The 57,671-nt window shown below is 52.5% G+C and carries 44 protein-coding genes (1 of these 44 running past the window's edge); 21 read left to right on the forward strand and 23 right to left on the reverse strand.

Annotated features, from left to right (window positions below):
* On the forward strand, nucleotides 1-224 hold a 224-nt coding region (locus VFA09_24645; protein HZU70484.1), incomplete at its 5' end, for a hypothetical protein.
* Nucleotides 225-1,488: 1,264 nt separating this feature from the next.
* Here the strand turns inward: VFA09_24645 and VFA09_24650 are convergent.
* From VFA09_24650 to VFA09_24665, 4 genes are all read right to left on the reverse strand, one after another.
* Nucleotides 1,489-1,860 carry a hypothetical protein gene (locus VFA09_24650; GenBank protein HZU70485.1) on the reverse strand — a complete coding sequence of 124 codons (372 nt, stop codon included), beginning with the start codon at nucleotides 1,858-1,860 and terminating at the stop codon, nucleotides 1,489-1,491.
* A 137-nt stretch (nucleotides 1,861-1,997) separates the two neighbouring features.
* A complete protein-coding gene (locus VFA09_24655) occupies nucleotides 1,998-3,221 on the reverse strand; it encodes a M20/M25/M40 family metallo-hydrolase (GenBank protein HZU70486.1) in 1,224 nt (407 codons plus the stop codon).
* Between the two features lie 52 nt (nucleotides 3,222-3,273).
* On the reverse strand, nucleotides 3,274-3,981 hold the full coding sequence (locus VFA09_24660; protein HZU70487.1) for a hypothetical protein: 708 nt from the start codon (nucleotides 3,979-3,981) through the stop codon (nucleotides 3,274-3,276).
* Between the two features lie 34 nt (nucleotides 3,982-4,015).
* A complete protein-coding gene (locus VFA09_24665) occupies nucleotides 4,016-4,246 on the reverse strand; it encodes a helix-turn-helix transcriptional regulator (GenBank protein HZU70488.1) in 231 nt (76 codons plus the stop codon).
* A 260-nt stretch (nucleotides 4,247-4,506) separates the two neighbouring features.
* Between VFA09_24665 and VFA09_24670 the strand changes: the two genes are divergently transcribed.
* The 7 genes from VFA09_24670 to VFA09_24700 all read left to right on the forward strand — a co-directional run bounded on the left by VFA09_24670 (nucleotide 4,507) and on the right by VFA09_24700 (nucleotide 13,649).
* Nucleotides 4,507-4,740, forward strand: a complete 234-nt coding sequence (locus tag VFA09_24670; GenBank protein ID HZU70489.1) for a helix-turn-helix transcriptional regulator — start codon at nucleotides 4,507-4,509, stop codon at nucleotides 4,738-4,740.
* Nucleotides 4,741-4,883: 143 nt separating this feature from the next.
* Nucleotides 4,884-7,661 carry a DEAD/DEAH box helicase family protein gene (locus VFA09_24675; protein ID HZU70490.1) on the forward strand — a complete coding sequence of 926 codons (2,778 nt, stop codon included), beginning with the start codon at nucleotides 4,884-4,886 and terminating at the stop codon, nucleotides 7,659-7,661.
* Nucleotides 7,662-7,676: 15 nt separating this feature from the next.
* Nucleotides 7,677-9,233, forward strand: coding sequence for an N-6 DNA methylase (locus tag VFA09_24680; protein HZU70491.1), 1,557 nt, complete (start codon nucleotides 7,677-7,679; stop codon nucleotides 9,231-9,233).
* On the forward strand, nucleotides 9,226-10,737 hold the full coding sequence (locus tag VFA09_24685; GenBank protein ID HZU70492.1) for a restriction endonuclease subunit S: 1,512 nt from the start codon (nucleotides 9,226-9,228) through the stop codon (nucleotides 10,735-10,737). The genes VFA09_24680 and VFA09_24685 overlap by 8 nt, the downstream gene beginning before the upstream one ends.
* Complete coding sequence (locus VFA09_24690) at nucleotides 10,734-12,329, forward strand: hypothetical protein (protein ID HZU70493.1); 1,596 nt, start codon at nucleotides 10,734-10,736, stop codon at nucleotides 12,327-12,329. The genes VFA09_24685 and VFA09_24690 overlap by 4 nt, the downstream gene beginning before the upstream one ends.
* A 66-nt stretch (nucleotides 12,330-12,395) precedes the next feature.
* Nucleotides 12,396-13,460 carry a hypothetical protein gene (locus VFA09_24695; GenBank protein ID HZU70494.1) on the forward strand — a complete coding sequence of 355 codons (1,065 nt, stop codon included), beginning with the start codon at nucleotides 12,396-12,398 and terminating at the stop codon, nucleotides 13,458-13,460.
* 33 nt (nucleotides 13,461-13,493) lie between these two features.
* Nucleotides 13,494-13,649: a hypothetical protein gene (locus tag VFA09_24700; protein ID HZU70495.1), complete on the forward strand. Its 156-nt coding sequence runs from the start codon at nucleotides 13,494-13,496 to the stop codon at nucleotides 13,647-13,649.
* Nucleotides 13,650-14,300: 651 nt separating this feature from the next.
* Here the strand turns inward: VFA09_24700 and VFA09_24705 are convergent.
* The 6 genes from VFA09_24705 to VFA09_24730 all read right to left on the reverse strand — a co-directional run bounded on the left by VFA09_24705 (nucleotide 14,301) and on the right by VFA09_24730 (nucleotide 23,695).
* On the reverse strand, nucleotides 14,301-15,707 hold the full coding sequence (locus VFA09_24705) for a DEAD/DEAH box helicase family protein (GenBank protein ID HZU70496.1): 1,407 nt from the start codon (nucleotides 15,705-15,707) through the stop codon (nucleotides 14,301-14,303).
* A gap of 494 nt (nucleotides 15,708-16,201) precedes the next feature.
* Nucleotides 16,202-17,119, reverse strand: coding sequence for a hypothetical protein (locus VFA09_24710; protein ID HZU70497.1), 918 nt, complete (start codon nucleotides 17,117-17,119; stop codon nucleotides 16,202-16,204).
* A 28-nt stretch (nucleotides 17,120-17,147) separates the two neighbouring features.
* Nucleotides 17,148-17,618, reverse strand: a complete 471-nt coding sequence (locus VFA09_24715; protein ID HZU70498.1) for a hypothetical protein — start codon at nucleotides 17,616-17,618, stop codon at nucleotides 17,148-17,150.
* Nucleotides 17,615-19,528, reverse strand: coding sequence for a hypothetical protein (locus VFA09_24720; protein ID HZU70499.1), 1,914 nt, complete (start codon nucleotides 19,526-19,528; stop codon nucleotides 17,615-17,617). The genes VFA09_24715 and VFA09_24720 overlap by 4 nt, the downstream gene beginning before the upstream one ends.
* Nucleotides 19,525-22,455, reverse strand: a complete 2,931-nt coding sequence (locus tag VFA09_24725; GenBank protein HZU70500.1) for a tyrosine-type recombinase/integrase — start codon at nucleotides 22,453-22,455, stop codon at nucleotides 19,525-19,527. Before VFA09_24725 ends, VFA09_24720 begins: the two co-directional genes overlap by 4 nt.
* Nucleotides 22,448-23,695 (reverse strand): site-specific integrase, encoded by a 1,248-nt coding sequence (locus VFA09_24730; GenBank protein HZU70501.1) that lies wholly within the window; start codon nucleotides 23,693-23,695, stop codon nucleotides 22,448-22,450. The genes VFA09_24725 and VFA09_24730 overlap by 8 nt, the downstream gene beginning before the upstream one ends.
* 497 nt (nucleotides 23,696-24,192) lie before the next feature.
* On the opposite strand from VFA09_24730, the gene VFA09_24735 reads away from it, so the two are divergent.
* Nucleotides 24,193-25,032: a DEAD/DEAH box helicase gene (locus VFA09_24735; GenBank protein HZU70502.1), complete on the forward strand. Its 840-nt coding sequence runs from the start codon at nucleotides 24,193-24,195 to the stop codon at nucleotides 25,030-25,032.
* Here VFA09_24735 and VFA09_24740 read toward each other — a convergent pair.
* Entirely contained in the window at nucleotides 25,016-27,493 is a 2,478-nt protein-coding gene (locus VFA09_24740; GenBank protein HZU70503.1) for a protein kinase, read from the reverse strand. The two genes, VFA09_24735 and VFA09_24740, sit on opposite strands and share 17 nt — an antisense overlap.
* 481 nt (nucleotides 27,494-27,974) lie before the next feature.
* On the opposite strand from VFA09_24740, the gene VFA09_24745 reads away from it, so the two are divergent.
* Both VFA09_24745 and VFA09_24750 read left to right on the forward strand, forming a co-directional pair.
* On the forward strand, nucleotides 27,975-30,308 hold the full coding sequence (locus VFA09_24745) for a DUF790 family protein (GenBank protein ID HZU70504.1): 2,334 nt from the start codon (nucleotides 27,975-27,977) through the stop codon (nucleotides 30,306-30,308).
* A 39-nt stretch (nucleotides 30,309-30,347) separates the two neighbouring features.
* The gene (locus VFA09_24750) at nucleotides 30,348-32,411 is read left to right on the forward strand and encodes a serine/threonine-protein kinase (protein HZU70505.1); all 2,064 of its coding nucleotides are present in this window, start codon (nucleotides 30,348-30,350) and stop codon (nucleotides 32,409-32,411) included.
* A gap of 24 nt (nucleotides 32,412-32,435) precedes the next feature.
* Here VFA09_24750 and VFA09_24755 read toward each other — a convergent pair whose 3' ends face one another.
* Nucleotides 32,436-34,481 (reverse strand): PAS domain S-box protein, encoded by a 2,046-nt coding sequence (locus tag VFA09_24755; GenBank protein HZU70506.1) that lies wholly within the window; start codon nucleotides 34,479-34,481, stop codon nucleotides 32,436-32,438.
* Nucleotides 34,482-34,742: 261 nt separating this feature from the next.
* Here VFA09_24755 and VFA09_24760 point away from each other — a divergent pair, with 261 nt between their 5' ends.
* Nucleotides 34,743-35,840 (forward strand): TIGR03118 family protein, encoded by a 1,098-nt coding sequence (locus VFA09_24760; protein HZU70507.1) that lies wholly within the window; start codon nucleotides 34,743-34,745, stop codon nucleotides 35,838-35,840.
* A 73-nt stretch (nucleotides 35,841-35,913) separates the two neighbouring features.
* Here the strand turns inward: VFA09_24760 and VFA09_24765 are convergent, their stop codons facing one another.
* From VFA09_24765 to murF, 3 genes are read right to left on the reverse strand one after another with little or no spacing between them, the layout of a single operon-like run.
* Nucleotides 35,914-36,987, reverse strand: a complete 1,074-nt coding sequence (locus VFA09_24765; GenBank protein HZU70508.1) for a dipeptide epimerase — start codon at nucleotides 36,985-36,987, stop codon at nucleotides 35,914-35,916.
* A 7-nt stretch (nucleotides 36,988-36,994) separates the two neighbouring features.
* The gene (locus tag VFA09_24770; protein HZU70509.1) at nucleotides 36,995-38,116 is read right to left on the reverse strand and encodes a D-alanine--D-alanine ligase; all 1,122 of its coding nucleotides are present in this window, start codon (nucleotides 38,114-38,116) and stop codon (nucleotides 36,995-36,997) included.
* Nucleotides 38,117-38,167: 51 nt separating this feature from the next.
* On the reverse strand, nucleotides 38,168-39,595 hold the full coding sequence (gene murF / locus VFA09_24775) for a UDP-N-acetylmuramoyl-tripeptide--D-alanyl-D-alanine ligase (GenBank protein ID HZU70510.1): 1,428 nt from the start codon (nucleotides 39,593-39,595) through the stop codon (nucleotides 38,168-38,170).
* Nucleotides 39,596-39,778: 183 nt separating this feature from the next.
* Here murF and VFA09_24780 point away from each other — a divergent pair, with 183 nt between their 5' ends.
* The gene (locus tag VFA09_24780) at nucleotides 39,779-40,342 is read left to right on the forward strand and encodes a YceI family protein (protein ID HZU70511.1); all 564 of its coding nucleotides are present in this window, start codon (nucleotides 39,779-39,781) and stop codon (nucleotides 40,340-40,342) included.
* Nucleotides 40,343-40,492: 150 nt separating this feature from the next.
* On the opposite strand, the gene VFA09_24785 is transcribed toward VFA09_24780, so the two are convergent.
* On the reverse strand, nucleotides 40,493-41,974 hold the full coding sequence (locus VFA09_24785) for a WD40 repeat domain-containing protein (protein HZU70512.1): 1,482 nt from the start codon (nucleotides 41,972-41,974) through the stop codon (nucleotides 40,493-40,495).
* 15 nt (nucleotides 41,975-41,989) lie between these two features.
* Nucleotides 41,990-42,520: an RNA polymerase sigma factor gene (locus tag VFA09_24790; protein HZU70513.1), complete on the reverse strand. Its 531-nt coding sequence runs from the start codon at nucleotides 42,518-42,520 to the stop codon at nucleotides 41,990-41,992.
* Between the two features lie 225 nt (nucleotides 42,521-42,745).
* On the opposite strand from VFA09_24790, the gene VFA09_24795 reads away from it, so the two are divergent.
* The 6 genes from VFA09_24795 (at nucleotide 42,746) to VFA09_24820 (ending at nucleotide 49,298) form a co-directional block, all read left to right on the forward strand.
* Complete coding sequence (locus VFA09_24795) at nucleotides 42,746-43,030, forward strand: hypothetical protein (GenBank protein HZU70514.1); 285 nt, start codon at nucleotides 42,746-42,748, stop codon at nucleotides 43,028-43,030.
* Nucleotides 42,966-43,430: a LuxR C-terminal-related transcriptional regulator gene (locus tag VFA09_24800; GenBank protein ID HZU70515.1), complete on the forward strand. Its 465-nt coding sequence runs from the start codon at nucleotides 42,966-42,968 to the stop codon at nucleotides 43,428-43,430. The genes VFA09_24795 and VFA09_24800 overlap by 65 nt, the downstream gene beginning before the upstream one ends.
* 215 nt (nucleotides 43,431-43,645) lie before the next feature.
* Nucleotides 43,646-44,257 (forward strand): sigma-70 family RNA polymerase sigma factor, encoded by a 612-nt coding sequence (locus tag VFA09_24805; GenBank protein HZU70516.1) that lies wholly within the window; start codon nucleotides 43,646-43,648, stop codon nucleotides 44,255-44,257.
* Between the two features lie 59 nt (nucleotides 44,258-44,316).
* Nucleotides 44,317-44,832: a YqhA family protein gene (locus VFA09_24810; protein ID HZU70517.1), complete on the forward strand. Its 516-nt coding sequence runs from the start codon at nucleotides 44,317-44,319 to the stop codon at nucleotides 44,830-44,832.
* A gap of 210 nt (nucleotides 44,833-45,042) precedes the next feature.
* Nucleotides 45,043-48,927 (forward strand): DNA gyrase subunit A, encoded by a 3,885-nt coding sequence (gyrA, locus tag VFA09_24815; protein HZU70518.1) that lies wholly within the window; start codon nucleotides 45,043-45,045, stop codon nucleotides 48,925-48,927.
* A gap of 44 nt (nucleotides 48,928-48,971) precedes the next feature.
* Nucleotides 48,972-49,298, forward strand: a complete 327-nt coding sequence (locus tag VFA09_24820; protein HZU70519.1) for an EthD family reductase — start codon at nucleotides 48,972-48,974, stop codon at nucleotides 49,296-49,298.
* A 92-nt stretch (nucleotides 49,299-49,390) separates the two neighbouring features.
* On the opposite strand, the gene VFA09_24825 is transcribed toward VFA09_24820, so the two are convergent.
* From VFA09_24825 to VFA09_24850, 6 genes are all read right to left on the reverse strand, one after another.
* A complete protein-coding gene (locus tag VFA09_24825; protein HZU70520.1) occupies nucleotides 49,391-50,026 on the reverse strand; it encodes an NAD(P)-dependent oxidoreductase in 636 nt (211 codons plus the stop codon).
* A 114-nt stretch (nucleotides 50,027-50,140) separates the two neighbouring features.
* Nucleotides 50,141-50,506, reverse strand: a complete 366-nt coding sequence (locus tag VFA09_24830; GenBank protein ID HZU70521.1) for an HNH endonuclease signature motif containing protein — start codon at nucleotides 50,504-50,506, stop codon at nucleotides 50,141-50,143.
* 3 nt (nucleotides 50,507-50,509) lie between these two features.
* Nucleotides 50,510-50,761, reverse strand: coding sequence for a hypothetical protein (locus tag VFA09_24835; GenBank protein HZU70522.1), 252 nt, complete (start codon nucleotides 50,759-50,761; stop codon nucleotides 50,510-50,512).
* A 554-nt stretch (nucleotides 50,762-51,315) separates the two neighbouring features.
* The gene (locus tag VFA09_24840; GenBank protein ID HZU70523.1) at nucleotides 51,316-52,062 is read right to left on the reverse strand and encodes a DUF72 domain-containing protein; all 747 of its coding nucleotides are present in this window, start codon (nucleotides 52,060-52,062) and stop codon (nucleotides 51,316-51,318) included.
* Nucleotides 52,063-52,146: 84 nt separating this feature from the next.
* Nucleotides 52,147-53,604 (reverse strand): hypothetical protein, encoded by a 1,458-nt coding sequence (locus tag VFA09_24845; GenBank protein HZU70524.1) that lies wholly within the window; start codon nucleotides 53,602-53,604, stop codon nucleotides 52,147-52,149.
* Nucleotides 53,605-53,822: 218 nt separating this feature from the next.
* Complete coding sequence (locus VFA09_24850) at nucleotides 53,823-55,001, reverse strand: M24 family metallopeptidase (protein ID HZU70525.1); 1,179 nt, start codon at nucleotides 54,999-55,001, stop codon at nucleotides 53,823-53,825.
* 231 nt (nucleotides 55,002-55,232) lie between these two features.
* Here VFA09_24850 and VFA09_24855 point away from each other — a divergent pair, with 231 nt between their 5' ends.
* The gene (locus tag VFA09_24855; protein ID HZU70526.1) at nucleotides 55,233-56,387 is read left to right on the forward strand and encodes an LCP family protein; all 1,155 of its coding nucleotides are present in this window, start codon (nucleotides 55,233-55,235) and stop codon (nucleotides 56,385-56,387) included.
* A gap of 103 nt (nucleotides 56,388-56,490) precedes the next feature.
* Nucleotides 56,491-57,671 carry the 5' portion of a serine/threonine-protein kinase gene (locus VFA09_24860; GenBank protein ID HZU70527.1) on the forward strand. Its footprint extends 277 nt past the window's final position, so only the first 1,181 of its 1,458 coding nucleotides appear in the window; the start codon lies at nucleotides 56,491-56,493; the stop codon falls past the right edge of the window.

Raw genomic sequence — 57,671 nt, forward strand, 5'->3', positions numbered from 1 at the left:
TGGAGGGGACCGGCTACGTCAAGTTCGGCCAGGCCATGCTCAAGTTAGCCGACGGAGATCTGGAGTCGGCGGCTAGCCTGGCCGAAGAAGCGCTGACCTGTATGCGTCAACTCCGCATCCAACGCCAGATCACGGATATACAAAGATTCATCTACGAGATACAAGACAGGCATCTGGATCAGTTTACAGAAAAAAGCAGGGCTGCCTGGCACCTTATATCATGAATTGCCGGTGTACTCTCTAGCTCTATTATCTCGGCCCCTCTTTCGTAATCTGATTCGCTGGGCTATAAACTTTCTAGAAGCTATTATGTAAGTTTTCATTAACGTCATTGAGCCATTACCAACTTGGCTCCTGCAACATCGAGAATAAATTGGAACAGTTGTACCCTCACCAAACGGCCCTACATCCTTTGCTTGTCCTCCGTTGAACTTTGTGGAACCACTATCAAGTCAAGCGGAGAATACATCTGGGGCTTCAGCAAATTATAACCTAGCGGTGTGCAGAGAAGGCCAGACCATAAAGAATTGTAAAGCCTGGAGACTGAGAAGGATCGTGCATCCTCGCAAAGCAGCAGTCCAGCGCTATAGTAACAAAATGGTTTTACTGGTGTTGGTAATATCTAACTGCTTGCAGTCCCCTAAAAGTGCGATCTCATTCTAACCCGGCTTCTCGATGTCCATGCCACTCTTGCTGAAGGGCTTGCAAACCTCCTAAGTCGGGGGCATTACTTTTATAACTCCTCGTTTTAGCGACAGAGCTATACTAGCAATACCTCTTGCAGTCCCCTAAACCGGGGTAGCCCATTGTAAGCACGTCTTGCTCAATCGAATCCATTGAACTATGCGGGCTTGCAGTCCCCCGCATCGGGGTGGGCTTATGATAATTTCTAGTTCCCTATGACTTGCTCGACTAACAACATTCTTGCAATCCCTTACCAGGGGCAACTTTCATGCTACATTGTAGCATATATGACAAGACTTCTCTTCCGCAATTCAGCTTCTGTAGATTATGAGCGGCAATTTGCGAAACCAGCAGCCAAAATCCAACACCATTTAGCTATCACGAATAGAGAGTAGTTATAGCCCCGGCTCTCGGCCGATATTTATTATGCTCAACATAAGCGATGATTTTGATTGCCTCTCATGGTTGCCAGAGAAACTCATCCACGCGCCCGCAAGTTTTATGAATGTAGATATCATTGCTTGTAATTTCTGAACCACGAGCGACTTAAAGAGGCTCTAAAAACACGGAGGGAAATTACAAATTGTATGCAAACTGTAATTTTACGTGGGGAACTTTGGCTCAGCGCAAGCCTTTCGAGAGGATTTTCCAGGACTCCTTAGATTCTTTGGCCTGACATTTGGTTATCACTCCACTAACTGCCCATTGGACCCTTCTGGTGAAAAGGCGGCAAATACCCGAGATCAATAGGGCTACAAGCTCCTGACTTATTCGCTTTCCCCTTTCACTACCAGAGCCTTGATCTCAATTCTCGAAATAATCTACATAAGCAAACCGATCGTCGAACAGGCGCCAGAGGCCAACACAAGCTCCATATTCGTCAGCGTTCAAGTATTCCCACTTACCGGACTGCTCATCAATTTCCCGGTACACGCCATAATTCGCGTTACCGACAATTCGTCCACGCAAGAACAGATAGATTTCCACGGATCCGCAGCCGTTGGGAAGATGGGTCATAATCTCTACCAATTCCTCCTCGGTTTTAACTTCACCCAGCAGATCATAGCTGATCTCTCCATTTGGATGACGGACATACATCAGCACGCGGATGTGAGCCAGCGGCTTGTCGTCGGCAATCCGCTGTATATGCGTGCCTGCAAAAAAACGTTCTGACATTCGACACCTCTTTGTGCCCTATCAAACATAAATGAGAACTTCATGGGAGCGCTTCATCTCTACTCCCAATAACTCAATCGCCTCTCTCCTATTTGCAGCAGCCGAACGAGAGACGTATTCTGCCAAAGTGGGTGTTTCTACCCGAGATACGTCAAGATCGTCTGTGCGTAGACCTGGGTAACCGCACGCAAGCTCTCGAGATCTATCCACTCATCGGCCCCATGTACGCCTCCGCAGGCCACACCATATCCACATACCGCCGGGATCCCCCTCGTGATAAACATCCAGCCATCGCATGCCGGACCGGCCCCCTCTAAACGTGGCTTCCTGCCCGTCACCGTTTGTGCTGCTCGAGCCAAGGCCTGCACAATCTCAGAGGAAGGAGCTATCTTCACGGCAGGGACGGCAGCGAGATCATCGAGACGGTACGAGGTGATCGCAAGCTCCCGGAGGTGCTTTCGAATGTGTCGCTTCACTTCATCGACTGTGAGGCCAGGCAGCAGACGGACATCACCGCATGCCTCGCACCGGTCGGGGACCATATTTACGTTCCGCCCGCCTTGAATGAGCGTGGGGAAGGTTAAGATGGATTTGCGACCGGGAAAGATCGACGAAGGAACTTGCGGCAGGGAACAGGAGGAAAGAGCCAGGGCGATGCGTGCCATTTCTAGGATGGCATTGTGGCCTCGCGTGCCTTGTTCCCAGGCCTTCAGCCCGACATGGGTGGCCTCGCCCAGTGTCTCCAAGCGGAAACGGTAGAGCCCGCGATGCCCGATCGCGATTTTGTCGTCGCCAGGTTCGCCAACGATCACTGCATCAGCGGGGAGGAGTCCTTGCTTCAGGAGGTAGCGCGTCCCATAAGGAGAACATGCTCCTGTTTCCTCATCAACGACAAAGGCCAGGATCAAGTTTCCGGAGAGCCGAAGCCCAACTTTCAGTACAGCGTCAATAGCGTAGATGAAAGCTGCAATCTGCGCTTTCGCATCGGCAGCGCCGAGCCCATAGAGTCTTCCACCCTTAAGTTGTGCTCCCCATGGATTGCGCGTATAGTTCTGACTGGGTTCCACTGTATCCATGTGAGTCGTGAGCACGAGCGTCTTCCCGTTCTGTTCTGAACCGGGAAAGGAGCAGAGTACGTTTGGACGCTGAGAGGAAATTCCCTGAAGATCGGCACGATACCCGAGGGAGTCCAATTCTTGACAAATTACCTCAACGACTTCCTTCTCGACTGGAACGTCGGGTGGAGCAGTCTCAGGAGTGAAAGGATTATTGCTCTTCGCGTGCACGAGCTGCTGCAGAAATTCAACCTGTTGGTCGAATTGCGCTGAAATAGCTGCTGTGATCATCTCAAGCTGTTCCATATGATCGATCTCCTCCCTGTTCTGGGTCGCCGTTCCTACGTGATGTTTTTTCTTAGAGCTCAATCTTATAGCGATCAAGATGCTTGACCAAATACTGCATCATATCATGGGGCAATTGCTTTGGTTTTCCGTCTGCTTGTGCCAGTACACGTCGATAGAGGTTTTCACTTTCTCTCACTGTCCCGCCTCTCCTGCTCGCGTTAACGATTGCTGCCAGATTCCTCAAGGCATTCACTGGATGGCGATAAGCGGCAATAAAGGTACATGGCCCACCGATGGTCATCCAGATTTGCCATAGATTCGTCTCAGGATGCTTGACGATTCCACCATACACTATGCCGAGCCCTCGTGGTGTATCGCCGGTCGAAGGGGTAAGCGGCAGGAAAAATTGAGCGTAGTCTCCCTTTGCATGTGAAGCTTCCTGTAGCTCCCTCATGGTCTCTTCCAGTGTGTAGGGATAGGCAGAGCTTGGGGTGTAGTATCCGGTTTCCCAGAGCGATAAGACGGTATTGGCAATTACCATCGCACTCTCCACCGAGAAACGAGGGTCGCTGGTGACAAGTGTCTGCGTCTGCTGGGCGAGGAGGAACTGTGCCGCTGCTGGGCCGAGTTGTCTTTCCTTGATGATCGGTAACACATCCTTCTCAGCGCGGCGAACATACGCAGCAAGATCTCCTGGTTCCAATTCGATCGTTCGCGGTTGAGGTGATTGACGAGGGGTCCAGGATTTAAAACGATGCTCTTTCTTCCGTTTCTTCATAAATAGCTCCCTGATCGTGCTTAAAAACGCGCCACTATTGGACAGGCCGTTGACTCCCTGAGTCAGAAACCTCTTCAATCAAGTCTCCAGGCGAGACCCCCAGCGCTCGGGCCAACTTTCCCAGGGTCTCCGTTGTCGTGATATAGTATGGATCTTTAAACATGCGTTTGACCGTGTTGTAAGCCACATCCGCATCTCGCTGGAGTTTGCCCATACTGAAGCCTTTCTCTTTGGCGACTTCTTTTACACGTAGACGTACTACCATACACTGCTGTCCTCAACCGTAATACACCGAATTGTATCAATCTTTGCCTGCTGGCAACACTAGCCAGCTAGCATCTCACCTATGAGTGGGGCCATATGTGGCCCCCAAACCTCCTGCACGTTCCTACATTTTTGAGAAAGGGACATATATGACTACTCCTATAGTTAGGACTCTTATTATTATATCTACTATGTGGGGAGTTCTATTGGTCGGTCTCTCTTGCTACAATCTCGTCAAATAACAGGTGAGAGCAAGAGAGCATGGCAGTACGTTTACGAGTAAAAGAGGTAGCCAGAGAGAAAGGTATCAGTATGGGGAAGCTTCATAGACAAGCTGATGTGTCGTATAAGACAATTAAACGTATCTATGCTGACCCTTTTTACGCCACAACTACTGTCACCCTTGGAAAGCTAGCAAAAGTTCTTGGCGTTCCGCCGGGCGAGCTCATTGAGGAAGTACCGGATAATGTCGAAGCGAGTGATATAAGACCCTAAATCTCATGTCTCTATTTTACTCTTTCCCGACCATATTCTTCGGTCTCCTTACATTATGCGCCTGGCCATTTCCGTATATGAAAGTTTCCCAGTCCTTATAAAGGATAGTAATGGTCCAATCCGGGGATTAGAAAGTTCCTAGCATGCTTGAAAAGGATACACGCCAGATACTAATTGATCAGCAGTTAGCCTTAGTAGGCTGGGATGTTCACAATCCTTTAAGTGTAGCCGAGGAATACCTTCTTCATGTCGAACGGCCAAGTCATATACAAGAAAGCAAGGCGGTAGCCGGTTTTTGTGACTACACACTTCTCGACCGCTCAGGTACTCCCATCGCTATTGTCGAGGCAAAAAGAACCGCGCGCTACGCACTAGCGGGAAAAGAGCAAGCCTCCGAGTATGCCGAAGCGATACGGCAAAAGTTTGGTCGCGAGCCTTTTATCTTTATGGCCAATGGAGCGGAAACCTGGTTCTGGGATCGGACCTGGTCTGCTCCACGACGTGTTCATGGCTTTATGTCACTCGATGACCTGGAAACGCTTCGCTTTCAGAACGAAAACCGACTTCCCCTGCCTGGTATCAAGATTGACGCCTCTATAGTAGACCGCCCCTACCAGATCGAGGCGATACGCCGTGTGTATGAGCGATTTGAACAGAAACGCCGCAAAGCGCTCCTTGTCCTTGCCACAGGTACCGGGAAAACACGCCTTGCTATGGCTCTCATCGATGGCCTCATGCGCGGCAACTGGATCAAGCGGGTCCTCTTCCTCGTTGATCGCCTGGCACTCGCGGATCAGGCGATGGATGATTTCAAAGAATATCTTCCTGCGATCTCAAGGGGTCGCGTCGAAGGCGGAAATATCGATATCGGGGCGCGGGCTTTTGTTGCAACTTACCCATCAATGATGCAAGCAATGGAGAAGCTCTCTCCAGGATTCTTCAATCTTGTAATCTGCGATGAGTCTCATCGCTCTATCTACAATCGTTACAGGCAGCTTCTCTATTATTTCGATGCATACCAGATTGGCCTCACTGCTACGCCGGTTGATTTCATCGATCGCAACACCTTTCATCTCTTTGATTGCGAAGACCGACTGCCTACCTTCATATTCCCATTCGAGGATGCAATCAACCACGTGCCTCCTTACCTCTGCAAGTATAAGGTATATACAGCACAAACTCGCTTCCAGATTAAAGGAATTAAAGCGGGGGACCTCCCGCTTGAGGTGAAGCGCCTGATCGAGGAGCAAGGTCTTTCGCTGGAAGAAATTGACTTTGAGGGAACCGATCTAGAACGTCGTGTCACGAATACTGGCACCGATGAAGCCCTCGTGAAAGAATTTATGGATATCTGTCTGAAGGACCCCACTGGCACACTCCCGGGTAAAAGTATCATCTTTGCCGTTTCTCATCGTCACGCCATGAATCTCTACAGCGCTTTTGAGCGGCTTTACCCAGAATATAAGGGGCGGCTGGTCGAGGTGATCGACTCACAAATGGAGGGGGCCAGGCGTGTACTCAGGCGTTTTAAAACCGAGAATTATCCCCGGGTGGCAATATCCGTAGATATGCTTGATACCGGGGTCGATATACGAGAAGTCGTTAACCTCGTTTTCGCAAAGCCCGTCTATAGTCGCGTGAAATTCTGGCAGATGATCGGCCGCGGAACCCGTTTGCTCGATGCTGACAGGATTAAACGCAGAACATGGTGCCAGGAAAAAGAGTATTTTTTAATCATCGACCACTGGAACAACTTCGGATATTTCGATCTTCATCCTGATGGATACGTGCCAGAACCAGGTGAAGCGCTTCCTGTACGCTGCTTTCGCACCCAGGTAGATATCCTGGAATACCTCTACAAGATAGATGATGAGCTACACGCCGAGGAGTTGAGTGTCGAGATTCGTGATGCCATCAGAGCGCTTCCGCAAGGCTTCATGGAGATACAAGCAGCCCATGCCGATCTTGAGTATACACTGGATACTCCTTTCTGGGCTGCGCCAACCGCCGTTGAATTCGCTTTCTTGCGAAGCAAGATCGCCGGTCTGTTTCGCTTTGCCATCCATGTTGACGAGCCCGGCGCTTCCTTTGCTCTCAAGATGGAAAAACTTGCTCTCGCGTATTTCGAGAAGGATGGCAGCGAGATCGAAAAATTACGCGAGAGCATCCGCGCAGATCTACGGCTTCTGCCAACGAGTCTACGAGAAGTGAAGGCTCATGAAGCAGAACTGCTCGAGGCAATCGGCAACCGCTTCTGGTCAACCCTCGACTATGATAAAATCATGGCACTGCGGAATACCTTTATGCCGCTCATGCGCTATCGCCGAGCCCAGAGAAGATCCATTGTCGAACTGGATATTGCGGATTCCGTCCTTGACCGTCGTTGGATTGCCTTTGGACCCGGTGGTGAGGGAACCTATATAGATACTTATCGAGCAGAAGTCGAAGCGCGTATTAAGGAGTTAGCTGAAACCCATCCGGTTGTCCGGAAAATAAAAGACGGTGAAACGGTATCTGAAGACGATCTTCAAAGCCTTATCCGCACACTTAATCAGGCCGATCTTTTCATCACCGAGCAAAACTTGAGGGTCGTCTTTGGTGTCGAGGATACGCCATTGGTCGATCTTATCCGCCTCGCTATTGGGCTCATTCATTTGAAGTCCCGTGCAGAGTCAATAGGAAAGGCGTTTGATCGCTTTATTGCCTCACACCAGGAGTACAGCGCAGATCAAATTTTATTCATACGCACGATTCGCACGGTACTGGTGCAGGAGGCAGAACGTGCCCGGAAAATCGATCTCACATACGACAATCTCTTTGAACCACCTTTCACAAGTCTTGGTCGGAACGCAGCTGAACGGCTTTTCACCAAACAGCAGATTGACGAGTTGCTTGATTTCATCGAGCAGCTAGCCGCGTAAGTAAAGGAACACAGTATGCTCACATCTGAAACAGAACTGAAGCAGAAGATAGATGATTTATGGGACCGCTTCTGGTCGGGCGGGATTGCTAATCCCCTCTCGGCTATCGAGCAGATATCGTATCTCATATTTCTAAAGCGTCTCGAGGATCTAGATACGTATGAAGCATCCCTTGCCAAGCGCCAACAACGAACTTTTACTTCGTACTTCGAGGGACACGATGATTGCCGCTGGTCATTTATCAAGGAGCAACATCCAGATCGAATGCTCGAACTCGTTCGGGACAAGGCCTTTCCTTTTCTCAAAGAACTCAGAACTAATGGGAACACATTCTCTGAGGCAATGAAGGATGCGGTCTTTATTATTCCGAAAACATCGCTGCTGGCGAGTGCTGTTGCTATTATCGATACACTCCCCATCAGCGATCAAAACTTTGATATGCAGGGAGACCTCTACGAGTATTTGCTCTCGGAGCTAAATCTTGCAGGGAAGAATGGTCAGTTCCGCACTCCACGGCACATCATACGCATCATGGTCGAGTTAGCCAATCCACGACTGGGTGAGTGGATCTTCGATCCTGCCGCCGGGACAGGAGGCTTCCTCGTCGCCGCCTATCAGTGGATCCTCAAGGCGAACACGCCACCAGAAACTGTGCGGATCGACACAGATGGCTCATGGCATAATTTGACGGGCGAGTTGATAGGACGCGATAGGCAGAAATGGGAATTGCTCGATGGAGAACGTCTTGTCGGTCGTGATTTTGATACGACGATGGTCCGTCTTGGATTAATGAACATGATGCTCCATGGGATTCGGCACCCCGAGTTTCGCTATAAAGATACCCTTTCAAAAGGGTTTGAAGCAGGACAAAAGTTTGATGTCATCCTCGCTAATCCGCCATTTACTGGGAATATAGATAAGAGCGATATCAATAACGAACTGCTCAAGCTTCCTACCACCAAAACAGAATTACTTTTTGTTGAGCTCTGTCTCGAACTCCTTGAAACTGGAGGCCGCTGTGCTATTATCGTCCCAGAAGGCGTGCTCTTTGGTTCAACCAAAGCTCATAAAGAGTTACGTCAGAGGCTTGTCACAGAAAACCAGATAGAGGCGATTATTTCGCTGCCGGGAGGCTGCTTTAAGCCTTATACAGGTGTGAAGACTGCAATCCTATTCTTTACTAAAGGAGGCACTACAGAGCGCGTTTGGTTCTATGAAGTTACTGGTGATGGTTATACCCTTGACGACAAACGCGCATCTGATCATACGCATAATAATTTGCGTTTTGTTTCCCAAGCATACCGTATTTTAGCAAGAAGCGACCGAGAAGCCTGGGAAAGTGACGAGGTACAGAAGGTTGCTCTAGAGCAATCTTGGATTGCCTCTCGTGAAGAAATTATAAGCCACAATTATAACTTAGCAGCTGGCATCTATCGACCTCGTTCTCTGGAGGAAATTGAACACGAAGATCCTCGTAAGATCATGTTTCGTGTGCGTAATCTAGAACAACAACTCCATCAGAAACTAGGCACCATTGAAAAAATGTTGGGCGAGGTAATAATCGATGCCTAAGATATCTACAGAATGGAAACAGCAGACTTTAGGGGAAATTGCTGAGATAGTCGGGGGCGGCACTCCTACCCGCTCACGTCCAGAATTCTTTAGTGGCGATATACCTTGGGCCACCCCAACGGATGTTACTGCTCTTGATGGATACCTACTTTATGATACTAAGGAATATATCACGCAGGAAGCAGTCGACAACAGCTCTACACGTCTACTTCCGGTTGGCACTGTACTACTCACATCTCGGGCTACCATTGGTTCAGTTGCTATTGCCATGCGACCTATGTGTACTAACCAAGGCTTTGCAAACTTTATTTGTGCGCCAGAAGTTCATAACCGCTATCTCGCTTGGTTTCTACGTAGTAGTGCAAGCTATCTAAAAGGATTAGGTGGAACTACAACATTTCCAGAGATTTCAAAATCCACTCTACGCAACATAACTATTAGATATCCTGTCGATCCTTTAAAACAAGAGCAGATCGCTGATTTATTGGACGATGTTGATTCAGCTTGCCGCGTTTGTGATCAGATCAATAGGGAGATGGAGAAACTGATTACAGTGCTTTTTGTAAAGATATTTGGTGATCCTCTAAGCAATCCAAAGAAGTGGAATGTGGTAGAACTTGGTCAGTATGCAGAGATCGCAGGTGGTCTCCAAATAACACCGAAAAGAAACTCCAGTAGAGGTATTCCATATCTAAGAGTTGCTAACGTCTATCGAGACCGACTTGTGTTAAGCGAGATCAAAACGATGGATGTTTCCCCGGCAGAGTTAAAATCTAAAGCTTTGCAAAGGGGAGATATACTCGTCGTAGAAGGTCACGGAAATCCGGAAGAACTGGGAAGAGCTGCGGTATGGACAGGAGCTATAGATCCCTGTGTTCATCAAAATCACCTTATTCGAATTCGTACAAACGGAAATATTCTTCGACCAGAATATTTATCTCGCCTTATCAACTCATCCTATGGCAGAAACTACTTCCTAAAAGTTGGTAAAACGACGAGCGGTTTAAACACGATCTCGACAACAGTTGTTAAAAGTTTTCCTACCCTTCTTGCTCCTCCAGAGCTACAAGAGTATTTTACCAATCTCATACACGAATATGAGGAATACCGTGATGTTCAGGTTGAGATTGCTAAGGAACTGAAGTACTTATTTTCATCGTTGCTATCGCACATTTTTACAGGGATTTCGATCGACATTTCCTTGGATGAGGCTACAAATAAGCCCTCTCCCAGTCATATTTCTACGAAGCGCACAATTTGGTCCAAGCTTTCCATTACCCAACGCACTTTATGGGAAGCTTCACAGATCTTCACAGAACCATTTAAGGTAGAAGATCTTGGTGAGAGGGTCCATTCAGTGTATGGAACTTCTCCCAACCGCGAGTACCTCTGGAGTTCATTAGACCTCCTTGACGCTCTCGGTGTCACCCTCAAAGAGGGGAATAATAACCTGGACAGATGGCGCCGACCTGATCCAGAAAATGACCCGGAGATCAATATATGAGGCTTCGACGGCTCTGGCTTGGCAATTATTATAACCTAAAAGAGGTTACCATAGAATTTGATCCATCTCCACCAATCTATGGTTCGACAAGCATACGCTTTTTTGTGGGGCTCAATGGTTCAGGAAAATCCAGCGCATTAGAGGCTATCGGCTTAATCTTCAGTCACCTGACGGCAGGAGCCAAACCCAGTATCGAATTTGATATAGAATATGAGTTGCGTAATCAAGTGATACGAATCACGAACCGACTTGAGAACGATTTCCCATTAGAACCGGTCTCTCCAATAGGAGCGGCAGTTCTTATACGCTCACCTTCAGAAGATGAGTGGAGGCAGGACCACCTGCGAAGGGAGTGGTCCTCTTCTGGCGATGCAATACTACCAAGCCGTGTTATCGGCTACTCGACAGGTCCTACAAGTGGCCTTCAATGGGCATTGTCTCGATCTATTGAACGTTTTGTATATAACCGACTTGGAGATTTCGAGGATGAACGGCGCCCGGAAGGGCTGAGTGAAGAAGAATGGCAGGAGAATCGCCAACAAATGCGTGCCCTCCTTGAAGCTGAGCGTGACGATTACCTGGACAATCCCGACACTCTCTTTCTTGGTTCTGAGGATGCACTTTGTGCAGTCCTTCCTCTCCTTACTCATCAACCAGACGCGCCTGAATCCTCTGATTACTTGGAGAGACGTGCGTCCATACTGAACCGAATCGGTCTAGATCCAAGGGAGCCGCTTGCTGCCTTCACCTTTCACGTAACAGGAGATTGGGAAGTACGTCTCACCCCTAATCGCGCTAGGACCCTACGGAGTTTACTGCAGAAGGCTACTGTCAGAAGAACTATTGCATCAATTCCAACCCCTAACATCTCAAATGATGAGCCACCACCGTCAGACTTTTACGCCGCCTTTGACTTTGACGAAGCTTTCCGTACCCAAGAATTGCAAAAACTCATCCCCACGCCTCTGGCGTTCTTTGAGGAACTGCTTGCCTGGAAAAGGCAGGGGGGAGTACGGAGAATTCGGCTTGTGCTTAAAAAGCAAGGGATCGAAGATCTATTTACAGAATCTGCACTGTCTGATGGAGAATTCCTCTATATCGGGCGCTATGCGGTATTATTGATGCTCAGGGAGGTACCAGAAATTCTTGTCCTTCTGGATGAGCCAGAGACCCACTTCAACGACCGCTGGAAGGTCGATCTTGTTAAAGACATTCATACCTTGATAAATTCTCAAAGTGGCGAACAGTCAGATCGTATTCGTAACGAGGTATTAATCGCCACCCATTCAGGCCTGACATTAACAGATGCCGATCCACGGCAAGTTTACAAATTCGTAGAAAGGGAGGGGAAGATCTTCGTGGAACCGCCACCCATTTCGCCTTTCGCCGCTAACCTCGGCGACATATCACGCACCTTCTCCGAAACAGAAAGAGCTATTGGGAATTATGCGAATGAGCGCATAGAAGAGGCTTTGCGAGCCGGATCTAGGGAAGAGATAGTACAGCTTGTAGATGAAGTTGTAGGACCGGGTTTCTATCGCTTCCGACTGCTGAATAAGCTAGAGCAACTCGAAGAGGAGAAAGGGGAGTAGGGGGTAACAGTGCTTCTTCCAGTTAAAGAACCAACATGTGCTCAGGATCTACAAAAGATAATAGAGATGATCGGATGGCTCTTGGATTACGTTGCTGATTGGGCAGGTGACTCATTCGATAGACAAGACTTCCGGGCCCGCCTTAAGGACACCGATTACGCGTCCTTGATAAATGTACGTTCAACATTTGGTCTCCCTACACTTCTGCAACTTTCACAGGATGAACGTAAGCAAATTCGCGATGCTTTTTATAACGATATTCAATTCTGTGATCACCTTGAAAGTCCTGACTTCGAGTTTCTTTTCTCAAGCTTGCGTGAAACTGTGGAACAGTCTGGAGAGAATAAAGGACCAAAAGATGTTGGTAAAGCTTTCTTACTGCTTTTTTACGAACGGCTTGCTAGCTCGGGATTTCATGACCAAACTGGAGGTACTATATTTTGCTTAACTCGAACTCTCGTTGAGGAAGGCTATCGTAGGGCAAATGAAAAGATGGCTCGTTTATGTCCTGCTTGTTTGGGGTTACTGGAAGAAAGGACTTCGAAAACATCCCTTGTTGACTGTGAGCACTTCTTTCCTAGAAAATTATATCCACCGCTTATTATTCATCCTAATAACCTCATCTTTGTCTGCAAAGCTTGTAATCAACAACACAACGACGATAATCCGATTGATCCCATTAGAGGCTCTGAAGTTGGTGGATTACGGAGAATATTCGTGCCCTATAGACGTTCGGCACTGAAGGCTAGAGATCTGCAAACACAAGAACTAGATGAACTTAGTCTTAAGTTTAACATGGAGGATTCTGAAAAACCTCTCGTAAAGCTTGTTGGTGGACCAGATGAGTACACTTCTGCTCGTGTCGAGAACCTTGATCGTCTCTACGGCCTTTCTGAACGTTGGAGCAAACTCCTCCCTGGGATATACGAAACAATACGAGAGTCAGCCCGAATTGACTTGGAGGATCAACCATTAACACAACAAAACATCAAACGATATCTCAATAAGGAATTTAGAAAGCATAATATGTTGAGTCAAAGCCGCGAGGGAGAATATTTGACCGGTCAATATTTACGCTGGATACAGCAGGAAAGATCGAATTTACTGATGAAAGAACTTACAATGCACTAGGAGGAACTGCCCTACCAGGGGAAAGCCTTACGCGTGCGCACAGAGGTGCGCCGCTTTGTCTGCACTATTCGACACTGTCCCCGTACCACCTTTGCAAAAGGCTTCCCAGAACTGACGTGCGTCTATGCCCGGCGAACGCAGCGACGAGCCGAGGCCCTCACTGAGATCGCCTTTGCCGTCGGAGGCTAAGCTGGCTCCCACCTGGCGAGCCTTGTTTCACTTTTGATACGCCTTTCCTCAAATTGACTGAAACCCTGATCTCCTTCCCCATCAATGTCTCAAAGGCGGACATTTTGTCCGGGTTTGAAAAATCATCGTAAGGCTCATCTCCTGTTCATATGGTTTGGGACGAAGTGAGAGGTAGAACTGAGCAGCGCTATGAGAAAGATGCTTTAGCAACCAAGGGAATGAGTTGCTTACCCTGCTTTACATGCCACCTTAATTCATTGCTGTATGTTTTCAAGACTCAATGTGCTGACCCTGTGCTATGTAAATGCCATCATCCGACAATGGCCTGAAGATTTCTGCTTCCCATCCGCCTCTCGAGGTTCTCGACGCGCGGCTTACGGCATCGTTTATACTTCCGCCTACTCCCACATGGGTATGGATCATTGCTCTGAACAAGTCCTTTCTGAAGACCCAGCAAGATGGGAGAGCTCTTGAACCGCTTTACCGGCTTCGGTGGGCACTCAGTCGCCTGTGGGATGGCTGTCGCCCCATCCTTGGTTCGATTCTCCTTGTCAATCTGGAAACCCTTCTAGCTCTCGCGCTTGTTCGAGGCTAGAAGGGTTCCTCAAAAATGAGGGATTACTCATATATACCGACAATTTCCATTAACACTTACTTCCTGCGCTTCGCGATCTCCTCTTCTGTCGTACTGCTCGTCACCAACTCATACAATAATGCCTGTCCAGTTTTTGGACGCAATACACGACCCAAACGCTGAATGTATTCACGCTTGGTGCTATTGCCGCTGACTATTATAGCGATGCGGCAATCGGGTACATCCACACCTTCATTGAGTACGCGACCAGAGACCAGTTTGGTATACTGACCAGAGCGGAAGCGTTCGAGTATGGCGCGACGTTCCTCATTTGGAGTCTTGTAGGTAATGCTTGGCAGGCAGAAACGGCGGCTGATCTCATCGACGACCTGATTGTACTCTGAGAAGAGAATGACCTGGTCAACAGCATGAAGCTGCAGCAAGCGCTCGATCTCGATATATTTAACGGGGGCGTTCATGGCGATATTGCGCATCTCGCGCCAGGCGAGCATGGCTTTACGCGCCTCGGGATCTCGCGCGCTGAGAAAAATAACTTTCTGCTGAAACTCTTCTGGAGAACGTATCACGATGTGTCGGCGCTGTAAGAAAGCCCTATAGATGCGTCTTTGTTCGGCGTAGCGCGCTTCGTCCTCGTTCGACAGGGCGATATCGATGCGTATCTCTTGGTATTGCGCCAGGTAACGTCCCTCGGTCAATTCTGCGGGCGAACGCCGATAGACCTCCGGCCCGATTAGATGCTGCAAATCAAGATGTGCCATGTCACTACGTTCAGGAGTTGCGCTCAGTCCCAGGCGCAGGGGCGTAAAGGCGCTCTCTGCTATCAAGCGGTAGGTCGGCGCGGGCAAATGGTGACACTCATCGAAGGCCAATAGGCCGTAACGTCTGAGTTCGCGTGGGTAGAGTGCAGCGGAATCATAAGTGATTATTGTGATAGGTTTCATCTCTTTCTCTCCACCACCAAAGAGACCAATTTCATCAGGGCTCAAGGATAGTGCGGAGACCAGAGCGGTGCGCCATTGTTCTAGGAGGTCGAGTGTGGGTACAACGACCAACGTCCATAGAGCCGTTTCGTGAATAGCCATTGCCGCCACGAGTGTCTTTCCTGAGCCGGTGGGCAGGATAATCACACCCGCACTACCCTGTGCCACCCAGTTGGCCAGAGCCTCATTTTGATAAGGGCGTGGCTCGATCTGTAGCGCAGTCGCAAAGGGAAGAGCAGGCCGTTCCTCAAATGCAACATTAAATGCTGTACGTTGTGCCTGTAAAGCTTGTTTCACTGCCTGAAAATGAATCGGCTGCGTGCGCAAGAAAGCATGTCGCTTATCACGTCCCATAGCCGTACGCACATCCGCAGGCAAGTACGTTCCAAACAGCGTTTGTAGCAGTTCCGGCGTTGAAAGGCGCTGCATCCCTTCGCTGGGGATTATAATGAGGTCGCGACCTCGATGATCGATGGTAGTCATTGAGCAACTTCGCTTTTTATTTGAGATAGCAAACGACCAAAGTCAGTCTGATCGGGTAATGCTAGATTCCTCTTCTTCTACAATGAAAAACCCTTCTTACAAAAATGTCTCGGCCAGATTTTCAGAATGATATCACATTAGAATAAGCCTATTGTAGCGGAGGATGCTATCTAATGCAACGTATTGTATATTACTCGGAGTTGTCCTCATTGGCAAAGAAATGCTGCCGCCATGTCAGCATATACCCGTTTATTACCCACGCTTGAAGCATTCGGTCGTGGAGATAGGTATTCTTTGCAGCTAGCTCAGCGTAGCAGTCTACAGCGAAGTCAATCATGGACAGGTACTCCATCTCCTCAGGATTGCTCATCGCACGAGCAAGGGATTGTCGAAAAAGTGCCTCCCCTTGCTCCCTCGCCAGTCGAGTTCGAAACGCTTGCTTATTTGTGCCATCTCAACCGCACGGGCAAGAAAAGGTTCAAGATGATCGTTCCTCACCATGGCATCGATTCAACCTCACAACAGAGGCGGAACTCTTGACGAAGAGCAGCCACGTTGCGACAAGCGCCTCCGGTAAGTTCGTAAAAAAACTCTTCAAGAGACCAACTTAGAAACTCTCCTTGCCGTGCCATATAGATGCCAACGGAGTGGATATGATATTCGTCCTCAAAGTCGAACAGAACGGATCCAGCGAGTTGACGCAGCCAGGCGGCAGGGATCTTCGGCTCACAGTTTGTCTTGATCTCAATCAGGCATCTATCGACAATGAGGTCAGCACTTTCTTTACCCAGGTCATTATGACCTAAAAAGGTAGGGTTGATAATAGAAGGGGAGTACAACAAGGTGGAATATTTATCATAGAAATATGCAAACATTCTAGTAAGATCGTCGATCCATCCCTGGAGCGGAATGGCTAAAAGGTCGTCCATGTCCTTTTCGTAAATCGGTTTGAGCAGCGGGCAGTTTCTGTAGCTTTTAGTACGGAATATTTCTTCGATGAGACCCAAAACGAAGCAGTAACGGGCCAACATTTGTTCAGATTCCACATCTAGATGTCGACCTGCCGGCTGCAGTAAGGCAAGAGCTGACTCTAATTGCTGAAAGAACCCCTCAAAAATGCGAGAGAAGTCTTTAAAGTATATATCTTCCATCCTCCAGGCCACGTGTGACGCGATGTGCCACGCGTGTAAATCCTGAGTTGTTGTATCAGCGAATCCGTACCCAATTCGATAGTAAATGGCCTTCTCGAGTGTCCTGTATGGGCTACCCACTGCGAAAGGAAGCAACGTGTCCGCTGATCGCAGTTGTTGTTTGATCCGCCTTGTGAGAGAAGTTACGTGCAACAAATCCTTTCGAAGGAAGTCTCCCACATCGCTTTCTTTATGGTGGCGGAGATGCCAGGTGAGCGACATTGTGACTACGGCCCTTTCTCCTAATAGGTTATATGGGGTTAGTATCAGCATTGTTTACGATAGTGAGGTGAGGTCGTGCTGATCCATGGGATGGTTGAACGATAACCTGTCCCCCTTCTTCTAAACGCTTCTGTAGTAGCCCTATCTGCTGACGAAGCTGAATGTTCTCTTTCTCGTATTGTTCTATTAAACGAATTGCCTCATCCAGATCCTCAATGGCAGAAGTGCGTACCTGAAGCAGAGCTTTTTTAAGTTGTTGACGAAGGTCAGCAACCTCGCGGCGCAGCTGGAAAAGCTCTTCGTCTCGAGAGAGACGTGGTCCAGGTAGTTGAGAACGTAACTCTTGAAACTCTGGGCGAACAAGCTTATAGAACCGGACAGTCGAGATCCCAGCTGCTTCAGCTATTTTTGCAGGGGTGAAGTCTCGTTGGCTCTGTGCCTTCTGATGCAGTTCGTTCATAATCTCAAGAAGTTGTGTGCGTCTATCTGTCGCTTTCATGTGTCCGGTCCTTTCTCCTGGATTTCTTGCAGGCGCGTTTTGAGACGCTCCTTTAAATCTTGACTACTCTCTGGGAGGGCTTCCAAATCACAACGTGAAAGAGCCTCTATCTCTAGAGCCTCTGCGCGACGAGAGAGTATTCCGTGCTGCTCCGCCTGCACCTCGTGTCCAGATCTAATACTCTCCTGTTCCTGTTGTTGGTGCGCACGCACCGTTTTTGTGATCTGGATTAACATCTCCGCATTTTGGGGATCAGTGGCAAACCATCTACAACCGCCATCCTCCGCAGTTGTGCAATTCAGATAATCATCACATGCTGCAGGGCCCTGAGGGAGCCAACAGTAGCCACATGAAACGCGATTGGGTTGCATAAACTGTGGGTTGTTCTGTATAAGGTTGCGCCAACGGGGAGGGATCGGCTTAGGCTGCCCAGATCGGAATCGCGGCTTCCGTTCGGAGTCCTGATAGTCTGTACCGAAAAGTGTGGAGAACCAGTCCGTCGCGGGGCCCACAAGCTCGCCATTCTTAGCTTTTTCAAGGAGGATCATATTCTGCTCGCGTGCATTATGCTGATAATGAGATTGCATATTACGGTCAGTGTGGTTGAGATCACGTTGCCGTGATAGAATAGGCACTTTAGGATCGCTAGCAATGGCAGATTGGCGTGTGTGCCGTGCTTGGTGGGTTCGTAAGCGATAGATTTCACCGTCGGCGGATCCATCCGCAGTGATGTTCCACCGCTCTAGTATTCCCAGCTCGCCATGAGTACCATGCAGCCAGTGCTGAAAGGCATCGTAAGAAAGTACCCTTGCATCCTTTTGTATCTGTGATTCCGGGGGGCCGCCCTTGTATTTACGTGAAGACCGGAACTCATCAATATTCTCTCGTGGAAAAGCCCGAATAGCGCTGGGGCCACATGTGAGATTCCAGTGAGAAATCAATATTAAAAATTCCCGTTCCTCTACAGGGGCAGCGTCGCGAACTTCGTCGCCATAACGTATAAGCTCTGTAACGCAATATGTCACGATATCTTCCCACTTACCACTCACATACACGCGGTTTTGAGGCCCGTGTTTATTTGGGGAGAACTGGAACCAAAGTGCTCCTTTAGGTCCACTTCCCCTGGCGGGGTAGTACACTAGTGGACCTTGCGGACCTGTTCCTCGTGGAGCTGTCAGTACCTCACCGATCCTTCGGCCTAGGGCGAAGTTGAGAATGAGAACGCAGAGGCGGAGATGATGGAAGCGGTTGAGCTTTTCACGTGCTTCACGATGAAGCGCAAGTTTATTGAAGAATTGGCTAATAACAGGCATGGGAATCACCTGGTGGGTATCCAGGGCGGATTCACCCGGCCTTTTCTTCTCATGAGGTGCTACTGGAAAGATAACCCGTGGGAATCCAAAGTGCATCCTCAAGTGTTTCCAGAAGGAGCGAGAATGTGTTTGCACCCGTACTCTGTCTCTAAAAGCGGCGGCGTCATTGTTTTTCAGGGGAAGGAGTTGTGCATTCCAGAGTGCCCTGAAGTCGCTCTCAAGGGCGATATCATCGCAAGACTCGCAATGATGATCGATAAGGTAGGTATCAGCGCGTTTAAGCACGTTAGGTATCGCTATAGTGTAGGCTGAGAGCACGTCGTTGCATGCGAGAAGGCGCTGATAGCAGTGCCACTTGACATAGGGCTTCAAAAAAGAGTGGAGGTTTGCAAAATGAAAGCGATAGTAGCCCGGTTGTGAGGGAGCGCCGTGGGCGGCATACTGCCACGCATCCCATACATCTGAGGCAAGATAGAAGAGATTTTTGGGATCGCGTTCATCGCCTGTTATGAAGCGACTAAGTTCATTCCAATGACTTGTAGGATAACGGTGGTTTCTAGAAGAGTCGGATAGAATCTGCTTGCTATCTACGCTCATGCATGGAACCTCTCTTGGACGAATACAAAGTTCGCCTCAAAACGCTCAAACTGATATTTCTTCTGAGCAAGCAACATTTCTGATCCTGGTACTTCGGCCAAATTCTCTAGTTCCTGTTTGCGATGGCGATGTTCCATTTTCCATGCATCAAAAAACTCCGGCCCCGTCACGAGGTGCTCGCATAATGAGCAAGGAGGAGGGCTTCCTTGAATAGCCTTGACACAACGCTTATGACGGCAGCGACCAACATCCTGCATCTGCTTCACTCCTGTACTTAGCAGTGAGACGCGTTCCTCGGGATCAAGCTCATCTAGAATCAAGGGAGCCTGCCAAAGAGTCAAAGCTGTTCGTCCGTATTCATCAAGAGGTGTGCCTACCTCGGCTGGATGCTCGAACCGATCAAACTTAGCGTAACGAAGCGTACTGCTGAAATGAAGATGCCCGAGTTGCGCACGCACTGCCGCGAGATTTCTACCTTCGTATAATGCGCGTGTGGTATAGGTTCGCCGGAGTACTGTGGGGTTTAGCGGAAGGAGAACACCTTCTCGTTCGAGACGATGGCGTTTTGCAAATTCCAGTAAACGATGGGGCAATCCGGAACAAGGTTGTACTTCCCAATGCCCTCGAGTGTTGCTGCTGAGAAACACAAATTCTGTTGCAAGCGCTGCACGAACCTGAGCTGTATGTTCAACATACAGCTGCAGCTGTTGGGCAAGGAGGGCAGGAAGCACTGCACCATTCTCCTCTACCTTCTTGTTATGCTTCCACGCTAGAATATACAAGCCTGGGTGGACTTCTGCCCAATCGTCCGTTTTGAGGCGGAGAATGCTTTCGCGTCGCAAACCAGTGAACAGCATAAGAAGAATCATGAGTGCGGTTGCCCACTGGATGACAACCGCAGCGTTCTCTTTTGAGAGCGGGTGCAGGCTTACCGTAAGCAGATCGGGGTTCGTGTTTATATAGGCAATACCTGCGATGATGTCAGTAAGACATCCCTGAATGACGGCATTCCATTCATTCTCGGAGAGGAACTCTTCACCAACTTCTGTACGCCCGACTTTGACGTCGTCCCGCAGCCAAACTGAAATACGAAGCATCTCCATTTCGTCAATAGCATCATCATGCTGAGCCAAGCGCATCAACTCTTCAAAGATGAGCGCAAGGCATGGTCGTGCTAGCTGACGCAGCGCCTGGGTTCCATTGAAAGTCATCCAAGCTCGTTGCACGCCTTCTAATCTAGCTCGACGGATATCGGGTACCTCCTCTCCGAGGAGAGCAATCCCCTTGAGGAATCCCTGGTAGTGACGATCTACAGTACCAAGAGCAATGTCTGGCGAACGTAGCTCTTCCCGCAGAAAGGTCCACCCGATATCAGCAAAATCCTTACGAAGCCGTCCTCTTTGGAGGAGATTCTTTCCTGCAGGCCTTAAATCCCAGCTGTTACTATCAAGATCGATCCAACCTCCGGGAATTTCTCGTACATTCATGCCAGCAGGGGGGGCTTTAGGCTGTTCACGTGTATGAAGTGCAAGTTGACGACGTGCAGCGAGATATGGCTCCTTGAACCACGGCCATGTTCCCGCTCCGTTGACGTCAGCCAGTTCTATAACGCGCTGTCTGGTCAACTCGCTGACAGGTATATGGGCATCTACTAGACTCTGAAGAGCAGCCAAAACCTTCTCTTCAGTCGTTGGAAGCGTTGCTCTACGAGCTTGCCATTCTTCTCCTATATAATGAGATGCCAGGTTAGAGGGAATATTTACCAGTGCAGCGATTTTTGGCATCGTAAAGTCTTCTTGCGTTTTGGCTTCTGCGTAGACCCTCTCCATTGCCTGCCGCATTTGCTGCAAAGTGGCAGTGTATTGAGGTGGGAGTATCTCCCGGCGCGAACGCCATTCGTCTGCAGGAAAGTGATCCCGCGCTGTAGCGACAGGTATGCCCGCACGCTTTGCTATGTTTACCACGCTGAAATCGGCCTGATACCTTGCTTCGGCATAGACAGCATCCATCGCTTCTTTCAGGCGCATCTCGATCCATTGGTTCCGTAACATCTCCCACTGTCGCTTAGAAAGCCGCTTGAATACATGTTTGCTTGGGACTCCCAAGGATTTGGCAAAGCACTTCATTGTCACGTCTTCATAACGCTGAGTTCGTGCAAGATAAGCCTCGGCCTGGAGCAGATACGAGGCAGCTTCGGCCTCCTCTCGAGTTTTGGGAAGTGCTGCTCGGCGGGTTCGCCACTCGTCCTCCGAAAGGAAGCGACGAACCGTCGCGAGAGGTATCCCGGCATGCCTGGCAATGTTCTTTATAGTAAAGTCGTCCTGGGTGGTGGCTTCTGCGTAAGCGGCCTCCATAGCCTGTCTTAAGCGGTTCTCGATCCATTTACCTCGTAGTTCCTCCCATTGATATTTGGGAAGTCGCCTAGTTACTATACGTTCTGGCTCTCCCAGAAATTCTGCAAATTGCTTGAGCGACAGCGACTCGTACTGCTCTGTCGACGCACAATACCTCTCTGCGTGAAGATAGTATTGTGCAGTTATGTTAGACAGCTTTTGAAGTACTGTCCTGCCTCTAGATGGGGGAAGCATGGTTCGACTGGCTTGCCATTCGTCACTGGAGAGAAAGCTTTTCACGATGACGAAGGGCATCCTGGCATGTCTGGCGATGTTCTCTACAGTCAACTCTGCCAGGGTTTTACCTTCTGTGCGGAGGTCTTCTATAATCTTTCTTAGTCGGCTTTGAATGCATGTACGCCGTAATTGCTCCCATTGGGGTATTGGAAGCCGTCGGTATATTATGTCGACTCTAATGCCTAAGAAATCGGCAAGTCCCTGCTGCGTCATCGCTTCGTACGTTTCAGCTTGTGCGAGGTACTGCTCTGCTGCCTGGAGTAGGTACTGCCTGGTCATTCTGGAATCTTTAGTCATGGAATCTCTCCAAAAGACCTGCTCGTTTGAGTAGATGTGCGAACTTCTCATTTTCTGGCGCTACAATCTGGTCGGCGAATGCCTCACTGCTTGCTATATAAGGGTCAATGGAGCGAATCGAAGCGTGTCTCATATTCGAGACGATACCGCCGGGGCCTACCAGCTTTTGAAGGTCGTACCCGAATGAGTGCCGAAGTTTGTGAGGGGTAAGGAGCTTATTCCAGGGAGAGGTAAGAGCGGGGCGAAGTGTATTGAGCATGGCACGTACGCTCTCGCCACCGAGTTTCTCTCCATAGTTTCGCACACTGTGGCTGAGAAAAACATATTGTTGGTGTTCTGGAGCAGTATCTGACGGGATGGGTCGGTAATGGGTAGCATAGTGCCAAATTATTTTTTCTACCCAGGGAACCATAAGAACAGGTAAGCGCCCTCCTCCTTCCGCTCTGTGTCCCTTTGTGGTCAGATAGATGAGAGAGTTCTTGCGGTCAATATCTTCGAATCGAAGTTCCACAACTTCGGAGCGACGACTGCCAGCGCAGCGAAGCACCATGAGGATGGCGAGATTACGGTAAAAGAGCGCCCCTCGCTGCATTTCAGGCTCTTCTGCACAGGCAATATCACCATCGGCAATTTCTTGCCCCCATCGGTCATTGGCTGCACGAAGCAAATGAACAAACTGATCGTCAGGTATGCCGACGGCCCTACGAGTAGCCCACTTGAAGCGATGTGAACGAGGAAAGTGCCAGGAACGGGAACGAGAAGGATTCGCAAAATTGCGTACAGTACTGACTAAGTGGTTTGGTATTCCTTTATATCGCCGCCAGTCAAAAGAAACTCCATACCGATCTGTGATGTCTGCGGTAAGAGAGTAGAGGAGCGTAATCATGAGATCGGCAGTGCGTTTTCCCCGTTTCCCAGGCAATTGAACTTGCGTACCTTGAGCATTTGGAAACGGCTGACCAATTAAAGCATCCACGAACCACTTAAATTCTTCATTCGTAATACCAATGAGAGATTGATGACGGTGGGCGCAGAACTCAGCATAAAGGCGAGCCGCCCGTAAATAGGTATCGATTGATACCCGTGTTGCGCCTTCGTGTAGCTGGCGATCTTGCAGTGCAAGGTTGATCGGTGTAAGGGGTACCCCTCCAGCCATGAGTTTCGGTTCGCCGTCAACAAACCTAACTCGGACGGGTAATGTGAGAGGAAGAGTAAGTGTAATGCCTGGTGTTAAGGCCATCCTATTCTCCTTGATATCATTTGTGTCAAAGCAAGGGATCAATCTCATCTGTTCTGTCTTGGATGCCAAAGTTTGGCTTGGACTACTAACAACGTGCTCTTGAACAACAAACTTCGGAAAAAGAGTCCGTTGGCTTGAGAGGACCTTGCCTGGGTCCAAACCAAAGAAATAAAACCTTCCTTTGGTTTGATACTAACCTATGCGAAACAATTATTCAATGCATCATTACTTTATTCCTATTTGACTATTGCTAGATTGTATATTTTGTACAATCTAGCCGTCAAAAGGGATGCGGATTATGGGGTATGGAGCTGTGGTGTGTAGTATGTCAAGGTAATCTTCTTCCTGGTGAACCCTGTTATCGTAGCAGACCAATTCACCAGGTTCCGCATTGTTTAGGGCGGGTCGCTCTGTAACTCATGAAGAGAAATCATGCACCCGCGGTGAAAAATCCCGCATAGTTTGCTTAGAGCGTTGAGAAGCAGTAAAATGTGCGTATGAACCAGTTAATTAACAGCATCGATTACACAGAAGATGAATGTCATCATTTGCCCGCGCCGACCTATCGTTTGATCGCCGAAAGCGCCTTCACTCCCTTGCGTTTAGGTGTGAGCGCCACACCCGAACGCAGCGATATGGCCCATGTTGACCTGGATGGGCTGATTGGACCGGAAGTTTACCGGCGCTCGCCGTCGGAACTGACCGAGGGGCGCTACCTGGCGCAATACCAGGAAGTGCGCATCGATATCGCCCTTTCGAGCGAGGATGAGGCTCGTTATAGCGCCTTGCGTGCGATCTATAGCTCGTTCTTGCGACGGCGGCGTATCAGTATCAACTCGCCGGAGGATTTTCAGAAGAAGCTGATTTTTCTCAGCGCCCGCGACCCGGAGGCGCGCGAGGCGATGCTGGCATGGCGCGAGGCTCGCAGTATCGCTATGAACGCCCCGGCCAAATACGCCGAAATTGAACGGCTCCTGCGCCTGCACACCAACGACCAGGTCATCCTGTTCTCCGAGTACAATCCGGTTGTTGAAGAGATCAGCCGGCGCTTTTGCCTGCCGAGCATCACCTACAAGACGCCTGCCGAAGAACGCCGCATCATCCTGGAGCGGTTCCGCTCGGGCCAGTACAGCAAGCTTGCGACCGGCCGTGTGCTGAACGAGGGCGTCGACGTACCCGATTGCCGCATCGCCATCATTGTTAGCGGCAACAGCACCAGGCGCGAGTATATTCAACGCCTGGGGCGTGTCCTGCGCCCCAAGCTTGAACAGGCGGTGCTCTATGAACTCGTCACCGCCGGGACTACTGAGGAAGACATTGCTAAACGCAGGCGCTAGTTGTGCTGTTGCACTTCGTCACTGTTAGAATTGCCAGGCGCTGAATGCTGCCATAAATCCAGGTTACACCGCCCGTGTAGGTACCCGTAACCGGATCGATATGCCCGGAATATGCGTAGCGAAGCTGTGTTACCAGGTCGCCTAGTGTGTTGAGCGATGAGGCCTGTACCAGTTGATCGTTGGGCGTATTAAGCAATTGTATTGTGTCCATGCGCGCATTCTGCAACCAGACCTGCACCTGGTTCAGCGCCTTGTCAATTTGCGAGGCCATGATTTGCGTCGTCTTTGTCGCGCCGGGCGCGCCGGTTACCCCTTGCAGGTGCGCTCCGATGTGCCGCACAAAACCGATAGGATGTGTCAGAGTGCATGCATCGAGCAGAGGTACACGCGCAATCTTGAAAATTGTGCCATTTTCGGGGCCAATCGGCGTCCCTGCCGGCACGTGTTGCAGGTCCGGCACAATACAGGTGTCTCCATCCAGGTAGTACAGCACATTGAGGAGCTGTTGCCGTACTCCCACCGCATCCTTGCTACCCCAGTGATCATTCGCGTTCACTCCCCATTTGAAAACCTCTTCTGTATCTCGCTCCAGCCAGATGCCTAACCCACCATACAGGCCATACGTTTCGGTCAGTTGTTCGCCGGAGAGCAGGTGGCGCAGGTGATCCAGCATGCTGAAATGGAATCTGGTATCGGCGGGGTTGGGTGCGTGCGGAATAGTAGCAGCAAAGCGCCAGGCGCTGTAATCTAATGTGGGTGTGCTCGGCGTGTTAGTCGCGTCTTCCTGCGTAATCAGAAACCGGCTGTAGGTCGCGAGCAGATTCGAATGCTGCGCATCGCCTGGAAACACATAATGTACCAGGCCATTTTGCACCGCTAACGGCCCATTTCCTAACAGCAGTGGTGTCACCGCGTCATTGCCCGCGTCTCCCAGCAACCAGGCGTAGTAAGCCTTGCCTGCCGGTGGAGCGGGCACATTGTGCAGGTCAACCTGCAATTCGTCGTTAAGACCTTGATTATTGTTGACGTATAAGCGCCCGCTGCTCAGAAATTGCACCTGCCCAACGATGTTGCTTGTTACGGGCGGTGTTGGCGCGGCCTTACGCGGGAATAGCAGAAAAGCGCTGGCGATGGAGCCTGCCAGGAGCAGCAGGAGCAGCACGATCAACGCGATCAGTAAGCCTGTACGCCGTCGCTTTTTTGGCTCGGATGGCGGTGGAAAATCATTATTGGTGAGCAGCGGCGTGACCGGGGCAGGTATGGCTGTCCTGAGTTGCGGCGAGTTCGGAGTAGCGGAAACTCCCCCGGAATTATTGACAGGTGTTGTGCCGGGCGAACTGGACGGACCGGACGAGCTGGGCACACCTGGCAGGCTGGATGCCGAGATGGGGCTGAGCGGACTACCCGTGTTCGTCGCCGGTAGCAAAGGTGTGGCGTAAGCAACCTGTTGAACGGGCGAGAGAGAACCGATGCCCGGCTGCGATGAAGGGGATGGCGTCATACCCCTGGACTGATTCGCCGGGGTCAGGTATGTTGGAGCATTCGTATCTGTTATCATGTAACCTGGCCTGCTGATCTCCGATGGAGCGGACAGGTTAAAGGCGTCGGCTATTGCATCAGCCAGGGCGCCAGCGCTGCTGTAGCGGGCAGAGGGGTCTTTGGCCAGGCTGCGCATGATCACCATGGAAAGCGCGGGAGGGATGTTCGGGTTGATTGCCGCAGGCGGAGCGGGCGTGGCACTGATGTGCTGGATAATGATGGCGGGTACAGTGTCGCCGCGAAACGGCTGCGTGCCTGTGCAGATTTCGTAGAGGATGATACCCAACGAGTAGATGTCACTGCGCTCATTGCCGGGTCGCCCCTGTGCCTGCTCCGGCGCGATGTAGAGCGGAGTGCCCATCCACGAGCCACTTTGCGTGCCCGTGCTGGTTCCCAGCAGCTTGACGATGCCGAAATCCGTCAGGATCGGCTCCCCCATAGTCGTTTGTGAGGTATTGCGCGCATCCAGCAAAATGTTGGCCGGCTTGATATCGCGATGGATCATGCCGCGATGGTGCGCGTAATCGATGGCCCTGCCAAGGGCGGTAAAGAGGTACACAATTTCGTTGGAGGGCGGAAATTTGCCAACGCGCGAGGTGACGCGGAGATAATCGGCCAGCGTCGATCCCTCGATGTAATCCATGACCATATAAGCGATAGTGTTGCTGGTCTCCGGGGGACGCGAGATCTGGAAGTCGTGGATCTGGACGATATTGGGATGATGCAGGGAGGCGATGACCTGGGCCTCGCGCTCGAAGCGGGTAATGAAATTAGGATCATTCTGCAGGTCGGCGTGCAGAATTTTCAGCGCCACGTAACGCTGCAACTGCGTATCCATGGCTTTCCATACTTCTGCCATGCCGCCGCGACCGAGACGCTCGCGCAGCTCATATTTGCCAAGCCGCTGTGCAGCTGTACTCATGATATGTCTCCTTCGATGCTGTGAATGCCCGAATGAAGGACTCCTACCAGCCTGTATCCTCGACCTTCTCCACTCCTCCATCTCCAGGAAAGCAATAATAGATGATGAAAACGGCCCGCAACACAAAAGAACTTGTGCTTTCAGACTCATTATCAAGCAGGTTGGGATGAATGTCAATGTACTATCTCACAGTAAATCTGCGCAATTTGTACAAAAAATACAGCAAGCGAGTATTCATCCGCCTGTTCTGGCTAAAGGAAATACGCACGCTCCGACCGTTTTTACAGGACGAAGTTTGCATTTCTATACGCCAGAGCAGTTTTTCCTGTATAATTAACGCGCATGAAAAAGAATAGCAATACAGGGATGATATGGAGGGCAGGAGCCAGATTATAGAGTTTGACGAATTCATCTGATAATGGACGTGGAGCCGATGAATCGGCCTTCGGGATTACCAGGATAAGCAGTGAAGGAGCAATGTGTGCGTTTTAGCCTGCAAGATGTGAAGAAACAGGTACAGCGGCGGGGCGGTGATTTGTATGTCTCGCTCCACTTTTTGCGACCCGGCGAGCTGCATGCTGAGATAGCGCGCCTCATCGCTTTTCATGAGCAGCATATCGGCCTGCGACAGCGGCAATTTTCAGTCGATGAAGCCCGCGCGCTGATCGCCGATTACCGGCTGGCGAACTGCTTGCTGGCAACGCTTGGCGCCTGGTATGCCTGGCAGCAGCCCGACTGGAAGGAAACACTCCTGCGCCTGGGAAATGACGCCCTGACCCGCCTCGAGGAAGCCGGTATCACCTCTCCTATTTACCTGCGGCTCGCGCTTTACAATTATATCAATGAGCGCTATGGCGGCTTTCTGGATGGGCAGCAACGAGACGAGATTCTGCAAACCTTCGCAGCATCTCACAGCCTGACCCTTGCCGATCTCGAATACCTGCTGGCCCTCGACAGCGACTCCGAAACAGTGCTCGTGCGAGAAACAGCCCGGCCACCATCTGTCCAGGAGGTCGCCAGGCTGTATAACCGCTGGACTTTCGAAGCCGCGCTGTTCAATGCCTCTGACGTACATTTCGCCATCGATTGCCAGGCTTTCATAGAGGCGCAAAACATCGAAAGTTCCTCTCGTGTACCTGCCACCGGCATCGGCTCGGTCATTAAACGCCTGTGCTACCTGGCGCGTAAACTCGGCGTCTATTACGACCTGACCTATGAGACCGGCCAGCCATCCGCTATCCTGCATCTCACCCTCTATGGGCCACAGGAAATGACCGGCGCCCCACAGCAATATGGCTTGAGGCTTGCCAGGCTCTGCCGCATACTCCTCGACTATGGCTCATCGCGCCCCTCACCCTCTGCCCCATCCCATTCCTCATCTGCCGCCCCATCCCGTAGGGGCCGATTGATCGCGCCCACCGCCGATTTATCGGCCCGCCAGCTCATGCCCACCACCTCAGCCCAGCGCTCCGAAGCGCATATCAATCCTTCGGCCTCTCGTAGCCGCCCAAATTTGATCGGCGCTGTCCGCGAGGCCGAAGCAACCGTGCATTTCTTGCAGCGCTCCTACCGCTTCGTTATGAGCGCCGACCTGCTCAAACTCCTGCCCTCAGATACCATATCCTCCGAAGTCGCATCTCATCCCAGCAATGGAGGAAACAATTCCTCCATTGAGGAGGAGTACAGCGACCCTGATGGCCAGATTGATCGGGCCCCCAGTAGCGTTTCTCCCGCATCATCTCAAAAGGTCGAGAATCCTCCATCTATCTTCGATAGCAGTATCGAGCAATCGTTCGCGGAAGCGTTTGGGGCGCTGGCCAATAGCCGGGCCACCGATGGCTGGCAACTGGAACGCGAGCCAGAACCGTTATTGTTGCCCTCACCGTCCGGCGAAATGGCCTCGCAAAGCATCTTTATCCCCGATTTCGCGCTCACTCGTGGCTCGCGCCGCATCTATGTAGAAATTCTCGGTTTCTGGACACCCTCCTACCGCGAGCGTAAAATTGCCAGGCTGCAACAACTCAAAACGCGCAATGATCTCGTCCTGGCCATTCCTACCGAGGCCCGCGCCGCCTTCGCTGTAATCGCCTCTGATTTTCCTATAGTCGAGTACGATGGACAGCTTTCGGCAACGGAACTCTTGCAGGTGTTGCGCAGCCGCTACGATGATGTGGAAGAGCGGCTGGCGCGTATCGATGTGGAGATGGTACGCGAGCGCGTAATGAAAGAGGGTCTGGTGCCTGAACGCGCCTGCTATGAACTCTTGCATTGTTACCGGCGTTCGGAATTGCAGCGCGCAGCACAGTTTGTTGTCACAGAAACGATTGCGTTTACTATGGGAGTAGGACTCTATACAGCGGGCTGGTTGGAACATATGCAGGCTTCGTTCGTACAATGGGTAGAGAGCTCCGCGCAGGAGCGGCCTACATCTGAAATATCCTTGCACGAGGCTGTACAGTATTGCCGATCACAATCGCCTATCCTGGTGCAGTGCGAGGATGCTATTATTGAAGCGCTTATCGGTCTGTGGCCGCAGGTACAGGTGACCCGCAACTCGATATTCGATGCAGCCATACGCCTGGCGAATAGTACAGAGATCGCTGTACCGGCTGACCAACCGTATGAGAGCGAAAGCGTAGGGATGGTCGCCCATACAACTGGTGAAGCATTGCCCAGGAAACAGGTACGAGAACAACGGGCGGCCTACCGTAAGGGTGATCCTGGTAATCGCCCGCTCGCAAATAAGGGACGCTCACCCGCGAACAAAAGCCGCTCGTCCTCCAATGAAACTGTGCAGGGAGATTTATGGGGTTAAAGTATCCATTCTGATCGAAATAGGATGATAAGAAATAAGATGGACGTAAAAGAACTTGTAGGCGTAAGTCTTGGCAACTGTACTATTGAACGTATCATCGGTCAAGGTGGCATGGGAGCCGTCTTCCTGGCTCAGCAATCACGACCGGCACGAACGGTTGCCGTAAAAGTGCTGCTTCCAGCTTCCGCTTATGATACCGGTGAGCTGCGTATCGTGTTCGAGCGCTTTCGCCGCGAGGCCAATACGATTGCCAAACTGGAGCATAAAAATATTTTACCGGTCTATGAGTATGAGGAGGCAGAGGTGAATGGGCAGCGCCTGGCCTACCTGGTAATGCCCTATATCCGCGGCGGGACGTTGCGCGAACGCATTGACCAGATGAGGCGCGAGGGACGCCAGTTCGATCTGGATACCGTAGGCAACTATATCAACCAGGTTGCGGATGCGCTGAGCTACGCGCATGGTTTGGGGATAGTGCATCGCGATATCAAGCCCGGCAATCTGCTCTTTCACACCGATGGCCGCCTGCTGCTGAGTGATTTTGGCATTGTGCATTTGCGCGCGATGCCGTCGCTGACAATGGCGGGAAGTTTTCTGGGTACGGCGGAATACGCCTCGCCGGAGCAGATCAGTGGGGGCGCGGTGGATGCGCGCTCGGATATCTATTCGCTAGGTATTGTGCTTTTTGAACTCTTGACGGGCAAGGTACCCTTTAGCGGCCCGACGCCTTTTGTGGTGATGCCGAAGCACATACACGAACCGGTTCCCTCGGTGAGAGCCATGCGTCCTGATCTCTCGCCCGCCGTCGAATTTGTGGTCAAAAAGGCGCTGGCGAAGCTGCCGAAAGATCGCTATGCGAGCGCAGGCGAGATGGCCGCCGATTTCCAGGCCGCCATCTCTTCCGCCCTTTCCGCTGCCGCAGGTCTATGGCTTCCAGGTGATGCCAATCCTGGCGATCTCACCGTCGTCGGTACTGCCTGGCAGGCGCCACTATCCGCGGCAGGCACAGTACCGCCCGTCCAGTCGCCGGGTACATACCCCGCGGGGCAAACGCCATTAGCGGCAGGCCGATCACAGGGAATCGCCCCTACGGTGGCTGCGCCTGCTCCCGCCGGGGCCGGTCAATCGGCGGTAGGCGCGATCAATCGGCCCAGGCATAGTGATGAACAGTATGCGCCGGGGTTGCAACAGCCGCTGCAATTGCCACCATTGCCGGGAGAGAATGGAGCAAATGCGCCCGCTGCCTCGATACCGGTATATCGCCAGGGACGACGACTGTACTACTACGGCGTCATCGTGGCCGGCGTTTTGCTGCAATTGATCGTCCTTGCCCTCTTCTTCACGCCCCTCAAGGCGAGTGGCATGTCTCCTGCCCTTCTGGGCCTGCTGCTGGGCTTTGGCATCAATCTGCTTGCTCTGACCGCGCTGCTTTTTACCGGCGTGACGCGCAGCCGGTCCATCCGCAAATACTTCTATCGCGGCTTAATTGCCACGCTGCTGGCTCCTATCGTCAGCGGATTTTTCATCAGTTATGGTATGGTGGCGAGCGGCAAAAGTATTGACGTGCCGTTCATTGCCTACCTTGTACTCTTGCTGAGCAACATCTATACCGTTCGCCAGCTCGGCGCCGTCGATGCCTCCAGAGAACAGATCGAGGTTGCGCCCGTCCTCTGGCGGCCCGCGATGATAGGCGCGCTAACAGGTCTGCTTCCTTTGACGATGATCCTGATCTTCACGCTGATAGCTCCAATGGAGTTTCCGGCCAATAGCTCATTTTTCACGCGTATCTTTGGCGTGCTCTTTCTGGCGCTGATCGGCGCGCCTACGCCGGGTGCAATGATGGCGATCTGGCTCTCGCGGAACATGGTCTTCCCTACCCTGCTGCGCAGCAGCGCTATTGCCGGGTGTTTGATGTTTGTAGGGGCGTTCCTGCTGGTGGCGCTATGGGGTTCGGCGCCCGCGAATCACACGCTGTTGTATTATCACTTCAGCCAGCCTGGACTCGCGGCTATCATCATCGCCACGGTGCTGGCATTGATTGGTATGCTGCGCGGCATGCTCGATGCGAAAGTATACTTCTGGCTGAAAGGGAGAAGGCCGTAGGGACAGCACCTGGCGCCTGTCCTTTTAGTGGTGAAGCACCGGCAGCGTGAAATAGAATGTCGATCCCTGGCCCTTGCTGCTCTCCACCCACATCCTGCCTCCATGGCGCGCAATGATCTCGCGGGAGATGTACAGGCCGATGCCCAGTCCGGTGTAATTGCTTGATTCCACATCGGTGACCTGGTAGAAGCGTTCGAAAATCTTGTTGTGGTGGGTCTCTGCGATGCCGATGCCGAAATCCTGCACGCTGACCGTTGCCTCTTGTTTGTTCGCGGATAGCCGCACGAGTACCTTGTTCGCGTCCGGCGAATACTTTATGGCGTTGTTCAGCAGGTTGATCAGCACCTGCCCGATGCGGTCGCGGTCGCCGCTAACCTCTACAGGGCCTGTGGTTTCGACAAGCAGCGTGTGTGTGGTTGTAGCGGCCTGCACATTCTCGACCGTTTCCCGGATCAGGGCATCCAGGTCGAAGGGTTCTTCAGCGTAGCTCAGCTTGCCAGCCTGCATCCGGGTGATATCGAGCAAATCGCCGACCAGCTTTGCCAGTTTGTTGATCTGTGCGTTCATGCGTTCAAGGTAATGCAGCGCCTGAGTGTCACCTTGAGCAGTAATACGTCTCTGGAAAAGATTGATAAAGCCCTTGAGGCTGGTGATAGGCGTCCTGAGTTCGTGGCTGGCCATGCCGATGAATTCATCCTTGCGCCTCTCCAGTTCCACCTGCTGCGTGATATCGTGGGAGGTGCTGACAATCAATGCTGGCCTGCCCTGTTCATCATAAATCGCGGCCCCTGTGCCCGCCAGGGCGACCCAATGTCCATCTTTGTGCCGGACGCGGAGATAGGGAACATTCGCAATCATGCCCTCAAAAATCTTCGCGAATTCCGCTAATATGCCAGGCAGATCCTCAGGATGGTGGAAGCTGAAAGCATTTTGCCCGATCATCTCACCAGGCTCGTATCCAATTAAGTGTTTGCTGGAGGGAGAGATATAGATGATGGTTCCCTGCGCATCCAGCAGTGTAATCAAATCGGTGGTATGTTCAACCACTAAGCGGTAGAGTTCCTCGCTGGAGCGTAACTGAGCCTCTGCCTGCCTGCGTTCGGCGATCTCCTCTTGCGCTTCCCGGTACAATCGCGCGTTATCGAGTACCAGCGCAATGCGTCGGGCTAATTCCTCGGCAAAGGCCAGGTCATCGGCATTATAGCGCCGGAATGCTTGAACGGAGGAGAAAGTAATCGCGCCGGTGATCTTGTTGCGGGCGATGAGCGGCACTCCCATATAGGATTTCAGTCCGAGTGCTTCGATGATAGCAAGCAGCACGGGGTTATCGTGTACTGTTTCCAGCACTTCCCCTACGACATCGGCTATCAGTTCGGATTTGCCCGTTTCTAGCAAACGTAGCAGGCCGTAAGTAGCTGCCGGTACATCCTTATACTGCTCGTAAAGTGCCCTCACCAGCGTCACCTTTTCAGGGTCGAAATGGTGGACACTGATGTCTCGAATCTGCCCATCCTCATCGATCAGGGCAATGCGGCAGTAGTCGGCAAGCGCAGGCACGATCAGTTCGGCCACTTCTTTGAGCGTGACCTGCTGATCAAGAGAAGAAACCAGGATTGTGCTGGCTTGATTGAGAATCTGTTGTCTTTGCTCTGCCTGCTTGCGTTCTGTAATATCATGAATAGTGATGAAGACGGATTGGATATACGGCTCGGCAAGCAGGTTTTTCCATATGCCCTCGACCCAGCGCCAGGAGCCGTTCTTATGGCGAACGCGATACTGTGTCGTGACCGTAATATCTGGTTTTGCCAGGAGCTGTGCAAAGAGGTCTGCCGTTGCCTGCCGGTCAGCCGGGTGAATGACTTCAGATGCATGTAGCAGCTTTAGCTCATCGGGGGTATAGCCAAGGATACGTTCGATAGAAGGGCTTACGTATGTTACCTGCCCTTCAGCGTTGGTCAGCACAACAGCGTCCAGGCTATTTTCAATCAACGTGCGAAACAGGATTTCGTTTTGTTGAGAAAGGTCTATCTCCTGGTTCTGACCGGCAATCTTCTTCATATCCGCCGCCATAAGCCTGCATCACCCCCTACAAGTTGGCACGCCAGATATCCAGCGCTGATTGATTATACACTACTATAACATTTTTGCCCGGCAAAAACAATGTGTAGGCAGAGCGCCAGGTGCCTGTTCCCTGAATACCTGTAACCTCTTGCGTATCTTTATATGGAGTTGTAATGCGCTTCCGGTTATGCCGGCACCGGAAACATGTACTTCAATCGTAAAACTATTTCAGGTCCCGGGTTTTAACCTTAAAAGGAGGCACATACACTTATGCCCAAAAAAACAGGGCTTTTTAGCCTGCTGGTAGCTATCGCTACGCTCGCGCTGTTCCTGTTGCCGGGAACAGCCCTTGCTCGTCCCACTTCCGGTGGAGGAGTGTACCAGAGGACAAACCTGGTTTCAAATCTCCCCGGCAAGGCCCCCATTACCGACTCGAACCTGGTCAATCCCTGGGGCATCTCGTACAGCCCTATGGGACCGTTCTGGATCTCCGATAACGGCACCGGACTCTCCACCCTCTATGATGGCAAGGGAAATATCCAGCCGCTGGTCGTCACCATTCCCCCACCTATGGGTGGAACAACTTCCGCGCCGACCGGTACCGTTTACAACAGCAACAGCAAGGCTTTTGTGGTGACGGAGAACAAGAAGTCCGGCGCAAGCCTCTTCCTGTTCTCTACCGAAGATGGCACGATCTCGGGCTGGAATCCTAACGTTGACCCGACAAATGCTATTCTGGGGGTTGATAATTCAAAATCTGGCGCGGTCTATAAGGGCCTGGCAATCGCGACAAATCAGTCCGGCACCTTCCTCTACGCTACCAATTTCCGTGCCGGGACAGTCGATGTTTTCGACAAGAATTTCGTCCTCACCAAACTCTCCGGCTCGTTTACCGACCCGAATCTGCCCAAAGGATACGCGCCTTTCGGCATCCAGGCCTTCGGCAGCAACATCGTGGTGACCTACGCGAAGCAGGACAAGGCGAAGCATGATGATGTTCCAGGCCTGGGCCATGGATTTGTCGATGTTTTCGATACCAATGGCAATCTCGTCAAGCGCTTGATCAGCCAGGGCCAGCTTGACTCGCCCTGGGGACTTGCCATGGCGCCCGCCAACTTCGGGATATTCAGCGGCGATTTGCTGGTGGGCAACTTCGGCAATGGGCATATCAACGCCTACGATCCCAATAGTGGCATGTTGCTCGGTACGCTGATGAACAGTAAAGGCAAGATCATCAAAATTGATGGGCTATGGGGCTTAATGTTTGGCAATGGCGGCCAGGCCGGCCAGACCAATCAACTCTTCTTCACCTCGGGCTTACATGATGAAGCAGATGGTCTCTTCGGCATGATTACACAGATTGCTTAGATTTGAACTTCAGCAGAAGAGCAAGGTTATCCGGCGGCTCCGGGAGTCGCTGGATAACCTTGCTGAAGTCCATCTATTTCGGCTCTACACCCAGCCCGTCTTTTATGCCGGATACATCATATATTCCCCCGCGCTGCTCGTAGCCGCCCGTAAACGGGTCCTCGGCCAGCAGCATCGGTGTATCCAGGTCGATGTAGCGGAAGCCGCCCAGGCCGGCGACGAAATGGGCAGCGGCGCTGGCGGCGAGCCGTGACTCCATCATGGCGCCGATCATCAACTGTGTGTGGGTGGCGCGGCAAACGGCGGCGATGTCCAGCGCCTCTACGATGCCGCATTTCATCAATTTGATGTTGATGACATTAACCGCTCCCATAGCGATCAAATGAGCAACGTTGGCGGCGCTATAAGCGCTTTCATCGGCGGCCACGGGCACGGTGGTGTGCCGCGTGACGTAGCGCAGTCCCTCGTAGTCTTCTTTGGGGACGGGTTGTTCCATCAGCAAGGGCCGGATATCGCGGTCGTCCAGCGCCTCCAGGCACAGCAAAGCCTCGTTCGCCGTATAGCCCTGGTTCGCGTCGAGCGTCAGACCCAGCCCAGGAGCTGCCTCGCGCACTGCTTCCACTCGTTCGACATCTTCGCGCAGCTCGCTGCCAACTTTGATCTTAATACTGTGGATACCGCGTGCAGCAATATCCTTTGCCAGTTCGTAGGCATGTTCCGCGGTGACCAGGGGAATGCTCATATCCGTCTCGACCATCGTACCTGCTCCGCCGAAGAAGACATAAAGGGGAATGCCGTAGGAACGGGTCAGCGCGTCGAGCAGCGCCATCTCCATGGCGGCACGAGCAGTAGCCTGGCTGAAATAGACGCTGTGCATCAGTTTCGAGAGGATACGCCACTGAGCCGCGTCTTTTCGCTCGATTAGAGCAGCGCAGCCTCGCGCGGCAGCAAGCGCCGTTTCCTGCGACTCACCTGTGCTGGGCGGAAAAGGCGCGCCCTCCCCATATCCGGTGCTGCCATCCTCGAGTGTGAGCGTGACGAGTATGTTGCGCGCCTCGGAAACGCTGCCCGTAGCAATGGTAAATGGCTCGAGCAGCGGAATATTGAGCGGCTCAACGGTAATAGAACGAATGGTTGTGCCTGACATCTTTTCCTCACAAACTCGTGCGATTGCGCTGCCTGTCGGCATGACGTTCGATAGCCAGTTCGATCAAGCGGTCCAATAGTTCGGCGTAAGGCATACCGCTGGCCTCCCATAGCTTAGGATACATGCTGATCTCGGTGAAACCAGGCATCGTGTTCACTTCGTTGATATAGACCTTGTTCGTGCCTTTCTCAATGAAGAAATCCACACGCGCCAGGCCGCTGAGGTCGAGCGCGAGAAAGGCCCGTACAGCCTGGCGGCGCACCTCTTCCGCGATTTCCTGGGGAATATCGGCAGGGATCAGAATCTGGGATTTGCCGTCGATGTACTTGGCACGGTAGTCGTAGAACTCGTTGCTGGAGATGACCTCGCCTACAACGGAAACGATTGGCTCGTCGTTGCCCAGTACGGCGCATTCAACCTCGCGGCAGTCGATGCCGCGCTCAATGATAATCTTGCGGTCGTATTCTGCCGCCATGTTAATAGCGTGTTCCAACTCATGCCGTTCGTGAGCTTTGCTCACCCCGACGCTAGATCCCAGGTTGACCGGTTTGACGAAGCAGGGATAGCCAAGCGTTTCTTCCACTGTGTTCAGAATGACTTCGGGCGAGCGTTCCCACTCATGACGGCGAAATACGAGATAGTCGGGTGTGGGCAGACCAACGGAATGGAAGATCATCTTCATCTTCTCCTTGTCCATCCCCAGCGCCGAACCAAGCACGCCGCAACCAACATAGGGCACATTTGCCATTTCGAGCAAGCCCTGCAAGGCGCCATCTTCGCCATACGTGCCGTGCAACACGGGAAAGATCACATCCAGCGCGCCTCGATTACCGGGTACTTCGCCGCCTTCCAGAGGGATGAGCCGCCGTAAGTGTGGGTCGCCGGTAAGGGTGACCGCCGTCGTCTGCTCATCTGCGGTGTCCTCGCCAACGCTTTGTTCCGCCGCTATGAGCTGGCGTGGCTCGGTACCCAGCAGCCACGAACCCTCCTTCGTAATGCCAATCGGCACAACCTCGTATTTATCTTTATCCAGGTTGGCCATGACAGAATTGGCGGAGGCCAGCGAAACCTCGTGTTCGCCTGAACGCCCGCCAAAGATCAGGCCAATACGTATCTTCTTTTCCGCCATGTGTAATCCTCCTTATGTCATTCTGAGCGCAGCGAAGAATCTCTAATGAAGTCAATCGAACATCGTCATCATCGTCTCCATACGCATGCCCCGCGATCCTTTCAGTAGCACCAGGTCCGTCGCCTGCACCTGCTGTCGTAGCACCTCAGCGGCGGCATGTTTAGCCTCTGCCAGCTCAGCTTCATCCTCAACATCAGCCGGAAAGTAATAGATATGATCAGATGGCATACCGGATAGAATCGCTCCTTCCAGGTAGTACCGTGCCATGTCTCCCACCGCGATCAGGTAATCTACGTTACCGGCCAGCGCCTCGCCACTCATGCGATGCTCCGCACGCGCGTAGCGACCCAGTTCGAAGATATCGCCCAGCACGGCCCAGCGTTTGCCCCCTGGTGGCAGTTCCGCGGTCTGTATAGCCTGGACGATGGCGACGATTGATTGACGATTGGCATTGTAGGTATCGTCAATCAGTATGCTGCCGTTTGGCCCGGCCTTGATTTCGCCTCGCCCCCGGGCAGGAGTAAGACTTTCGAGCGCGGCACCGATATCCTCAAGCTGCATCTCGGCGGCACAGCCAGCGGCGGCGGCGGCCAGCGCCACAATCACACCGTGCGCGCCCGGTATATGGAGTTGTACGCGCACCTGCTGTTCATGATAATGCAGCGTGAAGCTCTGCCCTCGCAGCGTATCACCCGCGATATCGCTCCCGCGCACTTCCGCCTCCTCACTAAGGCCATAGTAAAGCACGCGCGCATCCGTCTTTGCAGCCATACCGCGCACATTGGGATCATCGTAGTTCAGGATCGCGATGCCCTCTGGCGCCAGCACCTGCACCAGTTCGCTTTTAGCAAGAATCACCCGCTCCTGCGATCCAAAGTATTCCAGGTGAGCCGCTCCCACATTCGTAATAATTGACCAGTTGGGTCGCGCGATGGTCGTTGAGAGCCAGGCCAGCTCTCCTACCCATTGCGCTCCCATCTCCAGCACCGCATAACGATGCTCTGGCTCCAGCCGCAGCAGCGTCAGTGGATAGCCAACCTCGTTATTATAAGATGCGAAGGTCTTGAGTGTTGGACCCTGCTGGCTTAGCACCGCCGCCGTTGCTTCCTTGGTACTTGTTTTGCCATTGCTCCCTGTAATGCCGATGAAGGTTGTATTCTTCTGCCGTGCGGCGCGCACGCGAGCAGTAGCATGCAAAGCCGCGATCGTATCCGGCACCACAATTTGCAGAAAATCCGCCGGAACATCACCGGATGGTTCCGTACAGAGCACCGCCGCCGCCCCCGCCCTTGCCACCGCCGGAATGAATTGATGCCCATCCACGCGCACCCCTTTTATCGCCACAAAAAGATTACCCCGTTCGATCATGCGGCTATCGTGCTGTGCCGCGGAAAAGATCATCTCGGGGTCGCTTGCTACTGAACGTTGCAGGTGTACGTTATCCTGATTGCCTTGCAATATGTCCTGGAGGGTAAACATGCCGCTATATCCTCAACTGCTTAGAGCGATAATAAAAAAGATTATACCATAAGGATGAAATGGCTAAACAGCATACTAAGAAATAATTAGCTACTTGACAAAGATAAGTATAATGTGGTATAGTTGCTATAGCTAATGAAGCTACTAACAATCTGATAGAGACAAATAAGGAGAACACCTGCTATGGCATGGGAAATTGATCCATCACATTCAGAAGCGTCTTTTGTTGTAAAGCACATGATGTTCGCGACCGTTCGCGGGCACTTCAATGTTTTGAGCGGTCACCTGCATATTGATGAGCAGCACCCGGAAAATTCCTGGGTTGACGCGCAGGTCGATGCAGCGAGCGTAGATACCCGTGATGAGCGCCGCGATGGCCATCTGAAATCGCCAGATTTCTTCGATGTGCAGAACTATCCAATCATTACTTTCAAGAGCACCAAAATTGAGCGTGTCAACGGCAATGAGTACAAGGTGACCGGCGACCTGGCGATGCGCGGCGTCACCAGGCCTGTAACATTCAAAGCTGAATATTATGGCACGGGCAAGAATCCCTGGGGTATGACGGTTGCGGGCCTGAGCGCAAAAACGAAGATCAATCGCAAAGACTGGAACCTCAACTGGAATCAGGCGCTGGAGGCCGGCGGCTGGCTCGTCAGCGACGAAGTTACTATCGAGATCGACCTTGAGGCTGTTCAGAAGCCCGAGCAAGTCGCGGAACAGGCTGCTGCTGAGGCGAGAGCGTAAGACAATAGGTTTGAACAAAATACTATGGTAAGCGATGCCGGCCGGTGATGAGTTTTCACAACATAGTCCGGCAATGAGCGCGGGCCGATGAATCGGCGACCTGGATGCGCCGATTCATCGGCCCCTATGAATTATTATCGTTGATCTATCTTATGCCACCCACACCTTCACTGTGCCACCGCCCGTTTCAGAATCTTCAGCCGAGGTGATGTATTTACCGTCAGGGGACCACGCCAGGGTGCGCACTTCACTCGCATGACCATGGTAGGTATAGAGCGTTTTGGCGTTCGAGGCCTTCCAGATCTGTACTGTTGTATCCGCGCCGCCGGAGGCAATGCGCGTGCCATCAGGCGACCATGCTAGAGTATCAACACTGCCGCTATGGCCTCTATAGGTCAATACCGTTTGACCCGTCATAGGATTCCATATCTGAACAGTACCGTCATAGCTCGCTGATGCGACCAGTTGCCCGTTGGGCGACCATGCTACCCCATTGACATAGCTCGAGTGACCCCTGTAGGTCGTGATCGTTTGCCCTGTCAGGGCATTCCATACCTGTACCGTGTCATCAAGGCTGGACGAGGCGATATATTTGCCATCAGGCGACCATGCCACTTGAGTGACATAGTTGCTATGCCCTTGATACGTAGTGATGATCTTACCTGTCGAAGTATTCCATACATCCACGATATTGCCATAGCCGCCGTCCAGCGCTGATGCCATGTATTTGCCATCGGGCGACCAGGCCGTTGAGTAGACCATGCTGCCGCCACTAAACAAAGTCGCGTTTACACGAGAAGAGAAATACGGGCTACTCGTGGATTGCTGTATGGCGAAAGGCTGTTGTGAAGATGGGAAGGTGATGTATAGCTTCCCCGTTTTGGCGTTCCATATCTGCACGTTTGCGCTGCTATCTGCAATACGCTGTCCATTCGGAGACCATGCTACAGAAAGTATGCTGGGACCACCATTAGGGTTGGGGTTGTATATGAAGACATGTTTACCAGTCGTCGCATCAAACTCGCGTACATCAATATCTGTACCTATAGCGATGCGCTGGCTGTTGGGCGACCATGCGACCGAGTAGATATTGTAGTTGCTGTGATAGCTATACAGTGTCTTCCCCTGAGCTTGAGGCGAACTGGCCGCGGTAACAGTGGGAGATGCTTTTTGAACCGGCGCGCCCGTATGCGAGGAATTGCCTACCTGCATGTTCCCATGATGAGCAAAGCTCAAAACAACAATCATGCTGCCAACTAGAAGGGTGAGAAATAGCACTGCTGCGAAAATGCCTGAGCGATGTTGCAATCTTTCCCACCTGGATACGCTACGGGTAGTGGTAATCATATGTGGCGACCTTTCCTGTCGATATTTCAGTAGATCAACGGCGTTGTGCCCTAAAATGTTGCGAGGACGAGAGGGCGTCCTCTCGCTCCACTCCTTCTTATGATCGGCAAGACGTTCCCACACGCGTTCCAGTGAATGAGCATCTTTCGCGGCATATGGCCGGTACGTAGTATGAAGATCGCGCACCAGGCGGGCAGCAGGTGAGTAGTCAGAAGCCTCTACAAAGAGCCGCTCGATCTGGTCATCGACATCTTCAGGAGTGGGAAAGTCAGCGTGTTTGTCCATACCGATTCGTCCTCGTCAGTGTTGCTCGTAGATGGTTCGCAAGAGTTTCAGCGTGCGAGAGAGCAGCATCCGAACCGATCCCTCGCTTTTCTCAAGAATGGCAGCAATTTCGGAGCAACGCATGCTGTTGCCGAAACGTAATCGCAATACTTCCTGTTGGAGCGCCGGCAGCTCCTTCAACTTTACATGCAGGTGCGCATATTCCTCATTGCGCAGGGCCACCTGGTCGGGAGCGAGTTCCTCGTTCTCGAACACCGTGTCTGCCGCCTGCATCAAGTTTATGCTGGCATGCCGTGTTGAGCGCCGGTAGTGATCTACTACCTTGTTGCGCGCGACCGCCCAGAGCCAGGATTGCTGCTCATTTTCGACCAGCTCCGCGAATTTGCTGTGTTCCATCGCCGCCAGAAACACTTCCAGCAGCAGGTCTTCAGCATCCTCGCGATATGCGGTATGCCGGCAGAGATAGGCAAAAATGACCGGCGCGTACTGCCGGTACATGACAGCGATGGGTGAATCATCACGTGCCGTGTATTGGTGCTGCTGCATGCGTCCTCTTCTAGTTGAGATCTCACCCTTTATATCGCTGCTGGCATAAAAATGTCACAGGCAGGGACCAGGGCCTCCAGGATTTGACCTGGGATGGCTCAACTTTTAAATGACCTGCCACCGTGGATATTTATTGCTATATGCTCCTGCATACTCTATAATAAGGTAGCCGTAAGAGAACGGTCTTAAAAGGTGCAGGAGGTACCTTAAGAGGAGGGTGTGGCCGTGTTCAACCCTATAGGCCGTGAGGATCAGCTGCAGGGCAATAATCGCCTTATCCAGATTGTGAGCCGGGGCAATCCCGCCGCTATCGATTCGCCAGCGCATGTCTATCTCCCCGTGCCACTCACTCCGCTCATTGGACGCCAACAGGACGTGGAGGCTGTGACAAACCTGTTGCGGCGCGCCGATGTTCGTCTTGTCACCCTTACCGGCACAGGCGGTATTGGCAGAACACTTACGGCAGACGATCAATTTCCCTATTCCTCCGGTAGAGAAGACCAGGTATGATCGCCTGGTCGCGGCCATACGCGCCACCCTGGACCCGGCTATCTTCGCGATTGCCTGGGCTAAGGGCCGCGCGTCAACTGTTGAGCAGCTTATCAGCGCGCGCGAGCAAGATGTGCTACTAGATAGAGGGGCGCAGGGCAACGAGCCCGAGGTAGAGCATATCTACTCGTCTCCTTCTCTGCTGCCCACTGCTTCGTTGGCCTATCCCGCCGGGCTGACTCAGCGAGAAGTGGAGGTACTGCGCCTGGCCGCACGCGGGCTGACCAACAATGAGATAGCCAGAGAATTGGGACTGAGCGAAAAAACCATCGCTCATCATCTCACTCATATCTTCAACAAAACATCCAGTGACAATCGCGCCGCTGCTGTTGCTTTTGCCATCCATCATAGCCTCGCTTGATGACTCCATAGGTATTTCTTCCCATATTATCTGTTTCTCCAGTGTCAGAATTGCTCCAAAATTTAGAAATTATTCCGATGTTAAAGCGAATTGTAGAACGTATACTTCGATCATCGGATACTGTAGGGTAGAATTGAGCGGGGTCTGCTCTGATTCGTTCACCTCTTTATGCTTATGTTCTGCCTATTAATTCAATGAGATGAAGGTACACGACGATGCATACACCTGTTTCGCTACGCACTATTTGCCATGTTATGCTTTCACTCTGGCCCTGTCTGCTCTGCCTGTTCCTGCCTGGCTTAATCGAAGTTGTCTCGAATCGCCCGGCTACAGATGGGTCTGAATTTCAGGCGTTCTACCAGGAGAACCTGCGTCCCATTTATCGTTATATCTATAGCAAAGTGAGAAACCGTGAAGAGGCCGAGGACCTCACCTCTCAAGTTTTCCTCAAGGCCATCCGCCATCTTGATTTCAATCACAGTTCACAAGGCAGGCGCAAATGGCTCTATCAAGTTGCCCGGACGACTATCACTGACTTCTGGCGCGCTCACTATAGCATGTCCTCAATCTCCCTGGAAACGTTGCTCGAATCTGATTGGGATGGACCTCTCGATGACTCCTCCATTGAAGAGAACGGCAACGCTACAGAACGCGTTCATCGCATTCTGGAGGCGCTGCCGGAACAATATCGAGCAGTCCTGACTTGCCGTTTCCTGCTCGGCCTCTCCATCAAAGAAACCGCTGTGAAATTGAACCTGACCGAAGTCAACGTCAAAACATTACAGTTTCGTGGCCTCAAACGCGCTGTCGATCTCGATGACCAGTAGGGTGGGGATGATCCTCCGGCATTTGCTATAATCAGGGGGGATACTGAAAGGAGTTGCTCATGTTTCGGCGCGCGCTTGCTGGCACTCGATACCTGATCGTCATCGCCGTAATAGGTACGTTTCTGGCATCGATCGCTGTACTCGTTTACGGCGCTTTGACAGTGGTGACCACTATCATCGATATATTTACGCACGGCGGATTTACTACAGATGGCGCGAAGCATCTTGCGGTCGATGATATTGAACTGATAGACCTGTTCCTGCTGGGCACGGTTCTCTATATCATTGCCCTGGGACTGTACAACCTGTTCATCGATGATAAGCTGCCTATGCCGCGCTGGCTCGAAATCGTTAACCTCGACGATTTAAAGGAGACATTGCTGCGCGTAATCATTGTATTGCTGGCCGTTACGTTTCTTGGCTATGTGGTCAACTGGGATGGCAATGCGAACATTCTGGATCTCGGCATTGCTGTCGGGTTGGTATTGTTCGCCCTTGGCTTGCTCTTAAATAGAGGCTTAAGTGCCGGGCCTCGTAAATCTCCAGCTAAAGATGAATCTCCACACGAACCGTAGGGGCCGATTGATCGGCCCGCGTTCCTGATGCGGAGCCGTTTTGAAAACTCATGATTGGGCATAGTACTAGACAATTTGTTCTTGTGGCTATACTCGAAATATGATATAATGTATTCCGTAGGCTCGAATATTATACGACCCTCGCCCAGCATACACTTCAATACATGAGCGCCAAAAGGCTATTTATGGCTTCTTTTATGAGGAAATTTTATGGAACCTGGCAATATTAAAACCGTAAGCATCGTAGAGGAAATGACGGGCGCCTATCTCGACTACTCTATGAGCGTGATTGTCAGTCGCGCCCTGCCCGATGTGCGCGACGGACTCAAGCCCGTTCACCGGCGTGTTCTCTACGCCATGGATCAAATGGGCTTGCAATCCACCAAAGCCTTCCGCAAATGTGCGGGTACGGTCGGCGAAGTCCTGAAAAGCTATCACCCCCATGGCGATGTGGCCGTTTACGACTCCCTCGTGCGTATGGCGCAGCCCTGGTCGATGCGCTACCCCCTCGTTCTTGGACAGGGTAACTTTGGCTCCCAGGATGATGATCCCCCAGCTGCCATGCGCTATTGCGTAACGGGAGATACCCTCGTCGTCACTGACAAAGGGCTGGTGCCGATCAGTCAGATTTCGCAGCCAGGCATCGAAGATGTCTCTGTACATATCCTGTCAAAAGATGGGAAAACCAATACGGCCAGTAAGTGGTGGGATTGCGGCCCGTTCCCGACATGGCGCGTGCGAACGCAGCGAGGATACGAAGTCACAGGTACGGCCAACCACCCCTTGTTGGTGGCAGTACCTCACGATACTGATGGGCGCGTCACGCTTACCTGGAAGACCATTGACCAGTTAGTAGTTGGCGACTATGCTGTCCTGGATCGAAGCGACATCTTGTGGCCAGAGCAGCCTGTTGATCTTCGTCCATTCCATTCCTCAGTTCTCCAGAAGCCCCGTATGAAGCAGCACAAGCTTCCAGAGACGCTGGACGAGGATATGGGCTTCATTCTGGGAGCGTTGCTGGCAGAAGGGACGTTCCGCGATCAGGTAATCGAGTTTACGAATACCCCTGGCGACTTTGCAGACCAATTCATTCAGTCGTGGCAGCACGTCTTCCCAACGTGCCGCTTGCATATCTTTGAGAGGGAACCGGTTAGCTACGGCAAGAAGCCATTCCTTCAAATACAGGTAGTAAGCCAGCATGTCAAGTCGTTCATCCAGGCTTTGGGGTTGTCAGGGCGTTCCGTACAACGGCAGATACCTGAAGTAATCTTGCGCTCACCTCGCACCGTGCTCGCTGCTTTCTTGCGTGGTCTGTTTGAAGGTGATGGAGCGGTTGAAAAATCTGGTCGCAGCCTGCTGCGGATTAATCTGTCGGCCCGTAACCGCCTTATGCTCCGGCAGGTTCAAACGCTGTTGCTGCGTTTCGGTATTGTGGCGTCGTTGAATAACGATAGAACCCGGCAAATGCATCGCCTGCTGATTACCGGCTGCGAGAACCTTACCCTGTTCTCTAAAGAGATCGGTTTCACCTCGGCAGTGAAGAGCAAAGCGCTTGCTACAACCCTTGACCTGCATACCGGCAGAGTTTTGTCAAAGACTGATTTTATACCCTACCTGGCCGGGTATGTCAGAACACATGCCACTCGCGGCCAGCGTGAGTGGCTATCAAAGCATAACTTCGACCATTCGGATCGCCTGACCGCAACGTTACCACGCATTGCTCAGGTGCTGCCCGCGGTGGCCGTTGCCGAGATCGAGAATCTGCCCCGCCAGCATTATCTCTTTGAGCGCATCGAAAGTATCGAAGACGCCGGTATGCAGCCGGTCTATTCCTTACGCGTGGATAGTGAATGCCACTCGTTTGTGGCGAACGGTTTTGTGAATCATAACACCGAGGCCAAAATGGCCGCCATCGCCGATGAGTTGCTGCGCGATATCGACAAAGACACCGTCGATTTCGTCCCCAATTATGATAATCAGACCAGAGAGCCTACCGTCCTGCCTGCGCGCCTGCCAAATCTGCTTCTGAACGGCTCTACAGGCATCGCCGTCGGCATGGCTACCAACATACCGCCGCACAACCTGGTCGAAGTCTGCAACGGTATCGCCCACCTGATTGATAATCCCGAGGCCACCACCGAGGAACTTTCGCGCATCATCCGCGGGCCTGATTTTCCGACCGGTGGCATCATCCAGGGGCGCGAGGGCATCCGCAACACCTACGCCAACGGGCGCGGGCGCATTGTTGTACGCGCGCGCACCCGCCTGGAAGAGGGCGAACGCGGGCGCATCAGCATTATCGTCACCGAATTACCGTACCAGGTCAATAAGGCGGAACTGGTCAAAAAGATCGCCGAATTGACGCGCGACAAGAAGATCGACGGCATCTCCGAGGTGCGCGACGAGTCCGACCGCCAGGGCATGCGCATTTACATCGAACTCAAACGCGAGGCCAATCCGGAGCGCATCCTCAACCTGCTCTATAAATATACCGCCATGCAGAGCGCGTTCAATGCCAACATGCTCGCGCTCGTCGATCAACAGCCGCGCACGCTGACGCTCAAGGCCTTTCTGCAACACTACATCAACCACCGCGAGAACGTCATCACGCGTCGCACGCGCTTCGAACTGGCGAAGGCCGAGGCACGCAAGCACCTCCTCGATGGGTTCATCATCGCCTACAATAACCTGGACGCGATCATCAAAACCATTCGCGAATCGCGGCAGGCGGAGGCCGCGCTGGTTACCGAGCTATCGCAGAAATTTGCCCTCTCCGAAATACAGAGCAAGGCCATCCTGGATATGCGCCTGGCAAGACTGGCCGCGTTGGAGCGCTTCAAGATCGAGGAGGAACTGCGCGAGGTGCTGAAAAATATCGAATACTACCAGATGCTGCTCTCCGATGTGCGCGAAATTCGCAAACTCATCAAAGAAGACCTGCGCGAACTGAAGGAGAAATATGGGGATGAGCGCCGCACAGACATCGTTGAAGCCGAGGCAGGTGAGTTCAAGGCCGAAGACCTGATTCCCAACGAAGAGGTCGTCGTTACCCTGACCGAGAAGGGATACATCAAACGCCTGCCGTCAAGCACCTATCGCGCCCAGCGCAGGGGTGGCAGGGGCATCACCGGTATGGTTACTCGTGAAGACGATACTGTCCGTCACCTGCTGGTCGCGCATAGTCACGACAGCCTGCTCTTCTTCACCGACCGTGGCCGCGTCTTCCAGCTGAAGGTTTATGAATTGCCTGACGTGAGCCGCACGGCCAAGGGCGAGCATATTATCAACCTCATCTCGATTGAGCAGCGCGAGCGCGTGACGGCGCTTGTCTGCGTGCCAAAAGGTGTGAGCCGCGATTTCATGATCGTGGCCACGCGCAAGGGCGAGGTCAAGAAGACGGCCATGGACGAATTCGAGGTCGTGCGCCGTTCCGGGTTGATCGCCATGGACCTGGAAGAGGATGATGAGCTGATCGGAGCCAGGCTTGCTCGCGCCGATGACGATGTACTGCTGGTTACAGCAGGTGGGCAGGCCATTCGCTTCACGGTCGCCGAATTGCGCTCAGCCTCGCGTATGAGCGGTGGCGTGCGTGGCATTCGCCTGGCCCAGGGCGATAGAGTCGTTTCGCTCAACCTCGCGACTCCCGGCTGCGAGCTGCTGGTTGTGACCGAGCATGGCTACGGCAAGCGTACACCCATCGAAGAGTATCCGACGCATAACCGCGGTGGTGGCGGCGTGATTACCGCCCGGATCACGGAGAAGACCGGTCACGTTGCCGCCTCGCGCATGATCAGCGAGAAGGACAACGACCTGATGATCATTTCCGCCGGGGGGGTGGTCATTCGCACCGATGTCACCACCATCGCAAGGGCCGGACGCGCCACCCAGGGCGTGCGCTTAATGCACCTGGCCGAAGGCGATGCCGTCGTAGCTGTTGCGACAACCAACGGCAAGAAGCTCGAATCCCAGAATGGCGACGAGAATGGCAATGCCGGCGAGGCAGAAGATGTCGAAGAAATCGAAGCCGAAGTGGACGAGCTAACCGAGATGGAAGTGGACGAGCCGCCAGAAGAGCAAATGGATGGGGCCGAGTGATTTTCGTCGCGGAAGACTATTTTATTTCTTCAAGGAGGATGAACATGATTAAACTCACTGTACTCTATGGCCATCCGCAGGACCCTGCTGCATTTGATCGCTATTACCGGGAGACTCATACGCCCCTGGCGCTAAAGTTCCCCGGTCTTAAGGGTATGACAGTTGATAGGCCAACATCTCTCAACCCGCAGGAGCAGTCACCTTACTATCTGATTGCCAACCTGTACTGGGCAGATATGCAGTCATTCCAGGAGGCCCTCAACTCGCCCGAAGGCCAGGCTGGGGCTGCCGATCTGGCTAACTTCGCGACCGGCGGTGCCACGCTGTTGGTGGGTGAGATAGAGGTTCCGATGCCTGTTTCATTGAGTTGAGGTCTGGAGGCCAGTTCCCAGAGAGCGGTGACAGTGATGTTGTAGAGCTTTGTTTCACTCAGGAGAGGGGTCTAGACCCCTCTCCTGGCTCGTTAATATCCCACCGTAAAACGGCGGCGCACAAATTGTGGCTTTTCCAGCTCGTCGATCAGGGCGACGGCGTAATCCTCTGCGGAAATGCGGCTTTCTCCTTTTTCATTGGTGATGAGCTGGTCGGTGCCGAGACGGAAGTTGCCGGTGCGCTCGCCGGGAGCAATCATGTTGGCCGGACTGAAAAACGTCCAGTCGAGATCAGATTGGCGATAGACATCCAGCGCGGCGCGTATATTCAACGCGCCGGGTCGCCAGGCGGGATTAAAGTCCGGCGAATCGACAAGTTGCAGGCCGGGAGCGACTTCCAGGCTGCCCGCGCCACCGACCACGATCAGGCGACGGACACCGGCGCGTGTCATCCCCGCTATCAGCGCCCTGGCCGCGTCCACAAAGGTCTGCCCTGGCTCATTGGCGTTCTGGCGCGTCGCGTTAATAACGGCATCGGCACCGGCAACATCCCTGGCAACGCTCTCCGCGTCAAGCATGTTGCCCTGCTTGACGATCAAATTCGGGTCGCTCATGGTCAGCTTCTCTGGATTGCGCACGACGGCTGTGACGTGGAGGCCGCGATTGAGCGCCTCGCGTGTGATTCGCTGGCCGATCATCCCACTTGCGCCGTAAATAACAATGTTCAATGGATGCTCCTTTCAAACAAGGGGACGATTAGCTTCGGCCCTTGTGTCTGACTTTATCGGACGGGATAGTGACCAATATCTATCAGCCCAAGGCGGTAGGCCACTCGCTCAGGATCATTGAGGTGAAGAAGAGTGACCGTAGCACGCCCGCTGGCGGTAGTGCCTGCCTTCGATACGGCCACCATTGAGGCGAAAATGACGATGCCATCGCTGCTCACGTGGATTGAAGAGCAAGACAACTTTATTTGTTACCGGGTCTAGCGAGGCCAGATCTGTACCCTTGAAACGATTACAATAAAAGCAGGCCCACGCGAGATTCTCGAGCGATATTGGTCCGCCATGTTTTTCAGCGATTACGTGGTCTGCTTCGTGTGGGTAATACATATCTGCTTCATGGATAAGACAATATTCGCAGCGCCCCTGTGCCCGCTCTTGCACCTGGCGCCTTAACCGTTCGGGGACGGGTGGTTTCCTGGCCATGGTTTAGGATGCCTGCTGCCGCAATTGCCGCTGGGCTTCAAGCTTCACCAGTTCCATCAGATATTCGATCATCATATAACTCTCGAGTTCCTGGTGTTCCTCTTCAGTCAACATACCCTCACGCTCACGGTGAATAAGTTCATATGCCCGATCAGCTACCTCGGCAGAGGGATGGAAAGCAATAATTTGCTCAGGAGCTGGATGATGCGCAAGAAAACGTGCGACTTCGGTCGCGGCCTGTGTCTTGAGAAGCATACTGACCTCTTTCTTCCTCCAAAGGCCTTGCTACCTTCTCGGGCCTGTTACCAGGTTATCAAAATGACGTCCTTACAAGAGAATAATACCATACTCTATAGTTTCTCCGTCAAGAGAAACTCGTCTTTCGCAGCCCTTTTAGTTTTCTGCTCCCTGGCTACTCACCCTGAACCGCATCACGATTACCCGGCATCTCTTTCGATTTCCCACAGTGCGAGAAAAGCTAACATCCGCTTAAAATCCGCTTAATATTGGAAGAGTATAATAACTTTACCGGCTATCATTATATATAGGAAAAGTGAGGCATCTCAATGAATGATGGATGCTTCTCGGTCAGAAAATGTTAGTATCTCTTCCTCAGAAAGGATTTTGAGCGATGTTTTGGCGTTCACTACTCAAAGCCGTTGTCGGGGCTATCATAAACGTGCTGCTAGATGCAGCTCTTGCGGTGCTCTTCGCAGCAATATGATGAGGTCGATTGAGTGCGAGGCCTTCTGGAGCCTGGATAAGTGTCAAGGCCGTGGTTCTGGTGATTGCCTATCAGCCCGGTCACTTCACCTGGGCAAAGGGCCGACCAACTCGCGCAGACGTAGAGCATCTTTAACAGCATGCCCATCTGGATCATTATTGAAATACACATATATCTCGCGTCCATCCCTGGCCTCCGCGCCGATACGCTTTGCCCAGAACGCAAGCTCGTCACCGGTTAACCCGACCCCGTGCGCTCCATTGTGGAAACGGATGTAGCTAAATGGGCCGGTAGAGGGTATAGTGAGTGGAGTTGGGAGAGAGCCGCCAACGGCGACGGCTAAGACACAACCGGCGTCTTCGAGTATTTTCCGCGTGATGGAGAGCGTTTCGGGTTCGAACCAGGTGGAATCGCGGAACTCGAAGGCGGCAAAGTACTCGCGTGGCAGCTGGGAGATGAATTCCGCGAGCCGCTGCGTATTGGCGTGCCAGTGTGGTGGCAGTTGATAAAGGAATGGGCCAGGTTGCTTGCCGAGTCCCTTGGCCGCGCTATAAAGGCGGTTGATGCCCTCTTCCGCATCTTTGAGCTTTTTCATATGTGTGAGGTAGCGGCTGGCTTTGACGGCGAAGAGAAAGCCGGGGTGGGACGCCGTTTGTTCGGCCCAGCTGTGAAACTGGTCATAGGTGGGCAGGCGGTAGAAACTGCGGTTGATCTCTACGGTTGGAAAGTGTTGGGCGTAGTAGGAAAGCCAGTTTTTTTCGGGCAGATCAGGTGGGTAGAAGCGTCCGACCCAATGCGGGTATACCCAGCCAGAGGTACCGATCCAGATCACAATGTTCTCCTGTAGCGGACGGAGCTAGTAAAATACCAGCATACCCGTGGGCATACTGGTATTTTACTAGCTCCGTCCGCTAAATCATTCTCCCTCTTCAGTAATCGAATAGGGTGGTTTTTCAATTGGCACGCGGTAGCCACGCGCCTGGTTGCTGCCAGGATTGGCCTGCTGAGTTTCCTGGGCGGGCGACATCAGGTCAGCGGTGATTGAGCGCACGAGGCGTTCGACGCGTTCCCAGCGCGCCGGATAGCGCTCAGCGTAGAACTTCTCTTTGCCCTCAATGTCGTAGATGTAGAAGGTGTAGTCCTGGTCCGCATAGCGATAATCCACCCTGGTGTAAGGGATGCGCACCAGTTCCAGCACCTGCAGGGTGGCACGTGATTGCGCCTGCGGGTTCGCGGCGGCATCGCCGGCAAGCTGGACGGCCACGCGCCAAACGTCTAAGGGAACGGCTTCCGGCGGCGCTTCGGGATACAGAGTGTCGTTCACCTCGGCATTGTAGACCAGGTCGCCGGTAGCTCTTTGCAGGTACTGTTCTGGTATGGCGCTGGAGCCGACCATCTGAGTTCGCACTCCCAGGTCGAAGCTGCGCAGGATGCTGCGCTGGCGCACAATCTTACCGGTTCCGCCACAATTCGAGCAAAGCTCGGTCTTTGCACCCTCGCAGGCGGGGCAGACACGCTTGCCGGTGCCACAGGTGCATTCGACCTCACCGTTGACGCAATCAGGGCATGGTACAGTGCGACCTTTCGTGGCCGGGTCGGTATCGACCGGGTTGGGAATTGGCACTCCTGAGTCGCGAATCCCTTCAAACAGGCTGGAGACCTTTTCGGTGACCGAACTGGTCAGATTGTCGGCCTGTTTCTGGAAGAATGGTTTCTTCTTTGCCTGGTACCAGTCGGCAACATAGCCACGACCATGACAGGTCGAGCAGCGTAACTTCGTGCGACCTTTGCAGTCGGGACAGACGATCCAGCCCCGCCCGGTGCAGGTTGCGCACAGCAGGCGCCCCGTGCTGTTACAGGCGGTACACGATATGACCTCGTCCAATCCCTCTATGCGGGTGCGCGTCTCCGGCGCTTTGAGACCCGTTACAGGGGGCAGTTCGTAATCCCATACCGGCAGCAAGGGTTGGGCTTTGCCTATTGGTCGGCCGGTATACGGCTCCGATATCACTTCCATTTTGCGCATTTCCCAGCGCGTCTGTACTGTGACCTCCCAGACCTCATCGTTGCTCCAGGAAAGAATATCCATATAAGTACCGAGGTCACGAGCCAGTTGCCAGTTGCCCAGGCTCCACGAATTGGCCAGCTGGCGAATGCGCTCCTCTTCAGTGCTGGTAGCCTGCCGCGGCTGTGGGGGTGTATTGCTTTGCTGCCAGTAGGTGCCCGCTTTATCTACAACACGTTTAAGGCGCTGCTGTGCCTCACTCGTGCCTTGAATAACCATGCGTCGAATTTCTTCGAGTCGTTTTTCGAAATCATCAGTGCCGGCCCCGTTTGCTTCTGGCGGCGGGCCCTGTTCCCATTCATCACCCATAATAAATGCCTCCCTAGATACCTGGTTAGTAGTGGACGCTGTGCAGCGCGCCCTTGCATATTGTGATCTTCAACAATATGTACGTTGAAAAAGGCCAGGGGTTGTAGAAGAAGGAAAATGGTTACGGTACTGCGACCCCGGGCCGGTGATGAAGCTTAACGGCCAAATTAGAGAATGCTTTCCGATTGTGATGGTAAAACTTCATCATCGGCCCCAGTTTATAACAGCGCAACGATTTCTTCCTGAACAGGTGTACCCGTCACCTCGGCATCGTGTTCGTGGACCAACAAATCAACCTCGCTGCGAATGCCGAACTCTGGCAGGTAGATGCCGGGTTCGATGGAGCAACACGTAGATGGGAGCAAGTAACGCTCATCCCGCGTCTCAAAATTGTCGATGTTGGCGCCGTTGCCGTGAACAGCCGTGTCGATGTTGTGGCCGGTGCGATGCACAAAGTAATCGCCATAGCCGGCCCCGGCAATGATGCCGCGCGCGACATCATCGACCTGGCAGCCCTGCACGCGCCTGCCCTGCTCCAATTGCTCGCGCACGAAATGGATGGCCGCGTCACGCGCCCGGCGCACTATGTCAAAAACCTCGAGCTGGCGTTGAGGGATTTCCTCGCGAGTGCCGGCAAAAGCCATCCAGGTGTAATCGGCATAGATAGCGCCCGGTTCCGGCAGGTGCGCCCAGAAATCAAAAAGTACCAGGTCACCATGCTGGATGGGGCTATGTTGCTCAATAGTCGGCCCATAATGAGGATTGCTGATATTGGCATTGACGGCTACGTGTGCGTCGGCCCCGGCCAGTCCCAGGTCGGCGATCAATGCCAGGAAACGCTGTTGTATGCTGTACTCATTCATCTCCACCCCCGCGCGCAGGTTTTCGGTTATCTCCGAGAAAAGCGCGTCTTTAGCGGCAATCAGGCGTTGCCCGGCTACCCGGTGGCTCTCTACCTGCGCGGGAGTAAGCTGGGCAATGAAACGCTGCGCGATATTGGCGGAACTGACCACCTCTACGCTGTAGGAACGCACCAGTTCCAGCGTCCCTCCATCCACGCGCGACATATAAGGAATGGCGTTCATGGGAGAGTACTGCATTGCCACGCGCATGCCGGGGGATAAGATGGATTTCAAGTGTGCGTGGATGTCCTGCCATGTAGCAAATATGCGCCGCTCTCCCGGCAGCGACCCTAACACGTGTGATTCGACCGCGCTGATGATCGCGGTTGGCGTGCCATTGGCAGGAATAAAATAGAACCAGCGTCGCGAATAAAATGCGTCGGCGGGCAGCGACAACACTGTGTAGGCGATGGGGTCTGATTTGCGAAAATCGTAAAAAAGCCAGCCATCCAGCCCCTCGTCTCGCAGGGCCTGCTGTATTTGTTCAAGGTTCATCTGTGTGAATCCTTCCTTCCTTTCATTCATGAAGTATATGGCCTATTCTATCACGTCATTATGCGCGAGATTTGCTCAATGATAGGGTGTTGAGAACTTTCCCGGCGTGCTGTACGTTTGATATTGCGTAAGTGAAAATATATTCTACTTGAGATACCTGGTGAATTTTGACAACCGAATGGGGGAATAAATTTCATTACCGTCACCTTAGCTATTTGAGGAACTTCAGCGATGGATGAACCAACCCGGCCCTTAAGACCTGAGCAACGTATGCCAGGCAATGCAGGCTCACAGCCTCCGGCCAGAAAGGCGCGCAGGGGCTGTTCAAGGCGCTTGCGTATTCTGCTCTATACATTTCTGGTGCTGACCCTGTTGATGTGTGGTCTCTTCGTCTATGCGTATGCTTACTTTCAAAACAATATCAACCAGCCGATCCAACATTTCATCCATGCCGTCAGCCGTAGTAACGATGAGCCTCCGGTAAATGGAGTCGCCCTTACTGACCGGCCCTGGAATATGCTGTTGCTGGGCAGCGATAATGATAGCAAATATAACTTCCCCGCTCTGCTGACCCAGGTGATGATGGTTGTGCATGTTGATCCGGCCAGCAACAGCGTCTACATGGTTTCGATCCCGCGCGATTCATGGGTCTATGTGCCTGAGGTTGGCGGTATGCATAAAATCGACCAGGCTTTCTTCCTGGGAGCCGCGCCGCATAGTAGCTTTGACGATGGTGTGCGCCTGGCACGCCTGACGGTTGAGAAAGATTATGGCATTGCGATTGATCGCTATGCCTGGGTGGGGCTGGACGGTTTTGCCAGCGTCATCGATACGCTGGGCGGAGTAGATGTTGATGTAACGCATCCCATCCTCGATGATAACTATCCCGACGATACATCGGGCAAGGGTGACCCTTATGGGTTGAAACGCCTCTATATCGTGCCGGGTCCGCAGCACATGAACGGGCAGCAGGCGCTGGCATATGTGCGTTCTCGCCATGCCGACCTGGTTGGTGATATCGGGCGCACCGAGCGCCAGCAGGAGGTGCTGACGGCGCTTAAGAAGAAGCTGGATGCATCGAATGTCCTCAGTCATCTCACCCAGATTCTCGCGGACTTGAAAGGCAAGGTCTATACCGATCTGAGCGAGCAGGAAATGATCTCTGTCGCCAATTTTGGGCGTTCGCTTCCCAATTCCGCGATTAAGCGCATTACGCTGGGACCCGGCACCGGCAGCCAGGATTTCGGCGCATATGCCACGGTCTACGATCCATCGGCAGGAGGGAATCAGGATGTGATCATTCCCCACTGCTCAACTATCCAGCCAGTAATCAATGCTATCTTCGATCTGGGGAATGCGCAGAGTTGCAATGTGAATGGATCGTGAGTAGAAGAAGCCAGTTGACAGGCCCAGCAACATTGCCTACAATGGTTACATCTAACCCAATAGTATGAGAACAGCATCCCAACTGTAATGTAAGGGGTATAGGATGGTAGACCATGGAGAACGCGAGGGACAGCGGCTCGGTAACTATCGCCTGACGCGTCTGCTAGGGAGAGGGGGATTTGCTGAAGTTTACGCCGGTGAGCATATTCACCTTGGGACTCAGGCGGCTATTAAAGTATTGAAAGCCAGACTGACAAGCGAACAGATAGAGCCGTTTCGCAACGAGGCGCGCACTATTGCGCACTTGAGGCATCGTCATATTATCCGGGTTCTGGACTTTGATGTCGATGACGGTGTTCCTTTCCTCGTTATGGACTATGCTACGAATGGTACACTCCGCCAGCGTTACCCACCGGGAATATGTCTGACACCTGCTGATATCCTTCCGTTTGTCAAGCAAGCGGCTGTCGCACTGGATTATGCTCACTCGCGAAAACTAATCCATCGCGATGTCAAGCCTGAGAATCTGCTATTAGATGCCGACAATGAGCTTTTACTCAGTGATTTTGGCATCGCGGTGATTGCGCACACTTCGAGTTCTGGAGATATCCAGGATCAGGCCGGTACCATACCCTACATGGCACCCGAACAAATCCGAGGCAGACCACGCATAGCCAGCGATCAATACTCCCTTGGAGTAGTGGTCTACGAGTGGCTTACGGGTAGCAGGCCTTTCACAGGGACAGTTGCCGAGATCATTACGCAAATCCTTACCGTACCTCCTCAACCTCTGCGTAAGAAAAATCCGGCCATCTCTGGCTCTCTGGAGCAAGTAGTAGAGCGGGCGCTGGCTAAAGATGCTCATCAGCGATTTACCAGCGTGCTGGAATTTGCGCAGGCTTTCGAAGCCACTATAGAACCAGGACGAATCACTCAATCCACCTCTTTGCCTGCCAGCATGCGGCTGTCTCCTTCAACTGCAACAGGCACCAATACATCCGAGGCTACGCCTCCACAGCAGAACAAAAAAACAGATCAGCAGCGGGTCAAAGAGCAATTGCTGGCTGAGGGAAATGCTCATGCTATGAACGGCAACTATCAAGAAGCAATTCGGGCCTACGACCGCGCTATTGCCCTTGATCCCAATGATGCCGCAGCCTACAACGCTCGTGGTATCGCCCACTATGCCCTTAAGCAGTTCCAGGCAGCCATTGCCGACTTTGAGCAGGCCATCACCCTCGACTCTATGTACCAACTCGCCTATCAGAACTTCAACCTCGCATA

The sequence above is a fragment of the Ktedonobacteraceae bacterium genome (assembly GCA_035653615.1).
In the GTDB taxonomy this organism is placed as follows: domain Bacteria; phylum Chloroflexota; class Ktedonobacteria; order Ktedonobacterales; family Ktedonobacteraceae; genus DASRBN01.

Excerpts from the sequence above, each read along its gene's own strand:
- VFA09_24740 (HZU70503.1), bottom strand. The coding sequence starts at position 27,493 with ATGAGTACAGCTGCACAGCGGCTTGGCAAATATGAGCTGCGCGAGCGT.
- VFA09_24650 (HZU70485.1), bottom strand. The coding sequence starts at position 1,860 with ATGTCAGAACGTTTTTTTGCAGGCACGCATATACAGCGGATTGCCGAC.
- VFA09_24790 (HZU70513.1), bottom strand. The coding sequence starts at position 42,520 with ATGCAGCAGCACCAATACACGGCACGTGATGATTCACCCATCGCTGTC.
- VFA09_24785 (HZU70512.1), bottom strand. The coding sequence starts at position 41,974 with ATGGACAAACACGCTGACTTTCCCACTCCTGAAGATGTCGATGACCAG.
- gyrA (HZU70518.1), top strand. The coding sequence starts at position 45,043 with ATGGAACCTGGCAATATTAAAACCGTAAGCATCGTAGAGGAAATGACG.
- VFA09_24735 (HZU70502.1), top strand. The coding sequence starts at position 24,193 with ATGAACCAGTTAATTAACAGCATCGATTACACAGAAGATGAATGTCAT.
- VFA09_24855 (HZU70526.1), top strand. The coding sequence starts at position 55,233 with ATGGATGAACCAACCCGGCCCTTAAGACCTGAGCAACGTATGCCAGGC.
- VFA09_24710 (HZU70497.1), bottom strand. The coding sequence starts at position 17,119 with ATGTCGCTCACCTGGCATCTCCGCCACCATAAAGAAAGCGATGTGGGA.
- VFA09_24690 (HZU70493.1), top strand. The coding sequence starts at position 10,734 with ATGAGGCTTCGACGGCTCTGGCTTGGCAATTATTATAACCTAAAAGAG.
- VFA09_24845 (HZU70524.1), bottom strand. The coding sequence starts at position 53,604 with ATGGGTGATGAATGGGAACAGGGCCCGCCGCCAGAAGCAAACGGGGCC.
- VFA09_24715 (HZU70498.1), bottom strand. The coding sequence starts at position 17,618 with ATGAAAGCGACAGATAGACGCACACAACTTCTTGAGATTATGAACGAA.
- VFA09_24675 (HZU70490.1), top strand. The coding sequence starts at position 4,884 with ATGCTTGAAAAGGATACACGCCAGATACTAATTGATCAGCAGTTAGCC.
- VFA09_24695 (HZU70494.1), top strand. The coding sequence starts at position 12,396 with ATGATCGGATGGCTCTTGGATTACGTTGCTGATTGGGCAGGTGACTCA.
- VFA09_24805 (HZU70516.1), top strand. The coding sequence starts at position 43,646 with ATGCATACACCTGTTTCGCTACGCACTATTTGCCATGTTATGCTTTCA.
- VFA09_24770 (HZU70509.1), bottom strand. The coding sequence starts at position 38,116 with ATGGCGGAAAAGAAGATACGTATTGGCCTGATCTTTGGCGGGCGTTCA.
- VFA09_24705 (HZU70496.1), bottom strand. The coding sequence starts at position 15,707 with ATGACTACCATCGATCATCGAGGTCGCGACCTCATTATAATCCCCAGC.
- VFA09_24850 (HZU70525.1), bottom strand. The coding sequence starts at position 55,001 with ATGAACCTTGAACAAATACAGCAGGCCCTGCGAGACGAGGGGCTGGAT.
- VFA09_24830 (HZU70521.1), bottom strand. The coding sequence starts at position 50,506 with ATGGCCAGGAAACCACCCGTCCCCGAACGGTTAAGGCGCCAGGTGCAA.
- VFA09_24685 (HZU70492.1), top strand. The coding sequence starts at position 9,226 with ATGCCTAAGATATCTACAGAATGGAAACAGCAGACTTTAGGGGAAATT.
- VFA09_24655 (HZU70486.1), bottom strand. The coding sequence starts at position 3,221 with ATGGAACAGCTTGAGATGATCACAGCAGCTATTTCAGCGCAATTCGAC.
- VFA09_24810 (HZU70517.1), top strand. The coding sequence starts at position 44,317 with ATGTTTCGGCGCGCGCTTGCTGGCACTCGATACCTGATCGTCATCGCC.
- VFA09_24750 (HZU70505.1), top strand. The coding sequence starts at position 30,348 with ATGGACGTAAAAGAACTTGTAGGCGTAAGTCTTGGCAACTGTACTATT.
- VFA09_24725 (HZU70500.1), bottom strand. The coding sequence starts at position 22,455 with ATGACTAAAGATTCCAGAATGACCAGGCAGTACCTACTCCAGGCAGCA.
- VFA09_24720 (HZU70499.1), bottom strand. The coding sequence starts at position 19,528 with ATGAGCGTAGATAGCAAGCAGATTCTATCCGACTCTTCTAGAAACCAC.
- VFA09_24765 (HZU70508.1), bottom strand. The coding sequence starts at position 36,987 with ATGTCAGGCACAACCATTCGTTCTATTACCGTTGAGCCGCTCAATATT.
- VFA09_24680 (HZU70491.1), top strand. The coding sequence starts at position 7,677 with ATGCTCACATCTGAAACAGAACTGAAGCAGAAGATAGATGATTTATGG.
- VFA09_24660 (HZU70487.1), bottom strand. The coding sequence starts at position 3,981 with ATGAAGAAACGGAAGAAAGAGCATCGTTTTAAATCCTGGACCCCTCGT.
- VFA09_24835 (HZU70522.1), bottom strand. The coding sequence starts at position 50,761 with ATGCTTCTCAAGACACAGGCCGCGACCGAAGTCGCACGTTTTCTTGCG.
- VFA09_24820 (HZU70519.1), top strand. The coding sequence starts at position 48,972 with ATGATTAAACTCACTGTACTCTATGGCCATCCGCAGGACCCTGCTGCA.
- VFA09_24670 (HZU70489.1), top strand. The coding sequence starts at position 4,507 with ATGGCAGTACGTTTACGAGTAAAAGAGGTAGCCAGAGAGAAAGGTATC.
- murF (HZU70510.1), bottom strand. The coding sequence starts at position 39,595 with ATGTTTACCCTCCAGGACATATTGCAAGGCAATCAGGATAACGTACAC.
- VFA09_24780 (HZU70511.1), top strand. The coding sequence starts at position 39,779 with ATGGCATGGGAAATTGATCCATCACATTCAGAAGCGTCTTTTGTTGTA.
- VFA09_24760 (HZU70507.1), top strand. The coding sequence starts at position 34,743 with ATGCCCAAAAAAACAGGGCTTTTTAGCCTGCTGGTAGCTATCGCTACG.
- VFA09_24730 (HZU70501.1), bottom strand. The coding sequence starts at position 23,695 with ATGGCCTTAACACCAGGCATTACACTTACTCTTCCTCTCACATTACCC.
- VFA09_24755 (HZU70506.1), bottom strand. The coding sequence starts at position 34,481 with ATGGCGGCGGATATGAAGAAGATTGCCGGTCAGAACCAGGAGATAGAC.
- VFA09_24665 (HZU70488.1), bottom strand. The coding sequence starts at position 4,246 with ATGGTAGTACGTCTACGTGTAAAAGAAGTCGCCAAAGAGAAAGGCTTC.